A 55,771-nucleotide genomic window follows, 5' to 3' on the forward strand; every position below is an offset into this window, starting at 1 on the left:
CGCCTCCCGGCGGGGGACGGCGCGGGGGACGGCGCGGGAGACCGCGCGGCGCCCGGCCGGCGGCAGCGCCGCGCGCAGCAGCGACCTGAGCACCCGGGGCAGCGAGAGGCCGGCCATGGCGGCACGGTACGGGGCCGCCATGGCCGGCCGCGGCCGCAGCTCATGTGTCACCTGTGACACACAGGCACCAAATCGTCACGAAAAGGGTTGGACCTGCCGATGAGAGGGCACCATGTCCCCACGGGGCGGACGCGATCCTCCCCGGGAGAGGGGGGTCACCATGACCTCGGCCGAGCCGCTTCCTCCTGCCGCACCACGGGGGCGTGAGGTGAAGGCGAGCGTCCTCGCCGCCTTCCAGCTCGTGGAGGACGCACGCTACTTCGGCAGCGACCGCCGCGACCGACGAGGTCGCCGACGGTCGGTCGCCGAGCGCACCGTCGCCTACCGCAAGCTGGCCCGCGACCTGCGCGTCGGCTGAGGCCCCCTCCCGGGCACCCGGCCGGCCCTCGCCTGGCCTCGCTCAGAGCTCCTGGGCCAGGTCCGCGCGCATCACCGCGTCGTCCGGCAGCGGAGTGGTCAGCCGGCAGTGGTCGCCGAAGACCTCGCGCATCGGGGCGAAGGCCGATCGCTCCACCTGCCGCTGCGGGTCCCACAGCCCCGAGCGCATGACCGACTTGGCGCACTGGAAGTAGGCCCGCGTCACGGTCACGACGAGGACGGATCGGGGCGCGCGGCCGAACTCGGTCAGGTCGGCGTGCAGCTCGACCGGGTCGGCCAGCTCCGCGGTGCCGAAGACCCGCAGCGTCTCCTCGATGCCCGGCACCAGGAACAGCAGCGCCACGCGGGGGTTGGCGGCCACGTTGCGGAGGCTGTCCACCCGGTTGTTGCCCGGCCGGTCGGGCAGGGCCAGCCGGTGCTCGTCGAGGACGTGCACGAACCCCGGGTCGCCGCCGCGGGGAGAGACGTCCGGCCAACCCTCGGCGTCCGCCGTCGCGAGCGTCGCGAACGGGGCGAGCCCGACGAAGGCCCGGCAGTGGCGGTCGAGATGGTCGATCACCTTGTCCAGCACCAGTCCGGAGGGTGCCCGGTAGCGCGCCAGGACGTCGGGAGCGGTGTCCATGGGGGCACCGTAGCCCGGCTACGGACTGGCTACGGTGATCGTCCGTGACTGCACGGTGGAGCTCCCCGGTCCGGTACGTCGAGTGCGACCAGCAGGGCGTCGTCTTCAACGCGCACTACCTGACGTGGGCGGACGAGGCCTCCAACGCCTGGTGGACCACGCACGGCCTGCCGTGGGACGAGCTGGTGGCCAGCGGCGTCGACCCGGTGGTCAAGGCCAGCTCGCTGGAGTGGTCGTCGTCGGCGCGCTTCGGTGACTCCGTCACCGTGGACGCCGAGACCGAGAAGGTCGGCCGCACCAGCGTGACGGTGCGGTTCACCGTCCGCGTGGGCGAGCGGGTCTGCTGCGTCGTCCGAAACACCTACGTCTGCATCACCGAGGCGGGCAAGGCGCCGTGGCCCGACGGCGTCCGGGCCCGGCTCACCGGGGGCTGACCGCACCCCCGGGCGGGAGCACCGGCAGCCCGCCGGGGACGCCGTCCTCGACCAGCCGCCACAGCGCGTCGGTGTCCGCGTGCTCGGCGACGAGGTCGCCGAGGGCGTCCAGCCGACCCTCCCGGACGGCGGCGAAGTCGGTGTCCGGCGCCGCGACGAACCGCCGGCCGGCCACGCGGGCGACCTCGGCGAGGAACGCCCGCCGGAAGCCGTCGTTCTCCAGCGCGCCGTGCCAGGTCGTGCCCCACACCGACCCGGCGCGGGCGCCGTCGAGGAACGGCTCGGCGGAGTCGTCCACGGTGACCACGCCGTGGTGGATCTCGTAGCCGCGGACCGGTTGGCCCAGTGCCGTCCCGACCGGGCGGCCCAGCGTCTTCTCCCGCGCGAACCGGACGTCGGCGGGCAGCAGCCCGAGGCCGGACACGGTGCCGGCCCGTGACTCGACGTCGTCGGTGATCGCGCGGGCGAGCATCTGGTGCCCGCCGCAGATGCCCAGCACCGGCCGCCCCTCGGCGGCCCGGCGCGCGACGGCGTCGGCCAGGCCGGTGGCCCGCAGCCAGCCGAGGTCGGCGACCGTCGCGCGGGTGCCGGGCAGGACCACGAGATCGGCGTCGGCCAGCTCCTCGGGCGTCGTGGCGTAGCGGACCAGCACCCCCGGCTCGGCCGCCAGGGCGTCCACGTCGGTGGAGTTGGAGAGCCGGGGCAGCCGGGCGACGGCGACCCGCAGCACGTCCGCACCGTGCGGCGGACCGGCGGCGGCGCGCGGGGCCCCGAGGCCGAGCGAGTCCTCGACGTCCAGGTCCAGGCCGGCCAGCCAGGGCAGCACGCCCAGGGTCGGCCGGCCGGTCAGCCCGGTCAGCGCGTCCAGCCCGGGGCGCAGCAGCCGGACGTCGCCGCGGAACTTGTTCACCAGGAACCCGGCGACCAGCCGTTGGTCGGCCGGTGGCATGAGCGCGACCGTGCCGTAGAGCGCCGGGAAGACGCCGCCGCGGTCGATGTCGCCGACGACGACCACCGGCAGCTGCGCCGCGGTGGCCAGCCCCATGTTGGCGATGTCGTCGGCGCGCAGGTTGATCTCGGTGGGGGAGCCGGCGCCCTCGCACACCACCACGTCGAACCGGGCCCGCAGGTCGGCCAGACACGCCAGCACCTGTTCCAGCAGCGCCGCCTTCATCGGCCGGTAGGACAGCGCGGTCACGTCCGTGACCGGCCGGCCGAGGACGACGACCTGGCTCGAGTCCTCCCCGCCCGGCTTGAGCAGCACCGGGTTCATCGCCGCCTCCGGCTGGACGCGGGCGGCGGCGGCCTGCACGACCTGGGCCCGGCCGATCTCGGCGCCGTCGGGGGTGACCATCGAGTTGTTGCTCATGTTCTGCGCCTTGAACGGCGCCACGGAGACCCCCTGGCGCACCAGCCAGCGGCAGATGCCGGCGGTGACCACCGACTTGCCGGCGTCCGACGTCGTCCCGGCGACGAGCAGGGCGCCGCCGGAGGCCGGGCGCCGGGTAACGGTCCCGCTCATGCCGCCGGCTGACCCCAGCCGGCCTTCTCCTGTCCGGACAGCTCGGCGATCGCCTCCATGACCTGGTCGGTGACCGCCCGCCGGGCCCGGCCGTTGACGGCCATGCCGCGGTGCTCGGGGAAGGTCAGCGGCTTGCCGAAGGCGACCGACACCTTGTGCGGCCGGGGCCAGCGGGTGTCGACCGGCTGCACCTTCTCCGTGCCGGCCACGGCGACGGGGACGACGGGGCAGTCGGCGGTGAGCGCGAGCCAGGCGACCCCGGTCTTCCCGCGGGCCAGCCGCCCGTCCCGCGAGCGGGTGCCCTCCGGGTAGATGCCGAACCCCTCACCCCGGTGCAGCACCCCGAGCGCGGTGTCGAGGGCCTCCTGCGCGGCCCGGGACGTCTGTCGCTGCACCGGCATGGCCCCGAGCGCGGTGAACAGCGTCCGGGTGAGCCAGCCTCCGAACCCGGGTCCGGTGAAGTACTCGGCCTTGGCGAGGTAGTGCACGCGGCGCGGGGCCGACAGCGGGATCACCATGCTGTCGATGAACGACAGGTGGTTGCTGGCCAGGATCACCGGGCCGGTGGGCGGGACGTTCTCCTGCCCCGTCACGTGCGTGCGCAGCGCGACGTGGAACAACGGGCGCAGCAGGAACCGGACGACCAGGTAGAGCACGCCGCGCATCCCCTCTCGGCTCGGGGACCGCCGGCGGCCGCCGGCGACAGCGGCATTCTCCCGTGCGCCCCGGGGCCGGTGGGCTCCCGGGGCCCACGCGCGGTCAGTGCGGGTGCGGGCGGGGCGGGCAGACGTCGCGGAGGAGTGCCTGGATGTCTCCCGGCAGGCCGGCGTGCCCCGCCGCCGACTCGACGATGGCCACGGCGACGTCGCGGACCTTGCGGTGGGAGTTGCTCGAGATGTGCGCCAGCAGGTCGAAGGCCACCTGTTCCCCGCAACCGGCGAGCAGCATCAGGATGCCCTTGGCCTGCTCGATCGCGGCTCGGCTGCTCATGGCGGTGCGCAGCTGGGCCACCTCGGTCTCCAGCGCCCGCACCCGATCGTCCTCCGTCTCGGGCGTTCCCGGCCGCGTCGCGGCGGGCCGGGGCTCCGGCGGCACCTCGACCAGCACGCCCTCGAGGGCGTCGACCGCCCCGGCCGCGTCGACCACCGGTTCGCCGACGAGGACGGCGGGACGCTCGACGCCGCCACGGCTGCCCAGCCGTACCCGCAGCGCGAAGGAGCGGCCGGCGGTGCAGGCGCCGCCGATGGCGTCGAGGACCCTCGGCCGGTCGGCCGGGTGCAGCGAGCGGACCAGCAGCTCGGTGCACGGGTGGCCGCCGGCGTGGGCCACGTCGAGCAGCACGGACATCTCCGGCGACCACGTCCACGCGCCACTGCGCCGGTCGTAGCGGTACCGGCCGACCAACCGCCGCGCGGCGGGGACGGGCCGTGCCGGCTGCGGGGCCGGCCGGCCACCGGGAACGGTGCTGCGGGCGAGGGTGGGCGACGGGGTCGCGGTCATGTCGACTCCACGGGGTGCCGCCGGGGCCGGGCCCGGCCGGAGCGCCACCGGCCGTGTGTTCGACCGCCGCGGTACGCCCGTGACCCGAGGCCACCGGCCACTCCGTTCCTCGGACCGTACGGCGTCCGGAGCCGACGCGCACACCCGTCCGCGATGGTCCGCGCGCACTCCGGCGTGTCCTCCGCCGCGTCCCCGGCGGGTCGTGGATGCGGCGGCCCGGTCAGGGCCGGGGACGGCCGCGGGTGGCCGCGGCGAGGACGGCGGCCGCCGTCCACACCGCGCGGGAGAGCCGCACGGCACGGGGGACGTCGGGGGCCGTCGGTGCCCGCCCGCTGCCCAGCGCGGGCCGCTCCTCCACCCGGCCGCCGTAGACGTTGCGGCCCCCCAGCCGCAGATCCAGGGCCCCGGCCAGCGCGGCCTCGCAGCGGCCGGCGTTGGGGGAGGGGTGGGCGGCGCCGTCCCGCCGCCACGTCTCCCACGCGTCCCGCGCCGAGCCCCCGGCCAGCGGTGCGGTGACCACGGTGAGCGCGGCGGTCAGCCGGGCCGGCAGCCAGTTGGCGACGTCGTCCGTGCGCGCGGCCGCCCAGCCGAAGCGCGCGTACCGGGGCGAGCGGTGGCCCACCATCGCGTCGAGGGTGTTGACCGCTCGGTACCCGAGGAGACCGGGCAGGCCGGCGAGCGCCCCCCACACCAGCGGGGCGACGGCGGCGTCGGAGGTGTTCTCCGCCAGTGACTCGACGGTCGCCCGGGCGAGCTCGGCCTCGCCGAGCCCCGACGGGTCGCGGCCGGCCAGGGTGGGCAGGAGAGCGCGGGCGGCGGGGAGGTCGCCGGCGTCGAGGGTCCGCGCCATCGCCGTTCCCGCCCGGCCCAGCGAGGTGCCGCCGAGCACCGCCCAGGCGACGGCGGCGGTGACCAGGGTGCGGGCGACCGGCCGGCCGCGGGTGGCCCGGTCGAGCGCGGCACCCAGGCCGGTGGCCGCCCCGGTCAGCAGACCGGCGTGCAGGGCCCCGGCGGCCTGGGAATCGCGCCAGAGCCGGCGCTCCAGGGCTGCGGCCGCCCGCCCGAAGCCGGCGACCGGGTGCCACCGCCGCGGATCGGCCAGCAGCAGGTCGGCCGCGGCGCCCAGAGCCAGTCCCGCGGCGGTCGGGAGGTCACGCGGGGGCAGCACGCGGCACATCGTGCCAACCGGCGCCGTCCCTAGGATCGGGGGTCATGCGCCTGCCCGGCCGCTACAGCGGCGTCGCCCGGCCGATCGTCACCTACGGCAGCGACCCCGTGCTGCACCGGCCGTGCGCGCCGGTGACCGAGTTCGGCAAGGACCTCCGCCGGCTGGTCCTCGACATGTTCGCCAGCATGGAGGCCGCCGACGGCGTGGGCCTGGCCGCCAACCAGATCGGCGTCGACGCCCGCGTCTTCGTCGTCGACTGCCCCGACGCGGACGGCCAGGACGTCGTCGGCTACGTGGTCAACCCGGAGCTCACCGTGCTCGAGGGGCGCGCGGGCGAGCCGGCCGAGGAGGTCACCGACGAGGGCTGTCTCTCGGTGCCCGGCCCCTACGCCGAGCTGCCGCGGGCGTTCCGCGCCCGGGTGGACGGCGTCGACGCGGCGGGCGCGCCGGTGTCGATCGAGGCCACCGGGATGGCGGCCCGCTGCCTCCAGCACGAGGTCGACCACCTGAACGGGACCGTCTACGTCGACCGGCTGCCCGAGGAGCTGCGGGCGAGGCTGCTGGCCGAGGCCGCGGGGCCGGCGGGGGAGTTGCCCGCGTGACGACAGCGAGTGAGCATCGCAGCGAGCTCTGCGAGCGAGGAGCGGAGCGAGCGCGGAGTCGCGCCCAAGGGCACAGCGTGAGCACGCCCGTGGTGGTCGTCGGCGTCGGCGCGGACGGCTGGGACGGGCTCTCGCCCCGGGCCCGCCGGGCCGTCGAGGACGCCGACGTGCTGCGCGGCAGCCCCCGCCAGCTGGCCCTCGTGCCGGACGCCGTCCCGGCCGAGCGGGTGCCCTGGCCCTCGCCGATGGCGCCGGCGATGGCCGGGTTGCTCGACGCGCACCCGGGCCGACGGGTCGTCGTCCTGGCCAGCGGCGACCCGATGCTCTCCGGCGTCGGCACCTCGCTGGTCCGCCTGCACGGCCCGGGCGCGGTCGAGGTGGTCCCGCACCCGTCGTCGGTGGCGCTGGCGTGCGCCCGGCTGGGCTGGGCGGTGGAGGAGACGACGGTCGTGTCCGTGGTGGGCCGCCCGGTCGAGCTGGTCGCGCCGCACGCGACGCCGGGGCGCCGGCTGCTGGTCCTCGGCTCGGACGGCGGCACCCCTGTGCAGGTGGCCCGGCTGCTGGCCGGGCACGGCTACGGCGCCAGCCGGCTCGTCGCGCTGGCTCAGTTGGGCGGTCCGGCCGAGCGGCAGGTCACCGGCCCCGCCGCCGGCTGGCCGCACGCCGAGACCGACCCGCTGGTGATCACCGCCGTCGAGGTGGTCGCCGACCCCGGCACCGTGCCCCTGCCGACCGTGCCCGGCCTGCCCGACGACGTCTACCGGCACGACGGGCAGCTGACCAAGCGCGACGTCCGCGCCGTCACCCTGGCCCGGCTGGCCCCGCTGCCCGGGCAGTTGCTGTGGGACGTCGGCGCCGGGGCGGGCTCGATCGGCATCGAGTGGATGCGGGTGCACCCCTCCTGCCGGGCGGTCGCGGTGGAGTCCGACGCCGCGCGGGCGCAGCGCATCGGCGGGAACGCCGCGCGGCTCGGCGTCCCCGGGCTGCAGGTGGTGGAGGGGCGCGCGCCGGCGGCACTTCCCGGGCTGCCCGCGCCGGACGCGGTCTTCATCGGCGGCGGGCTCACCAGCGAAGGGCTGCTGGAGACCTGCTGGGACGCGCTGCGGGCCGGCGGCCGGTTGGTCGCGAACGCGGTGACGGTCGAGGGAGAGGCGGTGCTGGCCGCGTGGCGGAGCCGGGTCGGCGGGGAGCTGGTGCGCCTGGCCGTGCAGCGGGCCGAGCCGGTCGGCGGCCTCACCGGCTGGCGGCCGGCCATGCCCGTGACGATCTGGAGCGTGTCGAGGTGATCGTGACCGTGGTCGCGAGGAGTGGGGCCCGGAGGGTCCCCGACGAGTGGCCGGATGGGCTCCGCGCACGCGGGGGACGGCACCTGGCCGCGGTGTCGTCCGGTAGGACGACCGGGTGATCGCGGTGTCGCCCGGTAGGGCGACAGTGACACGGTGACCGTCTACTTCGTCGGGGCCGGGCCCGGGGCCGCGGACCTGGTCACGCTGCGTGCGGCCCGGATCATCGCGACCGCGCCGGTCTGCCTCTATGCCGGCGCCCTCGTGCCCCGCGAGCTGCTCGGCACCACTCCGGCCGGCGCGCGGCTGGTCGACACCGCCGATCTCGACCTCGACCAGATCACCGCCGAGCTGGTCACCGCCCACGAGGCCGGCCTCGACGTCGCCCGGCTGCACTCCGGCGACCCGTCGATCTGGAGCGCCATGGCCGAGCAGATGCGCCGGCTGGACGCGGCCGGGGTTCCCTACGAGGTGGTGCCCGGGGTGCCGGCGTTCGCGGCGGCGGCCGCAGCGCTCAAGCGGGAGCTCACCGTGCCCGGGGTGGGGCAGACCGTCGTCCTCACCCGGACGTCCGCCCGGTCCACCCCGATGCCGCCGGGCGAGCAGCTGGCCGCCTACGCCGCCACGGGGGCGACGCTGGTGCTGCACCTGGCCGTCCAGCGGATCGCCGAGCTCGCCCCGCAGCTGGCCGAGCACTACGGCGACGACGGCCCGGTCGCCGTCGTCGCCCGCGCCAGCCGGGACGACGAGCTGGTGCTGCGCGGCACGCTGGCCGACATCGCCGACCAGGTCGAGGCCGCCGGGGTCCGGCGGACGGCCGTGGTGATCGTGGGCCCGGTGCTCACCGCCGCGCAGTTCCCCGACAGCCACCTCTACTCCACGATGCGGAGTCGCTAGATGAAGGACCCCGCTGCTCCCCTGGAAGGACCCCCTCCTCCCCACCCCTCGCGCGCTCGGGGCGGTCCCCGGGAGGGGGCCGGACGGGCTCGCGGCGGGCCCCTGCAGCGGGGCCGTTCAGGCGCGGCCGACGACGGTGCCGCCGCGGTCGATCACCACGACGTCGACCTCCACCGGCGCCCCGCGGAGCACGCCGAGTGCGGTCTTCCGGGCGCCGGCCGCGACCAGGTCGCCCAGCGGCAGCCCGGCCGCCTGGCACTGCTGCAGCGCGTCGAGCGCGGTGTTGGCGCCACGCACGCCCTCGACCAGTTCTGGCGACCCGCCGGCGTCCCGGACCATCGCGGCCAGCGACTCCGTCGACACCTGCGAGCGGCCGGAGTGCAGGTCGAGGTGGCCGTCGGCGAGCTTGGCGAGCTTGCCGATGCCGCCGGCGACGGTCAGTCGGGGCACCGGGTGGCGGCGCAGGTACTTCAGCACCGCTCCGGCGAAGTCGCCCATGTCGAGCAGCGCGTCCTCGGGCAGGCCGTGCAGCTCGGTCACGACCCGCTCGCTGGTCGAGCCGGTGCACCCCGCGACGTGCGCGTGCCCGGCCGCGCGGGCGACGTCGATGCCGCGGCGGATCGAGTCGATCCACGAGGAGCACGAATAGGGGACGACGACGCCGGTCGTGCCGAGGATGGACAGCCCGCCGAGGATGCCCAGCCGCGGGTTCCAGGTCTTCCGCGCCAGCTCCTCGCCGTGCTCGACCGACACCTCGACGACGACGTCCCCCGTGCCGCCGTGCCGGGCCGCGACCGCAGCGACGTGCTCCCGGATGAACTGCCGCGGCATCGGGTTGATCGCCGGCTCGCCCACCGCCAGCGGCAGCCCCGGCTTGGTGACCGTGCCGACTCCCGGACCCGCCCGGAACACCACGCCGGACCCGGGGTCGCCGTGGGTCACCCGCGCCGACACCAGCGCGCCGTGGGTGACGTCGGGGTCGTCGCCGGCGTCCTTGACGATCCCGACGGTGGCCTCGGTGCCCGGCGAGAGCGACTCGCGGACCAGCGCGAAGGTCGGGTGCCTGTCGTTCGGCAGGTCGATCCGCACCGGGTCGGGGAACTCGCCGGTGAGCAGCCCGGTGTAGGCCGCGGTGGTCGCGGCGGTCGCACAGGCGCCGGTCGTCCAGCCGTAGCGCAGCCCCGTCCCCTGCTCCCGGGAAGGCCCGCGCTGCGTCACGCGATCAGCATGCACGGGCGGTGGCGATGACCGGCCGGGTGCTGGTCCTCGGCGGGACGGCGGAGGCCCGACGACTCGCGGAGCGGCTGGTCGCCGAGGGCGTCGACGTGCTCAGCTCCCTGGCCGGCCGGGTCGTCGACCCGGTGCTGCCTCCCGGGAAGCTGCGGGTCGGCGGCTTCGGCGGCGCCACGGGCCTCGCGACGGCGCTGGACGGCGTGGCGGCGCTGGTCGACGCCACCCACCCGTTCGCCGCCACCATGACCGCGCACGCCGCCGCGGCGGCCGCGGCCACCGGCACGCCCCTGCTACGCCTCCAGCGCCCCGGCTGGACGGCGCGGCCCGGCGACGACTGGCGCTGGGTGGATTCCCTGGAGCAGGCCGCGACGGCGGTGACCGGGTTCGGGTCGGTCTTCCTGACCACCGGCCGGCAGGGGCTGGCCGCGTTCGCCGGCCTGACCGGCCGCTGCCTGGTGCGCTCGGTGGACCCGCCGTCCCCGCCGCTGCCGGCGCAGGCAACCGTGCTGCTCGCGCGGGGGCCGTTCACGGTCCAGGACGAGCTCGCGGTGCTGCGCGAGCACGACGTCGAGGTCCTCGTCACCAAGGACAGCGGCGGGCCGATGACCGCGGCCAAGCTGACCGCGGCCCGGCAGCTCGGTGTCCCGGTGGTGCTGGTCCGCCGGCCCCCGCTTCCCGACGGCCTGCCGGTCGTCGCGACGGTCGACGAGGCGCAGGACTGGGTGGCCGCCCGGGTCCTGTGATCGCGCCCATATGAGGTGACGCCGCCGGGCCGCGGCACGCAGGCTGCTCCGGCCACCCCCGCACCAGGAGGCCGAGGCCCGTGCGCCCGATCACCGAGCAGCAGCTGCGCCGCTCGTTCGTGAACTGCTCCCGCGGCGAGGCCGACGCCATGACGCTGCCGCGCACGTTCGCCGCGACGCCGTGCGACGAGCTGGTCGTCCTCGGCTGGCGGGACCCCGAGGCGCCGCTGCGCGGCTACCTGGTGGTGGAGCGCGACGGGCAGCCGGTCGGCGTCGCCGTCCGCGCCGCGGACACCCGTATGTCCTCGGCCACTCCGGCGATGTGCCCGCTCTGCCAGACGGCGCAGTCGGGCAGCGACGTCTCGCTGTTCACGGCCCGCCGGAAGGGCGACGCCGGCCGCGACGGCAACACGGTCGGCACCTACATCTGCGCCGACCTGGCCTGCGCCATCCGGGCGCGCACCGAGATCCCACCGTGGCTGCGCGAGCGCGACCCGGACGAGGTCGCCGCCGAGCGCACCGCCGAGCTGGAGCAGCGGGTGCGCGGCTTCCTGGACGCCGTCCTGCGCTGACCCGACCGGCCCCGTCCCGGCCGCCTCCCGGGGCCCGCCGCGAGCTTGCGAGGGGCGGGGAGGAGGCGGTCCTTCTGCCGACCCTGCGAGGGGCGGGGAGGACGGCGGCTTCCCTGCAGGAGCCCGCCGCGAGCTCGCGAGTGGTGGGGGCAGGGGGTCCCTTCTCAGGTGACGGGCGCGTGACAGGACGTGTGACGGGCGGCCGGGTCGGGCACGGCGTAGATCATGACCGAGACCGTGTCCCTCCGTGCCCTTGCCCTCGTGTGCAGCCTGAAGCCCTCACCCGCCCCGTCCAGCAGCGAGAAGATGGCCCGGGAGGTGCTCGACGCGCTCGGCGGACACGGGGTCACCGGTGAGGTCGTCCGCGTGGTGGACCACGACGTGAAGCCCGGGGTCGAGGTCGACATGGGCGAGGACGACGAGTGGCCGGCGATCCGGGAGAAGATGATGGCCGCCGACATCCTGGTCGTGGCCACCCCGACCTGGGTCGGGCACATGAGCAGCGTCGCCCAGCGGGTGCTCGAGCGGCTGGACGGCGAGCTGTCGGAGACCGACGACACCGGCCGGCCGCTGCTCAGCGGCAAGGTCGCCGCCGTGGCCGTCGTCGGTAACGAGGACGGCGCGCACAAGATCACCGCCGATCTCATGCAGGCCCTGGACGACGTCGGCTTCACCATCCCGGCGCAGGCCGCCACGTACTGGAACGACCACGCGATGGGCGGCACCGACTACCTCGACCTGGAGAAGACCCCGGAGGCGGTCGCCTCGACGACGGCCACGCTCGCGGCCAACACCGCGCACCTGGCCCGTCTGCTCAAGGCCAACCCCTACAACTGACCCTGGCGGCCCCCTGCCGGCCCCGCCGCGAGCTGGCGGACGGTGGGGGGCAGGGGGGTCCTTCTTCAGGCCGCGATCGGCTCCGGCTGCTCCGCCGAGGCGGCCCGGCGCTCGGCGCGGCGTCGCCGCAGCAGCCCGGCCACCGCCACCAGGGCGAGGGCTACCACCACCACGCCGTACACCCCGGCGGTCGGCCGCAGCCCCACCTCGCCGGAGGCCAGCCCGGCGGCGATGGACGGGACGCTGAAGGCCAGGTAACCGACGACGAAGACGCTGGAGAGCAGCCCACCGCGCTCGCCCGGGGCCACTCCGCGGGTGACGGTGGCGATCGCGCCGAGGAAGGCCGCGCCGAAGCCGAACCCGGAGACGACCGCCGCCGCGTAGAGCAGCGGGCTGCTCCCGGTGGCCAGCGCACCGAGAGTGCCGAGGACGCCGGTGGCGAACACCAGGCAGCCGGTGAGCATGGCGACGTGCGGATCGGTCCGCCACAGGCTCACCGACCCGACCGCGCCGGTCAGGTTCATCGCGACCAGCAGCAGGCTGGCGACGAGGTGGTCCTCGATGCCGAACACGGCGCCGGCCAGGGACGGGCCGAGCGACAGGTAGAAGCCGCCCAGCGCCCACAGCGCGACCAGGCAGGGCAGCGCGACGAGGAACGCGCCGCGCTGGGCGGCGGGCACGTGTACCCGCGGCCGCAGCGAGGCCAGCGCGCCGGGCACCTTGGGGGAGGACTCCGGCAGCAGCACCGGTACCAGGACGGCGGAGACGGCGAACAGCACCGCCGTCGTCCCGAAGACCCAGGTGGTGGGCGCCGGCACGAACTCCAGCGCCAGGCCGGCCCCGACCGCGCCGAGGGCCAGCCCCAGTCCCGGCGAGGCGCTGTTGAGCAGGGCACCCTTGGGCCGGTCGCTGCGCTGCAGGTCGAGCAGGGTGGCGCCGAGCGCGCCGGTGAGGGTGCCGACCGACAGGCCCTGGACGACGCGGGCGGTCAGCAGCCACCCGACCCCGTCGGCGGCGAAGAACAGCAGGCTGGCGACCGCCTGCAGCAGCAGACCGGCGACCAGCACCGGACGCCGGCCCACGTGGTCGGACAGCGCGCCGACCACCAGGAGCGCGGCGAGCAGCGCGAAGGCGTAGATCCCGAAGACCGTCGTCAGCACGCCGGCGGAGAAGTCGAACCGTTCCTGGTAGACGCGGTAGAGCGGCGAGGGGACGCCGGAGGCGGCCAGCACCAGGACGAGCAGCGCGCCCGCCGTCCAGAAGGAGACGGCGCGGGAGACGCGGCGGACGGGCACGCACCTGGGCAAGCCCGCCGGCCGCGCTCGCATTCCCGCCGCCCGGCAGGTCGCGCCGCTCAGCTGCGGGTGAAGTTCGGGGGCAGGACGACGTCCTCGCGGCTCAGGTCGTGCACCGAGGCCTTGCCGAGCCCCATCAGCGCCTCGTCGATCCCTTGCCGGATGATCGAGAGCACGTTCTGCACGCCGCGCTCCCCGTTGGCCGCCATGCCCCACAGGTAGGCCCGGCCGATCATCACCGCCCTGGCCCCGAGCGCCATCGCCTTGACCACGTCGGCGCCGCGGCGGACGCCGCCGTCCATGACCACCTCGACCTGGTCGCCCACCGCGTCGATCACCCCGGGCAGCGAGCGGATCGCGCCCGGCGTGCTGTCGAGGTTGTTGCCGCCGTGGGTGGAGACGGAGATGGCGGTGACGCCGGCGTCGACGGCGCGGCGGGCGTCGTCGGGGCGGGTGACGCCCTTGAGCAGAAACGGCCCGCCCCACTGCTCGCGCAGCCAGGCGACGTCCTCCCAGGTCGGCAGCGGGCTGCCCATCCACTGGCCGTATGCCCCGAAGAAGTTCGGCGGCTCCTCGCCACCGAGCGCCAGGTTGGGGACGGTGAGTTCGGGGATCGATCCGGAGCGCAGGTAGGTGGCCAGCCAGCGCGGCTTGAGGGTCACCTCGGGCGCGAACTTCAGCGCGTTCTTCAGGTCGATCTTCTCGGGGATCGGTGGGCTGCCCCAGTCCCGGCGGGAGGCGAACGACCAGTCCAGCGTCATGATCAGCCCTTTGGCACCGGCGGCGCGGGCCCGCTCGGCTCGGGCGAGGATGGTCTCGCGGTCGCCGACCCAGTACATCTGGAAGAACAGCTTCTGCTGGGCTGCGCCGACCTCCTCGACCGGCTTGCTGGCGAACGAGGACAGGCCCATCGCGACGTCCTCGGCGGCGGAGGCGCGGGCCACCGCGACCTCGCCGTCGGGGTGCACCGCCTGCACGCCGGTGGGGGAGATGAGCACCGGCATGGACACCTCCTGACCCATCACCGTGGTGGCCAGCTCGCGCTTGCCCGGCAGGTCGGCGACGTGCGGGCGCCAGGTGATCTCGTCGAAGGCGGCGACGTTGTCGCTCGCGGTCAGCCCCTTCTCGGTGCCGGCGACCAGCGCCAGGTAGACCGACTTCGGCAGCCGCTTCCTGGCGCGGTGCTGGGCCTCCTCGACGGTCTCGAACCAGTCCCTGGTGCTCGCCATGAGCCCTCCCGCGATCGCCCGGTCCTCCTCGGCGCCGTCCCGGGTCGGGGTGACGGGCGCCACTCGCGGCTCATCGTGCCAGCCGTGGCACTGAGTGTCACGCCGTTGGCAAGGCCGGTTGTGGCTGGCCTGCCCCCTCCTCGGCCGACCCTCCTCGGCACCCTGAGACCCATGGAGATCCAGGAAAGGGGCCTGGCAGAGGAGAGCCTCTTTCCCGACCGGCGTCCGGGAGGTGCGGGGCCGTGGACTGCGCCGGTGTGGTCAACCCGGGTTCGGGGCGAGCCGGGACTGCGCAGCACTCTGGCGCAACATTCGGGAATCTTTGCGCTCGATTGCGGGGTCGGCTGCTCTGCGGGCTCAACATACGACTATGTTGGCGTTGTGGTCCTGAACCCATCGGAGCTCTTCTCCGTGTCCGCTGTGTCTGCGGGGGAGCTGTGGGCTGCCGTCGGCAGGGTCGAGCACGAGCGTCTCGACTTCAAAGCCCGTGTGCCGAAGGGCCTGTCCGACACCTTCGCCGCGATGGCCATGACCTCGGGCGGCATCGTGGTCATCGGAATCGATGACGAGCGGCAGGTCGTCGGTGCGCCGCTCGACCAGGACGTCTACGACGGCGTGATGACGGCGGGACATGACGTCGAGGTCTCCGTCCGTACGCACGAGCTCCTCGTGGATGGCATCCCGGTGGTCCTCATCGAGGTGCCCGCGGTGGCGGGGCGCCTCGTCACCACTCCCAATGGCCGCGTCCTTCGTCGCGTCGGTTCCTCGAATCAGCCTCTCAGGGGCGATGCGCTCGCTCGCTTCGTTCGGGCCATCACTCTTCACCCTCGCGAGGATGACCCCGTACCAGACGTCACGGCGGTGGACGTCGATCTCGATGCTCTGAACGAGTTGCTGTCGGCACAGAAGCGCCCGCGCGCCACACGGCGCACTGCGCTCAAGTCCATGGCTGATCTGGGCTTGGCAGTTCAACGGGACGGCTCCTTGGTCCCCACCGTTGCGGGGGTCGTCCTGGCCACGACAGTCCCCGATGCGCACATCAGAGGGGCACGCGTCCAGTTCGTCGAGCGGCAGGACGCAGCGTCACGGACCGGCGCATCAAAGTCCAGGAGGACGTTGAGTGCTCCACTTCCGCGGCTGGTGGACGACTTGGTCGCACTCATCGAGGCATCGGGGCAGCGACACGAGGCTGTTGTCGGTCTCCGGCGAGAAGTCGTGCCGGCGTATCCCCGTGAGGTGCTTCGCGAGGCCCTCCTCAACGCTCTGGCGCACCGGGATTATCAGCTATCGGGTGGCACGGTCGATGTCACGCTCTTCACCGACCGCCTCGAGGTCCGGAGTCCCGGAGGTCTGGCCGGACACGTCACCCTGGACAACTTGCGAAATGAGCACTTCTCCCGGAACGGGAGGTTGATGGGAGCCCTCAAGAGCCTCGATCTCGTCGATGAGTTCGGTGAGGGTGTCGACCGCATGTACGAGGGCATGGCAGGTCGGCTGCTACCTGAACCCGCGTGGATGGCCACCGATGCATCCGTCACCGTCGTGCTTCGCAGCGAATCTCCTGTCAGCATCGACGATCAGGTGTGGTTGTCCATGCTGAGCGCGACTCCCATGACCGCCGATGAGCGCCGTGTGCTGGTGCAGGCCCGGCATGAAGGGCGCGTCACGCGGCGTAGCGTCCGGGCACTCCTCGGATCAGATGTCGATGTCTCGGCCCTGCTTCGTGGCATGTTCTACAAGGCGCTGCTCGTTCAGGTGGGTGAGCGCGGCGGGACGTACTACGAGTTGAGTCGCGAGGTCGTTGCTCGCGTCGGCTCCTACGGGATCGCGGCGCAGGCTCGCCGACGGGAGCAGCTGCTGGAACTCGTCCGGACGCGAGGGCGCCTCTCGGTGGCCGATGCGGCCGTCGAGCTTCGCATACCCAAGGAGGTCGTTCGGGGACTTCTGGCAGATCTCACGTCAGAGGGGCTGGTCCAGGCCGTCGGTAATACGAGGGCACGTGTCTACACCCCCGTCGAAGGTCCTGCGTCCGCCCGTCCGGGGAAGCGTCGGGGCGTGTAGACGGCATCGGTGCTGCCGACCCGGGTCTGCGAGGACCCGACGATCACGCAGCAGCGCATGTCGACGGTCTCCGGGTCGAGCTCGCCGAGGGTGGTCACCCGCACGCGCTCCTCGGGGCCGCCGACGTCACGGCCGACGACGACGACCGTCTCGGGCTTGCGGATTTCGAGCAGGACCTGCTGGGCCTCGGCGAGCTGGTGCGGGCGCGTCTTCGACCGGGGGTTGTAGAGGGCGAGCACCAGGTCGGCCGCCGAGGCGTGGCGCAGCCGCTCGACGATGACACTCCAAGGCTTGAGGACGTCGGAGAGGCTGATCACCGCGAAGTCGTGGCCCAGCGGCGCACCCACCCGCGCCGCGACCGCCTGGGCGGCCGTGAGCCCGGGCAGCACCCGCACCGGGACGTCGGCGAACTCCGGCCGCTCGGCCACCTCGAGCACTGCGGCCGCCATCGCGAAGACGCCGGGGTCGCCGCTGGACACGACCGCGACCCGCCGTCCGGACCGGGCGAGGGTAAGGGCGTGCGCGGCGCGCTCGGCCTCCACCCGGTTGTCGCTCGGGTACCGGGTCTGCCGGGGGTTGGCCGGCACCCGCTCGAGATAGGGGCCGTAGCCGACCAGGTCGTCGGCGGCGGCCAGCGCCTCGGCGGCCTCCGGTGTCGTCCACGACCGCCGGCCCGGCCCGAGCCCCACGACGACGACCTCGCCGTCGTGCGCTGCGGCCTGGCCGGGCTGCTCGAGACCCGGGATCGGCGCGGTCAGCGGGCTGGGCAGCAGGGCGAGCGAGAAGTAGGGGACCGTGGCCGGGTCGACGTCGGCCAACGGCGCGACCCGCTGCCGGCCGGTACTGGCCCGTTCCACGTACAGCGCTCGGTCGAGCACTCCGGCCGCCTCGAACGCCTCCCGGACGGCCGGGAACGTGCGGCCCAGCTTCAGCACCGCCGCGGCGTCGGTGGTGGCCAGCCGCGCGGCGAGGGCGTCGGCGCCCAGGGTGCCGGGCAGTACGGTGAGCACCTCGTCGCGCTCGACCAGCGGCCGGCCGACCGCCGCGGCGGCCCCGCTCACGCTGGTCACCCCGGGCACCACCTCGGTCGGGTAGCGGTGCGCCAGCCGCTTGTGCATGTGCATGTACGAGCCGTAGAAGAACGGGTCCCCCTCGGCGAGGACGGCGACGTCCCGGCCGGCGTCGAGGTGCGCGGCCAGCCGGGCCGCGGCCGCCTCGTAGAAGTCGTCGATGGCGCCCTGGTAGCCGCCCGGGTGGTCGGTCGCCTCGGTGGTGACCGGGTAGACCAGCAGCTCCTCGACCTGGCCCTCCCGCAGGTACGGCGCGGCCACGGCGCGCGCCACCGATCGGCCGTGCTGGGCGGCGTGGAAGGCGACGACGTCGGCGGCGGCGATCAGCCGGGCGGCCTTGACGGTGACCAACTCGGGGTCGCCGGGACCGAGCCCGACGCCGTAGAGACGGCCGGTCATTCGATGCCCCCCGCTCCCGCGGGACGCTCCGCTCCTCGCTCGTTCCTCGCTGCGATGCTCACGCCCCTGTCCGCTCACTCGACGTCGCTCGCGATCGCGTTGACCGCCGCCGCGGTGATGGCGCTCCCGCCGCGCCGGCCGCGCACCACCAGAAACTCCAGGTCCGAGGCGGCCAGCGCCTCCTTGGACTCCACCGCGCCGACGAAGCCGACCGGGATGCCGAGCACGGCGGCCGGGCGGGGTGCGCCGGCGGCGACCGTCTCCAGCAGGTGGAACAGCGCGGTGGGCGCATTGCCGATGGCCACCACTGCGCCGTCGAGCCGGTCGCGCCAGAGCTCGAGCGCCGCCGCGGTGCGAGTGGTGCCCAGCTCCCGGGCCAGCTCGGGCGTGCGCGGGTCGTTCAGCGTGCACACGACGTCGTTGTCCCTGGGCAGCCGCCGGCGGGTGATGCCCGCGGCCACCATCTGCGCGTCGCACAGCACCGGGGCGCCGGCGTCCAGCGCCTCGCGGGCCCGCACCACGACGTCGGGCGAGTACGCCAGGTCCTCCACCAGGTCGACCTGGCCGCAGGCGTGGACCATCCGCACCGCGACGTGGGCGACGTCCTCGGGCAGTCCGCGCAGGTCGGCCTCGGCGCGGATGGTGGCGAACGACCGTCGGTAGATCGCCGCGCCGTCCTTCTCGTACTCGTACTCGTACTCGTATCTCACGGGCCAGGTCTTTTCCTCGACGGGGAACGCGATGCCCCTGAGTCGCCGGTCACCGCGTCCGCGAGGCTACTTCGCCGTGCCTGCGCGTTCGCGGGTGATCTCGGGTGCCGGCGGGACGGGACTGCTCACACCAGGAGGTACCTGCTCGTGGCACCGAGTGCGAGGGCCAGGCGGTGCTGCCGCGAGTCGAGCGTGACCAGGGGGACGTCATGTTCGGCGCAGACGGCAGCGATGAGGGCGTCGTGGACATTGCCGCGCAGGTCCAGCTCGACGCTGCGAGCGAAGACCGTCGCCGTCGCCGTGCGAGTCGTCGGGAGGATGCGTTCGGCATGCTCGGTCCAGGGCAGCAACAGACTCGCGGCGACTCGCGCCGGCTGCCCGAAGGTCCTGCGCAGTTGGGAGAACGATTCCGCGAGGACGATCGCTGGGATCACGGCGTCGGCACTCAACTGCCGTCGGGCCACGGCGTGGTGTCGTGGTCGGCGACGAGCGCGGCCACGAGTGCCGACGTGTCGATCACCGTTCGGCGCGCTCGTGGTCGATCGCCTGTAGCACCTCGTCATTGGTCGCCGGACGTCCGAGTCGGAGGACGGGTAGGCCGTCCGCTCCCCATTCGACCTGCCGCTCCGGCGCGACCGGAGTCAGCAGCACCCCGTCCGGCGTCTCGCGCACCATCACTTCTCCGGGCGCGGTCACGAGGCGCCGACGCAGCCACTGCGGAAGCACCATCCGGCCCTGCTTGTCGACCTGGACCCGGGCAACCGGGCCCATCGATGGTGACGTCATGCCATTGACGGTACGGCTGGGAGCTGTCGCCGGGACAGGCCACGGTCCTCACGGGGCAGACGCGGGACGTAGCGAATCGACGCGGAGCGGGAGGTGCTCCGCCGGCTCTCGGGTGCCCGAGCAGGAGGACGACGGGCGCCCGCTCAGCGAGCGGCGGTGACCCGGTAACCGTCGAGCGTGGCCAGTACGTCCACCACGTCGCCCCGCGGGCGGCCGCAGCGGCGCTCGCACCCGGCCCAGTGCTGGCGGGCGCCGTCCGCCGGGAGGGTGCCGGTGGCCACGGCACGGGCGGCGTCGGCCCGGACGTCGGCCAGCGACTTCGCGCAGCCCGGCCGCCCGGCGCAGGCGGTGACCCGCGTCCAGGGGCTGGCCGCGTCGAGCACCATGCCCGTCCGGTGCAGGACGACCGCGGCGTCGTCGGCGGCGTCCTCGGTCAGGTCGGGGACGACGACGCTCCGCCACGGCGACAGCTGCACCTCGTCCGCGAGGCGGGCGAGGAGGTCGGCCTGCTCCGCGGTCAGCCGACCCAGCGGGACGACAGCGATGAGGGATACCCGACCGTCCGCCTGGGGGAACGTGCCCACCGGGGTCCCGACGAGCGGGGGGCCGGAGGCCTCCCCGAGGAGGGTCGGCAGCGGCTCGACGCGAGCCGGGGACGGCACCTGGCCGCGGTGTCGTCCGGAGGACGACAGAGCGGTTGCGACACGTCGGGGGCCGTCGTCCAGCTCGGCCAGGCGCCAGGCGGTGCCGCCCTGGGCGGCGCGCTCGTCCAGGAAGCCGCGGGTCGCGGCCAGGGCGAGGGCCACCGCGGCGTCGGGCGTCGTCCTCAGGCCGCTGTCGGCGCCGGCGAGGGTGAGCGCCACGCGGTCCGGGCCGAGCGCGCGCAGGCCGACGTCCCCGCCCAGGAGGGCGACGTCGCCGCGGCCGTCGTCGAGGGTGGCGAGGAACCGGCCGGGCAGCGCGGCGAGCGCGGGCTCGGCGCAGATCCCGGCGTCCAGCGCCCGCGCCCACGGGCGGGCGTCGACGTGCCCGCCGGCGCGGCCGGTGAGCGTGCTGGCCAGGACGTTGCGCACCCGCTCGTGCGTGGCGCTGGGCAGCAGGCCCGCGCCGGCGAGCCGGTCGCCCAGGTCGGCCTCCGCGCCGGACGCCAGCCCGCGCAGCTGCACGTTGCCCCGGCTGGTGAGCTCCAGTGCCCCGTCGCCTAGCTCGCGCGCCGCGGCCGCCAGTGCCCGCAGCTGGTCACCGGTCAGCAGGCCCCCGGGCACCCGCACGCGGGCCAGCGCGCCGTCGGCGGCGGCGTGGGTCTGCAGCGCCCCCGGGCACACGTCGGCGCGGCCGCGGGCGACGGTGGCGGGGCTGGCGGTCATGGCGGTGGCGAGGGTACGTCCCGCCGTCCCCGGCGCTGACCGGCGGCGGTCGGCCCCGTTGGACGCGCTCCGACGACGATCGGGCGGCGGGAAGGCCGGTGCGCCCCCGGTCGTTGTCCGTGGCATGACCCAGCCGTTCGAGCGCGACCTGCACTCGGAGTTCCTCCGTGCGGACCTCTTCCTCGCGATGGGGCAGCCGATCGAGGCGGCGCGGCTGCTCGAACCGCTCGTCGCGGCCGAGCCGGCCAACGAGGCGGCGCTCGAGCTGCTGTCCCGCGCCTACTTCGGGTCCGCGCAGCTGGGGAGGGCCGAGGAGGCGCTGAGCCGGCTGGTGGAGATGGCCCCCGCCAACGGCTGGGCGCGGCGGGCGCTGGCCCGCACGCTGGAGCGGCAGAGCCGGGCCGGCGAGGCGGCGGCGCATCACCGGGTGGCCGACGCCCTGGGCGCCGCCTGACCGGCATGCGGCTGCTCGGGGGTCCGCAGTAGTCGCACCAGCCGCCCCCCTGGCGGGGTGTCCCCGCCGACCACAGCCCAGCGGCGGACGTGCGTGCGATCCGTGGGTTCGGCCGGCCGGTACCGTCTCGACGAACACGGCAGTGCAGCGAGGAAGCCGGTGCGAGTCCGGCGCGGTCGCGCCACTGTGAGCCCCTGCGGGGTGAGCCAGACACCGCGGCTGCCGTGCCCGACGACCCGGGGCGCGGACCCCGAGTGAGGACGCCCGTGTTCACGCTGCTGTCGACCAGCGACACCGACCTGCTCTCCGCCCGCGCCGGCGGCGCCGACTGGCGGCTGGGCAACCCCGCCCGGCTGGACGACGCCGGGATCGCTGCCCTGGTCGACGGCGCGGACCTGGTCGTCGTCCGCATCCTCGGCGTGCGGCGGCAGTACGAGGAGCTGCTGGCGCCGCTGCTGGCCGGGCCCGCGCCGGTCGTCGTCCTCGGCGGTGAGCAGGTGCCCGACGCGGAGCTGATGGAGTCGTCCACCGTCCCGATGGGCGTGGCCACCGAAGCGCACGGCTACCTGGCGCAGGGTGGCCCGGACAACCTCGTCCAGCTGCACCGCTTCCTCTCCGACACCGTGCTGCTCACCGGCGAGGGCTTCGAGCCGCCGGTGATCGCGCCGGACTGGGGTGTGCTGGACCGCGAGCCGCGGTCCACAACCGGCCCGACCGTCGCCGTCCTCTACTACCGGGCGCACCACCTGGCCGGGAACACCGCCTTCGTCGAGGAGCTGTGCCGCGCGGTGGAGGACGCCGGCGGCCGCGTGCTGCCGGTCTTCACGTCGTCGCTGCGCAGCGTGCCCGACGAGCTGCTCGACGTCCTGCGCGGCGCCGACGCGCTGGTCGTCACCGTGCTCGCCGCCGGCGGCTCGCGGCCGGCCACCGCGCAGGCCGGTGGGGACGACGGCGCGTGGGACGTCGGCGCGCTGGCCTCGCTCGACGTGCCGGTGGTCCAGGGGTTGTGCCTGACCTCGAGCCGCGCCGACTGGCTGGCGAACGACGACGGGCTCTCCCCGCTCGACGTGGGAAACCAGGTCGCCATCCCGGAGTTCGACGGCCGGCTGATCAGCGTGCCGTTCTCCTTCAAGGAGACCGACGCCGACGGGCTGACCTCCTACGTGGCCGACCCCGAGCGGGCTGCCCGCGTCGCCGGGACGGCGGTCGCGCACGCCCGGCTGCGGCACATCCCGCCGGCGCAGCGGCGGGTCGTGGTGATGCTGAGCGCCTACCCGACCAAGCACGCCCGCATCGGCAACGCCGTCGGCCTGGACACCCCGGCGTCCGTCGTCCGGCTGCTGGCCGCGATGCACGGCGCCGGCTACGACACCGGCCCGTTCGACGGTCCCGGCGCGCTGCCCGGCGTGGCCGACCTGGACGGCGACGCGCTGGTGCACGCACTCATCGCCGCCGGCGGGCAGGACGCCGACTGGCTGACCTCCGAGCAGCTGTCGGGCAACCCGGTGCGCATCCCGGCCGCGCAGTACCGGGCGTACTTCGACACGCTGCCCCAGGATCTGCGCGCGGCGATGGTCGAGCACTGGGGGCAGCCGCCCGGCTCGCTGTTCGTGGACGGCGACGACGTCGTCTTCGCCGCGCTGCGGGCCGGCAACGTCGTGGTGATGGTGCAGCCGCCGCGCGGATTCGGGGAGAACCCGATCGCGATCTACCACGACCCGGACCTGCCGCCGTCCCACCACTACCTGGCCGCCTACTGGTGGCTGCGCTCGGTATTCAATGCGCACGCGCTGGTGCACGTGGGCAAGCACGGCAACCTGGAGTGGCTGCCCGGCAAGACGGTCGGGATGTCGGCCTCCTGCGGGCCGGACGCCGCGATCGGCGACCTCCCGCTCGTCTACCCGTTCCTGGTCAACGACCCCGGCGAGGGCTCGCAGGCCAAGCGGCGGGCGCACGCCACGCTGGTCGACCACATGGTGCCGCCGATGGCCCGCGCCGACAGCTACGGCGACATCGCCCGGCTGGAACAGCTGCTCGACGAGCACGCCAACGTCGCGGCGATGGACCCGGCCAAGCTGCCCGCCGTCCGGGCGCAGATCTGGACGCTGCTCCAGGCCGCCAAGCTCGACTCCGACCTGGGGTTGGACGAGCGGCCCGAGGACGAGCACTTCGACGAGATGATCCTGCACGTCGACGGCTGGCTCTGCGAGATCAAGGATTCCCAGATCCGCGACGGCCTGCACGTGCTCGGCACGCCACCGGCGGGGCAGAACCGCGTCGACCTGGTGCTGGCGATGCTGCGGGCGCGGCAGATCTGGGGCGGTTCCGTGGCGCTGCCCGGGCTGCGCGAGTCGCTCGGCCTGGCCGACGGCGCCGACCGGGCGACCACCGACGCGGTCGAGGCGCGGGCGCACGCCCTCGTGTCGGGGATGGAGGAGCGCGGCTGGACGCCGGACGCCGTCGACGGCGTGGTCGCCTCGGTCATGGGGTCCGGAAACGACCAGGTGGCCGCGGTGCTGCGGTTCGCCGTCAACGAGGTCGTCCCGCGGCTGGAGCGCACGACCGACGAGCTCGACGCCACCCTGCACGCCCTCGACGGCGGCTACGTGCCGGCCGGCCCGTCCGGCTCGCCGCTGCGCGGACTGGTCAACGTCCTGCCCACCGGCCGCAACTTCTACTCGGTCGACCCGCGGGCGATCCCGTCCCGGCTGGCGTGGGAGACCGGGCAGGCGATGGCCGAGTCCCTGGTGGAGCGGTACCGCACCGACACCGGTTCGTGGCCCCGCTCGGTGGGGCTCTCGGTGTGGGGGACCTCGGCGATGCGCACCTCCGGGGACGACGTCGCCGAGGTGCTGGCGCTGCTCGGCGTACGCCCGGTCTGGGACGACGCCTCGCGGCGGGTGACCGGTCTGGAGCCCGTGCCGCTGGAGGAGCTGGGCCGGCCGCGGATCGACGTCACGGTGCGGATCTCGGGCTTCTTCCGCGACGCGTTCCCGCACGTGGTGACGATGCTGGACGACGCGGTGACGCTGGTGGCGGGGCTGTCCGAGTCGCCGGAGGAGAACTTCGTGAAGGCCCACGTCGACGCCGACGTGGCCGGGCACGGCGACCGGCGGCGGGCGACGACCCGGGTGTTCGGGTCCAAGCCCGGCGCGTACGGGGCCGGGCTGCTGCCGCTCATCGACTCCCGCGACTGGCGGGGCGACGCCGACCTCGCCGAGGTCTACGCGGTCTGGGGCGGCTACGCCTACGGCCGCGGGTTGGACGGCGTGCAGGCCCGCCCGGACATGGAGGCGGCCTACCGGCGGATCGCCGTGGCGGCCAAGAACGTCGACACCCGCGAGCACGACATCGCCGACTCCGACGACTACTTCCAGTACCACGGCGGCATGGTGGCGACCGTGCGCGCGCTGACCGGCTCGGCGCCGGCCGCCTACATCGGCGACTCGACCCGGCCGGAGTCGGTGCGCACCCGGTCGCTGACCGAGGAGACCGCCCGGGTGTTCCGGGCCCGGGTGGTCAACCCGAAGTGGTTGGAGGCGATGCGCCGGCACGGCTACAAGGGCGCCTTCGAGCTCGCCGCCACCGTCGACTACCTGTTCGGTTACGACGCCACGACCGGCGTGGTCGCCGACTGGATGTACGAGAAGCTCGCGCAGACCTACGTGCTCGACCCGGAGAACCGGCAGTTCCTCGAGACGTCGAACCCCTGGGCACTGCACGGCATCGCCGAGCGGCTGCTCGAGGCCGTGGACCGGCGGATGTGGGCCGAGCCGGATCCGGCGCTGCTGGCCGAACTGCAGCAGGCCTACCTCGACACCGAGGGCGACCTCGAGGGTGGCGAGACCCCGGCGCAGCAGGGCGCGGCCGGCTGACCGGTGCATCGACCGGCCGGACCTGGGTACTCCTGCCAGCATGAGCATCCTCGGACGACTGATGGGCACGGCAGAAGGCACCGCGCGCAGCGCGGCCCGCGGCGGGCGGATGGGCCGGGGGATGGCACCCCGGGGACGGGCGGTGAGCGGCCGGGCCGGCACGGGCCGGGGCTACGGCCGCACGACCTCGGGTCGCGTGGGCCGGGGGCGGCCCACCACCGCGGCGAGCGGCCTCGGCGGTCTGCTCGGCGGTCTGCTGCGTCGCCGCTGAAGAAGGTAGAAGGACCCCCTTCCTCCCCACCCTTCGCAGGCTCAGGGCGGGCCCCTGGAAGGGGGCCGTTCCAGTCCGTCACAGGTGGCCGTTCCATCACGTCACGGCGGCCGCGGCCACCAGCAGGGTGACCGTGGCCGCCGCCTCCCCGATCGCGCCCATGACGTCGCCGGTGACGCCGCCCAGCCGGGCGCGCGCCCGCCGGAGGAGGAGTTCGGCCGCGGCCAGGCCGGCGACGCCGCTGGCGACCAGCTGACCGGCGAGCGCCCAGTTCCCGTGCGCGAAGAGAACGACGAGCACGGCGGTCGCGAGGCCGCACCCGGCCAGCCAGCGCGCGGACACGGTGCCGGCGACCGACTGGCCCAGCGCGGAGCCCGCGGCCGTCGGGACGCCGGGCAGGCCGGTGCGGGCCATGGCCAGGCGGGCGACGAGGGGCGCCGCCCACAGCGCCGTCCAGCCGTCGCCGGCGGCGAGCAGGGCGGCTCCGGCCGAGACCTGCAGCAGGACGGTCAGCAGCAGCGTCACCACGCCGAACGGGCCGACGTCCCCCTGGCGCATGACCTGCAGCGCGCGCTCCCGGCCGCGCAGCGGACCGAGCCCGTCGGCGGTGTCGGCCAACCCGTCCAGGTGCAGGCCGCGGGTCAGCGCCGCCAGCACCGCCACCCAGAGCACCGCCCCGGTCAGCGGCGAGATCAGGTGGGCGCCGGCGGCCGCGGCCCCGGCCGCCACCCCGCCGAGGACCAGCCCGACCAGCGGCGCCCACGGCAGCACGCCGCGGGTGGACGCCGCGGCCCGCTCCGGCACCCGCAGGACGGTGAGCAGCGCGGCGGACTCCAGCGGCCCGGACCACCTCATCGCAGTCGCTGCGGCAGGCCGGCCACCACGAACCACACCTCGTCGGCGGTCCCCGCCAGCCGCTGGTTGACCGCGCCCAGGGTGTCGCGGAACAACCGCCCGGAGCGGGTCTCGGGCACCACGCCGAGGCCGACCTCGTCCGACACCGCCACCACGTGCGCGGGCGTCGTCGTCCAGGCCTGGACCAGCGCGTCACAGCGGGCCGCCAGCCGCCCGGGCGCCCCTGGGTCGTCGGTCCAGGCGCCGGTCTCGTCCATCAACGCGGCCACCCAGGTGGTGATGCTGTCGACCAGCAGCGTGCCCGGCCGCAGCAGGTCACTGGGCGCGGTCGTCTCCACCGTCGTCCAGCCGGCCGGGCGCCGGGCTCGGTGCGCGGCCACCCGCTCGGCCCACTCGGTGTCGTCGGGCACCGGCGGAGAGGTGGCCAGGTAGGTGACCGCGCCGGTGCCGGCCAGGAGCGCCTCGGCGTGCGCGGACTTGCCCGACCGCGAGCCGCCGAGCACGAGGACCCTGCTCACCGTCTGCCCCCCGGAGCGGTCACAGCACCAGCTCGAGCCGCGTCACCGTCCCGTTGTGCGGCGTCACCGCCGGCATCGCGTCCGGTCCGAGCCCGGCGGCGACCGCCCGCGCGGCCCGGATCGTGTCGCCGTGCGTCACCAGTGCGATCACGTCGGCCGGCGGCTCGCTGCAGAGGTGCTTCAGGTAGGCGCCGACGCGGGCGTGCAGCTCGGCCAGGCTCTCACCGCCCTGCGCCGCCCAGTGCGGATCGGTCCAGTCGACGACGTCCCACAGCTCGCGCGACGGCCGCCCCTCCAGCACGCCGTAGCCCTGCTCCCGGAGGGCGGACGTGGTGGTCACCGCGAGCCCGGTCGCGCGGGCGCAGTGCTCGGCGGTCTGCACCGCACGGCGCAGGTCGCTGGAGAGGAGGGCGCCGGGCTGCAGCGACGCCAGCTCGCGCGCGGCTCCGGCGGCCTGGGCGTGCCCGAGCTCGGTCAGCGGCACGTGCGCGGTCTGGCCCTGCATGAGCCCCGCGGCGTTCCACTCGCTCTGCCCGTGGCGGACGAGCAGCAGGGTCAGGGGCCGGGCCATGGTGGCAGGCAGCGTAGCCAGCGTGCCGCCGGTCACCGCGGGCCGCCTCGTACGGTCGTCGATGGTGAGCGAGCGTGCGAGCTCGCCCGTGCACTCGGCAGCGTTGGTCACCAGACCGACGAGCGTCAGCGAGGAGGACTCGTGAGCATCCCCGTGCGCCCCGGCGCCGCCCGTCCGACGGCCCGCCCGGCCGGTGCCGACCCGCTGGCCCCGCTGCTCGACCTCCCCGGGGTGCGGGACGCCGCCGAGGGCGCCCGCGCCGGGATCGACCGGCTGCTGCGGCACCGGCTGATGCGCAACCGGTCGGCGGAGGTCAGCACCGAGTCGGCGCTGCACGGCGCCCGTGCGTCCGCGGCCCTCGAGGGCGTCGACGTCCCGCTGGCCGACATGCGCGCGGGGCAGGTCGACGACCCGGTCGTGCAGGGCTCGCTGCGCACCTCGGTCGCCCTGGGCTCGATGGTGGAGACCTGGTCCAAGGCGCCCGGCCAGGTGCTGGCGAGGCTGCACGTGCTGGCCGCCGCCGACCTCGTCGACCGCGCCGGCCTCGGCCGCCCGGGCGCGCACGCCGGACCGCGGCTCGGTGGACTGTTCTCCCTGGTCACCGGGGACAGCGCGGTCCCGGCCGTCGTCCTGGCCGCGGTCGTGCACGGCGAGCTGGCCGCCGTGGCGCCCTTCGGCACCGCCGACGGCATCGTCGCCCGCGCGGCGGCCCGGCTCACCGGAATCGCCCGCGGGCTGGACCCCAAGGCCGTGTCCGTGCCCGAGGTCGGCTTCGCCGAGCTGGGCCGCGAGGAGTACGCCCGCGCGCTGGCCGGATACGCCTCCGGGCGACCCGACGGCGTGGCCGCGTGGCTGGTGCACTGCTGCCGCGCCACCGAGCACGGGGCGCTCGAGGGGCTGGCGATCGCCGAGAGCCTGCTGCGCGGCTGAGCGATGACACCGTCGTCCTGCCGGACGACACCGCGGCCACGTGCCGTCCCCGGCCGGCGCTGAGCCGTTGCTCGTGTCCCGGTCGGGAGACCCTCGGGAACGCACTCCTCGGGACAGCCACTCCGGGCCTGAGCGAGCAGACTGGCGTCGTGCGCACTCTCGACGCCGACGCGCTCGGTGCGGTCAGCCGGGTCGGCCTGGGCACCTGGCAGTTCGGCTCCCGCGAGTGGGGCTACGGCGACGCCTACGCCTCGGGGGAGGCCCGGGCGATCGTCCGGCGGGCCCGCGAGCTGGGCGTCACCCTCTTCGACACCGCGGAGGTCCACGGCTTCGGCCGCAGCGAGCGGATCCTCGGGGGGCCCTGGGCGAGGAACGGGCGGACGTCGTCGTCGCCACCAAGGTCTTCCCGGTGGCCCCGTTCCGGCCGGTGGTCCGCAACCGGCTGGCCGGCAGCGCCCGCCGTCTGGGCCTGCAGCGCGTGCCGCTCTACCAGGTGCACCAGCCCAACCCGCTGGTGCCGGACTCGGTGACCATGCCCGGGATGCTGCACCTGCTCGACAACGGCCGCATCGGCGCGGTCGGTGTCTCCAACTACTCGCTCGCGCGGTGGCAGGCGGCCGACGCCGCCCTCGGCCGACCGGTCGTCAGCAACCAGGTGCACTTCTCCCTGGCCGCGCCCGGTGCGCTGGAGGACCTGGTGCCCTTCGCCGAGCGTGAGGGCCGCATCGTCATGGCCTACAGCCCGCTGGCCCAGGGCCTGCTCGGTGGCCGCTACGGCGTCGACGACCGGCCCGGCGGCGTCCGCGCGGCCAACCCGCTGTTCGGCACCGAGAACCTGCGCCGCGCCCAGCCGCTGCTCGACGTCCTCCGGGAGGTCGCCGCGATCTACGACGCCGCGCCCGCCCAGATCGCGCTGGCGTGGCTGATCTCTCTGCCCCGGGTGGTGATCCCCGGCGCGTCGAGCGTCGCGCAGGTCGAGGCCAACGCGGCCGCCGCGGACATCACCCTCCGACCGGAGGAGCAGGCGGCGCTCACCGCGGCAGCACGGGCGTTCCGGCCGGTGTCGGCGGTGCGCACCCTGGCGCAGCGGGTGCGGGAGCGCCTGCCGCTGTGAGGGGCTGGAACGGCCCCGCTGCAGGGTCCCGCGCCGAGCTTGCGAGGCGTGGGGGGTAGCGGGGTCCTTCTTCAGGCACCCCGGCGGCGCCGGCGTCCGCTCAGCGGCGCCGGTGCCGACGGCACCGCGGCGACCTCCCGCAGCACGCGTCGGCGGGCGTACCAGGTCAGACCCACGACCGCGGCGCCGACCCCCATCGCGGCACCGGTCATCACCGGCGTGCTCGGGATCGGGAAGCGGGAGCGCATGGTGACCGGCCGGTTGAACCCCAGCACCGGCCAGCCGTGCTCGGCAGCGGCGCGGCGCAGGGCACGGTCGGGGTTGACGGCGGTCGGGTGCCCGACCACCTCGAGCATCGGCAGGTCGGTGATCGAGTCGCTGTAGGCGTAGCAGTCGGCCAGGTCGTAGCCGCTCTCGGCCGCCACCTCCCGGACGGCGACCGCCTTGTTCTCCCCGTAGGCGTAGAAGTCGATCTCGCCGGTGTACCGGCCCTCGACGGTCACCATGCGGGTGGCGACCACGCGGTCCACGCCGAGCATCTCGCCGATCGGCTCGACCATCTCGGCCCCACTGCTGGAGACGATGACGATCTCCCGGCCGGCCGCCCGGTGCTCCTCGATCAGGTCGGCGGCCTCGGCGTAGACCAGCGGTTCGACGATGTCGTGCAGCGTCTCGCGCAGGATGTCGCGCACCGTGGCGACGTCCCACCCGGTGCACATCTGGGTGATCTGCGCCCGCATGCGCTCCATCTGCTGAGCGTCGGCGCCCGCGAGGGAGAAGACGAACTGCGCGTAGGCGCCCTTGAGGACGGCGCGCCGGTTGATCAGCCCGCCCTGGAAGAACGGACGGCCGAAGGCCAGGGTGCTGGACTTGGCGATGACCGTCTTGTCCAGGTCGAAGAACGCCGCTGCGCGGGTCACGGTTCACGACTGTAGGTGGACCGGCCGACAGTGACCTGTCCCACTGCGCCGTCCACACCCGTTCGGGTCATCCACAGATCCCGCCCATCCCTCCCGGCACAGCAGTCCACGCGCTGGGCTGACGGGCGTGTCCGCTCTCCGGTCCCTCCCCGCCCGCCCGCTCGTCGCCAGTGCCGACGAGGACCTCCTCGACGACCTGCTGCGGCTGCTGGCCGCGGCAGGGGCCGAGCCGGAGGTCGCCACGGGCGGTCCGGCGCTGCGTCGCGCCCACCGGGAGGCGCCGCTGGTCCTGCTCGGTGCCGACGTCCTCGGCTCGGCGCCCGTCCAGGTCCTGCCCCGCCGCCCCGGCGTGGTCGTCGTCGCACCGGGGGAGCCGCAGGCCGCCGTCTGGGCGGCCGCGGTGGAGCGGGGTGCCGAGCGGGTGGCGGTCCTACCCGCGGAGGAGGGCTGGCTGGTGTCCCGGGTGGCGTCCGCGCTGCGCCGTCCGGTCGACCGCGGCCGGCTGGTGGCCGTCGGCGGCAGCTGCGGCGGCGCCGGGGTGAGCACGCTGGCGGCGGCGCTGGCGCTGACCGCCGCGCGGGGCGGGGACGGCGTCCTGCTCGTCGACACCGACGGGTGGGGCGGCGGGCTGGATCTGCTGCTGGGAGCCGAGCGCGAGGAGGGGCTGCGCTGGCCCGAGCTGGCCGGGCTGCGCGGCCGGGTGGCCGGCGACGCGCTCATGGCCGCGCTCCCGGAGGTCAGCGGTGTCTCCGTGCTCGCCGCCTCGCGGTCCGCGCCGGGAGAGGTGCCGGTGGAGGCGGTGACCGCAGTGGTCGAGGCCGTGCGGGCGGGCGGGTGGCCGGTGGTCGTCGACCTTCCCCGGACAGCGGGCCCGGAGGCCGCCGGGGCGGTGCTGGCCGAGGCCGACCTCGCGGTGCTCGTCGTGCCCGCCCGCCTCCGGGCCGCGTCGGCCGCCCGCCTGCTGGTCGAGCCGCCTGCCGACGGCCGGCCCACCCCCTGGTCGCCGGCGCAGCTGGTGGTCCGGCCGGTGCCCGGCGGACTGTCCGCCGGCGAGGTCGCCGACGTCGTCGGCCGGCCGCTGCTGGGCGAGCTGGGGCACGACCGCACCGCAGTGCCCCGCGGTGAGCAGGGCAGGCCGCCGCAGGTGGCGAGCCGCTCACCGCTGGGCGCACTGGCCCGCAGGCTGCTGACCGAGCTGACCCGGGCCGACGGGGCCGCGGCATGAGGGAGCTGGCGAGCTCACGCATGGACACAGCGGCGCCGCGAACGCGGCCGACGAGCGCAAACGGGGAGGGCTCGTGACCGGGGCTCTCGTCGACCGGGTTCGTGCGCGTCTGGTGCTCGAGCCGGGGGTCCCGACGCGGGCCGTGGTCGCCGCGCTCGTGCGGGAGGAGTCCGGCGGGCTGCTCGGCGACGACGACGTCCTGCGGGCCGTACGCGACGCGGTGGACGAACTGGCCGGGGCCGGCCCACTGGAGCCGCTGTTGCGGGAGCCCGGGGTGAGTGACGTCCTGGTCAACGGCCCCGGCGAGGTGTGGGTCGACCGCGGTGGTGGCCTCGAGCGCACGCCGGTGCGGTTCCCGGACGAGGACGCGGTGCGCCGCCTCGCCGTCCGCCTCGCCGCTGCGGCCGGACGGCGGCTCGACGACGCCGCGCCGTGGGTGGACGCCGGGCTGCCCGACGGCACCCGGCTCCACGCGGTGCTGCCGCCGGTGTCGGGCGGCGGGACGTGCCTGTCGCTACGGGTGCTGCGCCGGGCGTCGCTGTCCTTCTCCGACCTGGCCGCGCGCGGTGCGTTCCCCGGGGTGTCCGGCGAGCTGCTGCGCGCGCTGGTCACCCGGCGGCTGGCGTTCCTGGTCACCGGCGGCACCGGGTCGGGCAAGACGACGCTGCTGTCGGCGCTCCTCGGCCTCGTCCCGCCGGGGGAGCGGCTCGTGCTGTGCGAGGACGCCCCGGAGCTGGTGCCGGCGCATCCGCACGTCGTCCGGCTGGCCACCCGGCCGGCCAACGTGGAGGGCGTCGGCGAGGTGACGCTGCGCGACCTGGTGCGCCAGGCGCTGCGGATGCGGCCGGACCGGCTGGTCGTGGGCGAGGTGCGCGGCGCGGAGGTCACCGACCTGCTCACCGCCCTCAACACCGGGCACGACGGCGGCTGCGGCACGCTGCACGCCAACCGGCCGGCCGAGGTGCCGGCGCGGCTGGAGGCGCTCGGTGTGGCCGCCGGCCTGGACCGGCCGGCGGTGCACAGCCAGACGGCCGCGGCCCTGGCGGCGGTGGTGCACCTGCGCCGCACGCCGTCGGGACGGCGGGTCGAGGAGATCGGCGTGGTCCGCCGCGCCGGCGACCTCGTCGTCGTGGAGGCGGGGTGGCGGGCCGACGGCGGTCCGTGCCCGGCCGCCGAGCGCCTGGCGGAGCTGCTGTCGACGGGGCCCGGGTGACCGGCGGGCTGGTGCTCCTCGCCGCCGCCCTGCTGTCGTGGCCGGGGCGCTCGGCTCTCCGGCGTGACCGCCGGCGGTCGGTGACCCGGCGAGCGGACGTCCGCACCCGTCCGGCCGCCAGGGTCCCGCTCCCGGTCCTCGCCGCCGTAGCGACCACCGCGGTCGTCGCCCTGCTCAGCACCCCGCTCGTCGCGGCCCTCGCCGGTGGCTGCGCGGCACTCGCCGCCCGCACCGAGCAGCGCCGCCGGGCGGATCTCCGGCAGGAGACGCGGCTGGCCGTCCTCGTCGAGGCGCTGGCCGCGCTGGATGCGGAGCTGCGCAGCGGGCGCTCGCTGGACGAGGCGACCCGGGCCGCTGTCGGCGCCTGCGCCGACGACGACAGCGGCCGGGCGCTGGCCCGAGCGGTGCGGGCACCGGAGGGTGAGCCGACCGACGACGGCGACGAGGTCGGCCGGGCACTGGGCCGGGTGGCGGCGGCCGCGCGGCTCAGCTCGCGCACCGGCTGCTCACTGGCCGCCGTCGTGGGAGCGGTGGAGGACGACCTGCGCGCGCGGTCCCGGCGGCGGCTGGAGCTGCGGTCGGCCACCGCCGGGTCGCGGGCGAGCACGGCCCTGCTCGCCGGGCTGCCGGTGCTGGGGCTGGTGATGGGCGGCGGGGTCGGAGCCGACCCGTGGGGTGTGCTGACGACCACCGCCACCGGGCAGGTGCTGCTCGTCGCCGGCGTCGCGCTGGAGGTTGCCGGGCTGGCGTGGTCGGCTTGGCTGGTCCGTCGGGCCGTGCGGTGACGGGGGCCGCACGGTGAGCGCCGCGGGAGCCCTGCTGCTGGCGGCTGCGCTGCTCTGCTGGCCGGCGTGTCCACCGGTGGCCGCCCGCGCCCGGTGGCTGGTCGACCAGGACGGCCGAGTCCGCTCGGGACCACGGGCGGGCTCCGCCGACGCGCGCCGACGGTGGCTGCTGGCCGGCGCGGCCGGGCTGGCCGCCGCGCTCCTGGTCGGCGGAGGGACCGGGATCGTGCTGGCCGGCCTGGTCGCGGTGGGCGGTGACCGACTGCTGCGCCGGAGCGGTCGGGAGGACGCGCGGGTCGGACCGGCTCCGGAGGCGGACCTGCCGGTGGCCTGCGACCTGCTCGCGGTCTGCCTGGACGCGGGGCTGCCGGTGGGCGGTGCGCTCGGCGCGGTGTCCACGGCCCTGCCCGGCCCGCTCGGACCGGAACTGGCCACGGTGGCCGGCCTGTACCGGCTGGGCGCCTCGCCTCGCCGGGCGTGGTCCGACGTCCCGGCCGAGCTGGGCGTCCTGGGCCGGGTCCTGGTCCGCGCCGGGGAGTCCGGCTCCACCGCCGTCCCGGCGCTGCGGTCGCTGGCCGCCGATGCACGTGCCGAGGAGCGCAGCCGCGCCGACGCCGCCGTCCGCCGGGCGGGGGTGTGGGTGCTGGCCCCGCTGGGCGCCTGCTTCCTGCCGGCCTTCCTCTGCCTGGGCGTGGTACCGCTCGTGCTGGGCATCGCGGCGGACGTCTTCGGTTGAGTCCTGTCGACCCCGCCGTCCTCGACCGACTCGCCGACGATGCGCCGCACAGAGTGCGGGATCAGTCGGCGAGCAGCCGGCGCAGCAGGGCGCCGACGGCGTCGACCTCGATGAGGAACGCATCGTGCCCGTACGGGGACTCGATGACGTGCAGCGGTACGCCGAGCGCGTCGGCGACCCGCTGCTGCTGGGCGAGGGGGTACAGCCGGTCGGTGTCGACGCCGGCCACCAGCGCCCGGGCGGTGACCCGGGACAGCGCGGCCTCGACTCCGCCGCGGTCCCGGCCCACGTCCCAGGAGTTCATCACCTCGGTCAGCAGCACGTAGCTGCCCGCGTCGAACCGGCGGCCCAGCTTGTCGGCGTGGTGGTCGAGGTAGGAGGCGACGGCGTAGCGGCCGTCGGGCTGCACCGCCGTGCCGAAACGCGTGTCGAGCTCGACGGCACTGCGGTAGCTGAGGTGGGCGATCCGGCGGGCGATGCCGAGACCGGCGACCGGACCCCGGGACGGCAGGTAGTCGCCGCCGGCCCAGGCCGGATCGGTGCGGATGGCCGCCTGTTGCGTGGTCTGGGTGCCGATCTGGTCGGCGCTGGCCACCGCCCCGGAGGCGAGGAAGAACAGCGACTCGACGCGATCGGGCAAGGCGACCGCCCACTCCAGTGCGCGCATGCCGCCCATCGAGCCACCGGCCACGCAGGCCCAGCTCGTGACCCCGAGGGCGTCGGCGAGCGCCGCCTCCACCCGGACCTGGTCACCCACCGTCACCTGCGGGAACCGGGACCCCCAGAAGCCGCCGTCGGAGGCGAGCGACGACGGACCGGTGGTGCCCTGGCAGCCGCCGAGGACATTGGCGCAGACCACGAAGAAGCGGTCGGTGTCCAGCGCTGAGCCCGGCCCGACCAGGCCCGACCACCAGCCCGGGGTCGGGTGCCCCGGCCCCGCCGGGCCCGTGACGTGGCTGTCCCCGGTCAGTGCGTGCTCGACCAGCACCGCGTTGCGGCCGTCGGCTGCGAGGGTGCCCCAGGTCTCGTAGGCCACCCGGACCGCGGGCAGCGACCCGCCGCGTTCCAAGCGGAACGGGCCGTCCAGGTCCAGAAAGCGCCGGTCGCCGACCGGGTCGCCGTCGCGCCAGCCACCGGGGTGCGGCGGGGGCCAGGACAGCGTCGGGGCAGTCCCGACCCCGCCGTCCCGGACCCCGCCCACGCTCAGGCCTCCTTGGCGGCGCGGAAGCCGGCCTCCAGGTCGGCGAGGATGTCCTCGACGCCCTCCAGGCCGACGGCCAGCCGGACCAGCCCGGGGGTGACGCCGGTGGTCAGCTGCTCCTCCGGGGTCAGCTGGGAGTGCGTCGTCGACGCGGGGTGGATGACCAGCGAGCGGACGTCGCCGATGTTGGCCACGTGGCTGTGCAGCTCGAGGGCTTCCACGAACCGCTTGCCCGCCTCCATCCCGCCGTGCAGCTCGAAGGTGAGGACCGCACCGGCGCCGCGCGGGGCGTACTTCTGCTGTGCCGCATGCCACGGCGACGACGGCAGCCCCGGGTAGTTCACCCGCTCCACGGCGTCGTGCGCCTCGAGATACTCGGCCACCCGCTGCGTGTTGGACACGTGCCGCTCCATGCGCAGCGACAGCGTCTCGATGCCCTGCACGACGAGGAACGCGTTGAACGGGGAGATCGCCGGGCCGAGGTCGCGCAGCAGCTGGACCCGGGCCTTGAGCGCGAACGCGGGTGCACCGAGGTCGGCGTAGACCACGCCGTGGTAGGTCGGGTCGGGCGCGGTGAAGCCGCGGAACCGGTCACTGCGCCAGTCGAACCGGCCGCCGTCGACGATGAGCCCCGCGATCGCCGTGCCGTGGCCGCCGAGGTACTTGGTCGCGGAGTGGACGACGACGTCGGCACCGGACTCCAGCGGGCGGACGAGGTAGGGCGTGGCGACCGTGTTGTCGACGACCAGCGGCACGCCGTTGCGGCGCGCCACCCCGGCCACGGCCTCGATGTCGAGGATGTCGCCCTTGGGGTTGCCGATCGACTCGCCGAAGAAGGCCTTGGTGTTCTCCCGGACCAGCGACTGCCAGTTCTCCGGGTCGTCGGGGTCCTCCACGAAGGACACCGTGACGCCCAGCTTGGGCAGCGAGTGGTGCAGCAGGTTGTACGTGCCGCCGTACAGCGAGGCCGAGGCGACGACGTGGTCGCCGGCCTCCGCCACGTTGAGCAGCGCCAGCGTCGTCGCCGACTGCCCGCTGGCCACGGCCAGCGCGGCGACGCCGCCCTCCAGCGAGGCGACCCGCTGCTCGAGCGCGTCCTGCGTCGGGTTCATGATCCGCGTGTAGATGTTGCCCGGCTCGGCCAGCGAGAACAGGTCCGCGGCGTGCTGGGTGTCGCGGAACTGGTAGGCCGTCGTCGCGTAGATCGGCAGCGCCCGGGCGCCGGTGGCGGGGTCGGGGCTGGTGCCGGCGTGGATCTGCCGGGTCTCGAAGCTCCAGCTCTGCGGGTCGGTCATGCGCCGGTCTCCCTTCGCTCGCGGAGACCCGCGGCGCACGGGAATCCGTCCTTGCCGGTCGGCGGTCGCCGTACGGCCGGCTCTTCCCCTGGAGCACCTCAGACGGAGTAGAGGTTGCCGCGCAGCCAGCCAGGTGCTTATCGCTGCCTCTCGGGAGCCTTGCCGTGATGCTAACGACTCGGTGGCCGACAGCGGACCGGGGCCATGGGTCGGCCGCCGGCACCGTGCACGGTCGGATCCGCGGCCGATCGAACACCTGAGCTCCTCGCTCGGGTGCCGGCGCGGCCGGTGTCCACAGCCGGCGGCGGCGTCCACAGATCGCGTCGGTGCCTGTGGCCGGCCCCCACGCGCCGGGAGGGTCGGACCCACGGCCCGGGAGTCGGGCCCGACACCGAGGAGACACCGTGACCGTTCCCTGCCAGACCTCTCGCGACGGCGAGTTGCCGTCCGAGGACGGCGACGTCCCGGCCCAGGACGCACCGGCGGCCGGCGGCCTGCGGGTGCGCTGGGCCCGCGTGCGGGCGACCGGGGAGGCCGGGATGAGCACCGCTGAGTACGCGGTGGGCACCGTGGCGGCCTGCGCCTTCGCCGCGGTCCTCTACCGGGTGGTCACCGGCGGCTCGGTCGTCGACGCGCTCGGCGCCCTCGTCGCCGACGCGCTCGCCACCCTCTCCTGACCGTGTGGCCAGCCCTCCGTGGAGGTGGTCGGGCGGCCGGCTCCCGGACCGGTGCCCGTGGCGAGGCCGGCATGGTCACCGCGGAGACCGCGGTGGTGCTACCCGTGCTGCTCCTCGTGCTCGCGGGCGCGGTGGCGGCGGTGACCGTCGTGGGGGCGCAGCTGCGCTGCGTCGACGCTGCCCGCGAGGGGGCCCGGGCCGCCGCGCGGGGCGAGGACACGGCGGTGGTGACCGCCGTCGCCGCTCGGGCCGCGCCCGCGCGGGCGGTGACCACGGTGGCCGCCGACGGGGCCACGGTCACCGTCACCGTCGTGGCCGAGGTGGCACCGCTGGGCCCGGTGCCCCTCCGGGTGCCGGTCTCGGCGTCCGCCGTGGCCCAGCGCGAGCCGGGCAGTGCGGAGGCCGGAGGAGCGGCCGGGTGACGCGCCGGCACCGGCTGGCCGGGGAACGGGGGGCGGCCACGGTGTGGGTCGTCGCCCTGTCCGGGGTCCTCGCCGCGATCGGGGTGGCCACGGTCCTCGTCGGGTCGGCGGTGGTCGGCCGGCACCGGGCCACCGGCGCCGCCGATCTCGCCGCCCTGGCCGCGGCCGAGCACGCCGTCCGCGGCGACCCGCGGGCGTGTGCGGTCGCGGAGGAGGTGGCCGGCGCCAACGGGGCCCGGCTGACCGGCTGCACGGTCGGCGGCGGGGCGGTCGTCGAGGTCGCCGTCGCGGTGCCGGTCCGGCTCGGCCCGCTGGGGGTCAGCTCCGCCGAGGCCACGGCGCGCGCCGGCCCGGTGCTGCCGATGGCCCCGTCCCGGGCCCCGCCCTGAGAATCCATGGCCTGGTCCAGGCCGCCTCGACGGATGAGAGTCCCGGTGGATTCTCCTCACAGAAGCCATGGCCCCTGCGGGCGCCTCGAACGATGGGAATCGCCGATTTCCATTACAGCGTGCGAAGGGCGGGGAGGACGGGGTCCTCCTTCAGAAGACCAGGTCGTCCTCGGCCGCGGGTGGTTCCGCGTCGAGGCCGTCCGCCCGCGACGTCCCCCGGCGCACCTCGGCGGCCGGCCCTCCCCTCCGGTCGGCGTCCTCCTCGGCGGTCCCGCCGGCCGCCTCGGCGGCGGCCAGTTCGTCGAGGACGACGTCGAGCAGGCGCACCGCACCGGCCTTGTCCAGCGGGTCGTTGCCGTTGCCGCATTTGGGCGACTGCACGCAGGACGGGCAGCCGCTCTCGCACTCGCAGCTGGCCACCGTCGCCCGGGTGGCCTGCAGCCAGCGTCGCAGCACGGCGAACCCCCGCTCGGCGAAGCCCGCGCCGCCGGGGTGCCCGTCGTACACGACGATCGTGGCCGCGCCGGTGTCGGGGTGCAGTGCGGTCGAGACCCCGCCGAGGTCCCAGCGGTCGCAGGTCGCCAGCAGCGGGAGGATGCCGATCGCGGCGTGTTCGGCGGCGTGCAGGGAGCCGGGCAGCGCGACATCGTCCACCTCGGCGCGGGCCAGGGCACGCTCGTCGAGGGTCAGCCACACCGCGCGGGTGCGCAGCTGCCGGGCCGGCAGGTCCAGGGGGAACTCGGCCAGGACCTCGCCGGTCCCGAGCCGGCGGCGCTGGTAGGCCACCACCTGGTTGGTCACGTCGACGACCCCGGTGTGTGCCGTGACCGTGCCCAGTGACCGCGACCGGTCGGTGGCGACGACGGCGAGGTCGGTGACGTCCCGCGCCACCGTCGTCCATTCGGGGCTCTCGGGGTGGACCACCGCGACGGCGTCGTCGACGCAGAACTCGTCGACGACGTAGGTCTCGCCCCGGTGGACGTACAGCGCACCGGTGTGCACGGTCGCGTGTGCGGCGTCGCCGTCGACCGTGCCGAGCAGCCGCCCGGTGTCTCCCTCGACGATGGTCACCGGCGCCAGGCCGCTGCCCCGGATGTCGACGTCCGGCCGGCCCCGCCCGGCCCAGTACCAGCCGGTGGGACGGCGGCGCAGCAGCCCCTCGGCGACCAGCTCCTCGACCCGCCCTTCCGCAGCCGCGCTGCCGAAGTCGGCCAGGTCCGCGGGGACCAGGGGGAGCTCCGCGGCCGCGCAGCACAGCTGCGGACCCAGCACGTAGGGGTTCGTCGGATCGGTGACGGTCGCCTCGATCGGCCGCCCGAACACCGCCCGCGGGTGGTGGGCCAGGTAGTGGTCGAGCGGGTCGTCGCGGGCGACGAAGACCACCAGCGACTCCCGTTGCGCCCGTCCCGCGCGGCCGGCCTGCTGCCACAGCGATGCCAGCGTCCCGGGATAGCCGGCCAGCACGACCGCGTCCAGACCGGCGATGTCGATGCCCAGCTCGAGGGCGTTCGTGGTGGCCACGCCGAGCAGTTGCCCGGCGGACAGGGCCTGTTCCAGCTCGCGCCGCTCCTCGGGCAGGTAGCCGCCACGGTAGGAGTCCACCCGGCGGGCCAGGTCGGCGCGGCCGCGGTCGACCAGGACGTGACGGGCCTGCTCGGCGACCGACTCCGCGCTGCGCCGCGACCGGACGAACGCCAGCGTGCGGGCTCCCCGCTCGACCAGGTCGGCCAGCAGCGTGGCCGCATCCGCGGCGGCCGACCGGCGCAGCGGAGCGCCGTGCTCCCCGGTGCGCTCGGTCAGCGGCGGCTCCCACAGGGCGAACGTCGCGCCCGGCCGGGGCGAGCCGTCGTCGGTCACGGCGACGACCGGGGCGCCGACCAGCCGGGTCGCTGCCGCGGCCGGCTCGGCGACCGTGGCCGAGGCCAGGAGGAACACCGGCTCGGCGCCGTAGCGGCGGCAGATCCGCCGCAGTCGGCGCAGCACGTGGCCGACGTGGGACCCGAAGACGCCGCGGTAGGCGTGGCACTCGTCGACGATGACGTAGGTCAGCCGGCGCAGCGTGCTCGACCACCGCTGGTGGGCCGGCAGCACGCCGCGGTGGAGCATGTCGGGGTTGGTGACGATCCAGCGCGAGTGCCGCCGGACCCACTCCCGCTCCTCCATGGGCGTGTCGCCGTCGTAGGCGGCCGGGCGCACCGACGGGTCGGCCAACTCCGCCACCGACGCCAGCTGGTCGCGGGCCAGGGCCTTGGTCGGCGCCAGGTACAGGACGCAGGCCCGTGGGTCCTCGGCCAGCCGGGTCAGCGCCGGTAGCTGGTAGGCAAGCGACTTGCCCGACGCCGTCCCGGTGGCCACGACGACGTGCGAGCCGTCGCGGGCCAGCTGCGCGGCCTCGACCTGGTGCCGCCACGGCGCACGGACGCCGCAGGCCTCGAGTCGTTCGCGCAGCTGCGGGTCCACCCACCCCGGCCACGGCAGGGTGTGGCTCCGCCGCACCGGCATCCGGTGCACGTGGGTGATCGGCTGTTCCTCCTCGGGGATTCCGGTGAGGACGGCGGCCAGCAGGTCGGCCCCCGGCAGCGGCGCACCGGCGGGGGAGGGCGACCCACCCGGGGGAAGAGGGTCCGTGCCGGGAGGGGGAGCCGACCGGACCGGGTGGAGCGTGGTCACGCAATCTCCTCGCTGGCGCTCGTCGACCGCGCGCCCACGGGTGCTGTGTCTCTGGGTGACCTCGCGAGCTCGGCCACCTCCCCACTGTCACACCTCCCGACGACGTCCTGCCGGGCTCGTCCGCGGAAATCCGACGTCCCGTGGGACTACCGGTACAGGGTGTGATCTCCCTTACACTCACGCGACGCCAGCCGTGCGGGCCCGTACGGCTGGACGCGTACCTCCGCCGACCGGAGCGCAGGTGTGCCCCGGGGGCAGCCGACCGCTGGGAGGAACACATGTCGGACAGCGCACTCTCCGGTGGGGACGTGGTCCTGGTCACCGTCGTCCTCGTCGTCTCGCTCGCCGCCCTCGCCTTCGCCGCGTACCTGGTCCGCGCCGTCATGGCTGCGGAGCAGGGCACGCCGACGATGCGTGACATCGCGAAGGCGGTGCAGGAGGGTGCCGCGGCGTACCTGCGCAGACAGTTCCGCACCCTCGGCGTCTTCGCCGTCATCGTCTTCCTGCTCCTGCTGGTGCTTCCCGTTCACGACGGCGGCTGGGGGACCCGGATCGGTCGGGCGCTGTTCTTCCTGGTCGGGGCGCTGTTCTCGGCGATGGTCGGCTTCATCGGGATGACCCTGGCCACCCGCGGCAACGTCCGCGTGGCCGCCGCTGCGCGCAGCGGCGGCTACCGGCCGGCCTTCCGTCTCGCGTACCGCACCGGGGGCGTCTGCGGGATGATCACCGTCGGCCTGGGCCTGTTCGGTGCGGCCCTGGCGCTGTTGCTGTTCGACGAGACCGCGCCCGTCGTGCTCGAGGGCTTCGGCTTCGGCGGGGCGCTGCTGGCCATGTTCATGCGGGTCGGTGGCGGCATCTTCACCAAGGCCGCCGACGTCGGCGCAGACCTGGTCGGCAAGGTCGAGGCCGGTATCCCCGAGGACGACCCCCGCAATGCGGCCACCATCGCCGACAACGTGGGCGACAACGTGGGGGACTGCGCCGGCATGGCCGCCGACCTGTTCGAGTCCTACGCGGTCACCCTGGTCGCCGCCCTCATCCTCGGTCAGGTCTTCTTCGGCGCGGTCGGCATGGTCTTCCCCCTCACGGTCGCCGCGATCGGCGTGGTCGCCTCGGTCGTCGGCATCCTGGCCAGCAACCCCGGCAAGGGCGACGCGAGCGGCCTGGCGCCGATCAACCGTGGCTTCTTCGTCTCCGCGGTCGTCTCCCTCGTCCTCGTCGCCGCGGCCTCCTTCACCGTGCTGCCCGAGGTCGCCGACGTTCCCGACAGCGTGGTCAGCCCCCAGGTTCTCGGCTTCGTCGCGGTGCTCGTCGGCATCGTGCTGGCCGCTGCCATCCAGCTGCTCACCGGCTACTTCACCGAGACCAGCCGCAAGCCGGTGCAGGAGGTCGGCCGCAGCTCGTTGACCGGCCCGGCGACGGTCATCCTCTCCGGCATCTCGCTCGGCCTGGAGTCCGCGGTGTACGCCGCGCTGCTGATCGGCGGCGCGGTCTACGGCGCCTTCCTGATCGGCGGCGGCGCGGCGCTCTACGCGGTGGCGCTCGCCGGCTGCGGCCTGCTGACGACGGCCGGCGTCATCGTCTCGATGGACACCTTCGGCCCGGTCAGCGACAACGCGCAGGGCATCGCCGAGATGTCCGGCGACATCGACGAGGACGGCGCCCGCGTGCTCACCGACCTCGACGCGGTCGGCAACACCACCAAGGCGATCACCAAGGGCATCGCGATCGCCACCGCCGTCCTCGCCGCGACGGCGCTCTTCGGCTCCTACAACGAGCAGGTGCGCGTCGCCCTGGACGGCGCCGATCTGGGGGAGGCCTTCAGCCTGGTCGACCCGAGCAACGTCGTGGGTGCGGTGCTGGGTGCTGCCGTGGTGTTCCTCTTCTCCGGGCTGGCGATCAACGCCGTCTCCCGCGCGGCCGGGCGGGTGGTCTTCGAGGTGCGCGAGCAGTTCCGCACCCGGCCGGGGATCATGAACTTCACCGAGCGGCCGGACTACAGCCGGGTCGTCGACATCTGCACCAAGGACTCGCTGCGCGAGCTGGCCACCCCCGGCCTGCTCGCCGTCCTGGCCCCGGTGGCGGTCGGCTTCGGGCTCGGCTTCGGACCGCTCGCGGCCTACCTGGTCGGGGCCATCGCGGCCGGCACTCTCATGGCGGTGTTCCTCGCCAACTCCGGCGGCGCCTGGGACAACGCCAAGAAAATGGTGGAGGACGGCGCGTACGGCGGGAAGGGCAGCGAGGCGCACGCCGCCACGGTCATCGGGGACACCGTCGGCGACCCGTTCAAGGACACCGCGGGCCCGGCGATCAACCCGCTGATCAAGGTCATGAACCTGGTGGCGCTGCTCATCGCCCCGGCCGTGGTGGGCATGTCGGTGGGAGAGGACCAGAACACCGTCGCCCGCATCGTGATCGCGGTGGTCGCGGCGCTGATCATCGTCGGTGCGGTAGTGGTCTCCAAGCGCCGCTCGGTGGTCGTGGGCAGTGCGGCCACCGACAGCACGACCAGCTCGCTGACGACCACCGCTCCCTGACCGCACGTCGGGATCCTCCGGCCGGCCGAGCTCCGGCCGGGGGCCCGGAGCCGGGTTGTGGACGGCGGCCACGGGTGTGGACGGGTCTCCCGGGATCGAGGGGCGGCGGCCTTAGCGTCCCGGCCGCGCCGGTCCCACCGCGGGCCCGGTCCAGACGCCGGGAGGTCCTGTCGTGTCCGTGACCATCGCCGCCCAGCTCGACGCCATAGAGGTGTTGGCCGACGAGCTGGCCGGCCTCGCCGCCGAGCTCACCGGCGAGGCCGAGCTGTGCCGGTCCACCGCCGTCTCCCTGGGGACGGCGGTGAGCGGGGAGGCCGGGGAGCGGGCCGGCACCGCAGGCTCGGGCTGGGCCACCGCCCTCGACCTGCTGGGTCAGCAGACCGGAGCGCTGGCTGCCACACTGTCCGCCGCGGTCGACTCCTACCGCCTCGCGGACGCAACGCTCGCCGACCGGGTGCTCGCCCGGCGTCACCGCCCGGCCGCCTGGTGAGCGCCCCGACGCTGACCGCGGTCGCCTCGTGGGACATCCCCCTGCTGCGCGGCGCAGTCTGGACCCTCGACGCGGTGGCCGACCGGCTGCCGGCCTGGCGGGCTCGGATGGAGGCCGTCGGGCGGTCGCTGGGCGACGCCGACTGCTGGTACGGACCGGCCGCGCAGTCGGCCGGTGCCGCGCTCGTCGAGGTCTCCACGGTCGCGACGGCAGTGACCGCGGCACTGGCCGAGTCGCTGGAGCACGCGCAGCGCCTGCTGGCCGAGGGAGAGGCAGCGCAGGAGCTCGCCGAGCAGGCCCTCGCGACTGCCGCGGCGGTCCCGGTCGTCCTCGACGGCGCCGGACGGCTGGCCGGTCCGCTGCCGGTGGGCCCCGTCACCGGTGTCCATGCCGGTGACACCGCTGACGCACTGCGCGCCGAGGGCTTCGCCACCGACGCGATGGCGGCCGGGCAGCGGGCGGCACTCGCCGCGACCGAGGCGGCGAACGCCCTCACCGGACTGGGTGTCGGTGGAGCACTCGCACCAGCGACCTTCGAGGACCTGTCGTGGCTGGTGGCCGTAGCCGGCTCGACCGTATTCCTGCCATGTCCACCGACGGGGGGCGACCCGGCCGCGGTGGCCGGGTGGTGGGCGACCCTGTCGACGGCCCAGCGGAATGGCGCGATACGCGCTGACCCCAGCCGGGTCGGTGGGCTCGAGGGGCTGCCTGCCTGGGCTCGTGACCAGGCGAACCGGTTGACCCTCGGCCGGGTGCTGGCAGACGAGTCCGCGCCCGGGCGCGCGGTCGCCGTCTCGGTGGCGGCGGAGATCGGCAGCGAGGAGGCGGAGGGCCAGGAGGCGCAGCTCTACCAGTTCCAGCCGGAGGAGGGGCTGGTCGCCGTGGCCGTAGGGGACCTGGACACCGCGGACCACGTGGCGCTGCTCGTGCCCGGCACCGGCAACGACCCGGTCGAGGACCTGGACGACCTCATGGGTGACGCGGCCGCCGTCGGGGACGCGGCGAGGGCTGCGGCTCCGACGGCCGCGGTCGCGACGATCGCGTGGATGGGCTACCGGCCACCGTCGAACCTGGCCACGGCACCCAGCCCGCACCATTCCTGGCCCGGCGGCCGGGCGCTGGACGCGACGTTGGACGGGCTGGCGTCGGCGCGGGTGGGTACTCCGGGAGGACGTCCGCACACCACCCTCATCGGGCACAGCTACGGCACCCTCGTCATCGATCGAGCGGCGGACGAACGGGGTCGGCTGGCTGCCCACGACGTGGTCCTGCTCGGCAGTCCGGGGATGGACAACCGAGCTTCCGAGCTCGAGGTCGAGCGTGTGTACGAGGCCTCGGCGCCGGCCGACCCGATCACCTGGGGCGAGTTCCACGGAGAGCAGACGTGGGAGGACTCCTTCGGTGCCATCGAGCTGCCGACCGACCCGGTGATGATGCACTGGGAGTACTACGACGAGTGGTTCCCGACGCGGGCGGCGATCGGCGAGGTGGTGGCCGGCGTGCGGGAGCCGGCGTGAGCTGACGGGTCCGGGAACACACGGCCGCCCGTGGCCATTGCAGCGGGTGACGGCGCGCCCACGGTGGGTCGCCACCCGGCTCTCGCTCGGCACGGTGGCCTACCGTGACGTGGCCGGCGCGTACGGGCAGCAACCGCGTCGTCCGGCGCCGGACCACCGGCGCCTGCACCGAGCACCACCGACAGGAGCACCGTGGCACCCACGAAGACCGCGAACGACGGCACCCGGACCGCCGGGGGCACCAGCACCCCTGCCCGCCGCCGGACCGCCGCGACCGGCGCCGGCCGCCCGCTGGTCATCGTGGAGTCCCCGACCAAGGCGAACAAGATCGCCGGATACCTCGGCAACGGCTACGTCGTCGAGGCCAGCGTCGGGCACATCCGCGACCTGCCGCGCAACGCCGCGGACGTGCCGGCCGAGCACAAGGGCGCCCCGTGGGCGCGGCTCGGGGTGGACGTCGACAACGCGTTCGAGCCGCTCTACGTCATCAGCCCCGACCGCAAGCAGCAGGTCAGCCGGCTCAAGCAGCTGATGAAGGACGCCAGCGAGGTCTATCTCGCCACCGATGAGGATCGCGAGGGCGAGGCCATCGCCTGGCACCTGGTGGACACGCTCAAGCCGCGCGTGCCGGTGCGCCGCATGGTCTTCCACGAGATCACTCCGGAGGCGATCGCCCGCGCCGTGGCCAACCCGCGGGAGCTGGACGCCGCGCTGGTCGACGCGCAGGAGACCCGCCGCATCCTCGACCGGCTCTACGGTTACGAGGTCAGCCCCGTGCTGTGGAAGAAGGTGCTGCCCAAGCTCTCGGCCGGCCGGGTGCAATCGGTGGCCACCCGGATCGTCGTCGAGCGGGAACGGGAGCGGATGGCCTTCCGGTCGGCCGAGTACTGGTCGCTGGAGGGCACCTTCGCCGTCGGCGAGCAGCGCAGCGCCACCGACGAGGGCGAGCCGACCACCCTGCGCGCGCGGCTGGTCAGCGTGGACGACAGCCGGGTGGCGACCGGCCGCGACTTCGACTCCGCGACCGGCCGGGTGACCGGCGAGGTGGTGCACCTCGACGAGGCCGGTGCCCGGGGTCTGGCCGCCCGGCTCGAGGGCCGGCAGGTCACCGTCAGCCGGGTCGACGAGAAGCCCTACCGGCGGCGTCCCTACGCGCCGTTCACCACCTCGACGCTGCAGATGGAGGCCGGGCGCAAGCTCGGTTGGTCCTCGGCGCAGGTGATGCGGGTGGCCCAGCGGCTGTACGAGAACGGCCACATCACCTACATGCGGACCGACTCGACGAACCTGTCGAGCGAGGCGATCAACGCCGCGCGCACCCAGGCCCGCGAGCTCTACGGCGACGCCTACGTCCCCGCCGAGGCGCGCCGCTACGCCAAGAAGGCCAAGGGTGCCCAGGAGGCGCACGAGGCGGTCCGGCCCGCCGGTGACAGCTTCCGCACCCCCGGCCAGCTCGCCGGCCAGCTCGCCCGCGACGAGTTCCGGCTCTACGAGCTGATCTGGCAGCGCACCATCGCCTCGCAGATGGCCGACGCCGTCGGGCAGAGCGTGAGCATCCGGCTGGCCGGGCGCAGCAGCACCGACGAGGCCGTCGAGTTCACCGCCAGCGGGCGCACCATCACCTTCCCCGGGTTCCTCCGTGCCTACGTCGAGTCGCGGGACGAGGGGGCTTCGGGCGACGACGACCACGGCAGCGACGACGCCGAGCGCCGGCTGCCGCGGGTCGAGCGCGGCCAGCAGCTCGACACCCAGGAGCTCGAGGCCAAGGGGCACACGACGACCCCGCCGTCCCGCTACACCGAGCCGAGCCTGGTCGCGCGGCTGGAGGAACTCGGCATCGGCCGGCCGTCCACGTACGCGTCGATCATGCAGACGATCCAGGACCGCGGGTACGTCTGGAAGAAGGGCTCCGCACTGGTGCCCTCCTTCGTCGCCTTCGCCGTGGTGAACCTCCTCGAGCAGCACTTCGGCGCGCTGGTGGACTACGACTTCACCGCCTCGCTGGAGAACGAGCTCGACGAGATCGCGAGCGGCGAGCTGGGCCGGGTCGACTGGCTCACCGAGTTCTACTTCGGCGGCGAGGGCCGGCACGCCGGCGGCATCGCCGCCTCGGGCGGGCTCAAGCAGGTCATCGGCCAGCAGCTGGAGGAGATCGACGCCCGCGGGGTCAACTCCATCCCGCTGCAGGCCACCGGGCCGGGCGGCGAGCCGGTCGTCGTCCGGGTCGGGCGCTACGGGCCCTACCTGCAGGTCGGCGGCGAGGACGGTCCCCGCGTCAGCCTCCCCGAGGATCTCCCGCCCGACGAGCTGACCCAGGCGAAGGTCGAGGAGCTGCTCGCCGCGCCGTCCGGCGACCGCGAGCTGGGCACCGACCCGGAGTCCGGCCTGCCGATCGTGGTCAAGGCCGGTCGGTACGGGCCGTACGTGACCACCGTGGTGCCCGAGGGCAGCAAGGAGGCCCCGCGGACGGCGAGCCTGTTCTCGTCGATGGCACCCGAGACGGTCACCCTCGACGACGCGCTGAAGCTGCTGACCCTGCCGCGCACGGTCGGGACGGCGCCGGACGGTGAGGAGATCCAGGCGCTCAACGGCCGCTACGGGCCCTACCTGAAGAAGGGCAGCGACTCGCGGTCGCTGGAGGCCGAGGACCGGCTGTTCACCGTCACCCTCGACGAGGCGCTGGCGATCTTCGCCCAGCCCAAGCAGCGGGGACGTCGGGCCGCGGCGGCCCCGCTCAAGGAGCTCGGTGCCGACCCGGTCAGCCAGGGCACGGTGACCGTCCGCGAGGGCCGCTTCGGCCCCTACGTGACCGACGGCGAGACCAACGCCAGCCTGCGCAAGGGCGACGACATCGAGAGCATCACCCTCGATCGCGCCGCCGAGTTGCTGGCCGACCGGCGCGCCAACCCGAGCACGAGGAAGAAGAAGGCGACAACCAAGAAGGCCGCGGCCAAGAAGACGACCGCCAAGAAGACCGCCGCGAAGAAGACGACGGCGGCGAAGCAGGCGGCGTCGGGCAGCGACGCCGTCCCCGCCGGCTGAGGCCGCCGTGCCGAGCGGAGAGCCCGACGCGGACGCCTGGCGGCAACGGCGGACCTCGTTCGGCTCCGTCGCGGCCGGCTACGCGGCGCACCGGCCGGACTACCCGCCCGACGCCGTCGCCTTCCTGGTGGGGGAGCGCTCGCTCCGCGTCCTCGACCTGGGCGCCGGCACGGGGCTGCTCACCGGAGTCCTGCTGGCCGCCGGCCACGAGGTGGTCGCCGTCGACCCGGCCGAGCCGATGCTGGCCGAGCTGCGGGTCCGGTACCCCGAGGTGACCGCGCAGGTCGGCGACGCCGAGGCGCTCCCGTTGCCCGACGGGAGCGTGGACGCCGCCGTCGCCGGCCAGGCCGCGCACTGGTTCGACCCGGAGCCCGCCGCCCGGCAGCTGCGGCGGGTGCTGCGTCCCGGCGGCGTGGTCGGCCTGGTGTGGAACACCCGCGACGAGGAGGTCCCCTGGGTCGGCGCGCTGGGACGGGCCCTGGCAGATGAGGCGCGCGGCCACGAGGCCGACCGGGGCGTGGTGGAGGCGTTCACCCGCGCGCTGGACGCCCGGGTCGAGCACTTCCGCTCCGGGGTCGTCCAGCGGCTCAGCCCGCAGCAGGTGGTCGCCGGCATCGCCACCCGCAGCTACGTCGCCATGATGGACGACGCCCGGCGGAAGGAGTTCCTGGGGGAGGTCCGCGCGCTGCTCGCCACCCATCCGGACACCCGGAACCGTGACCTCGTCGACCTGCCCTACCGCACCGACGCCTACCGGCTGACGACAGCCTGACCCACGGCGAACACCCGCCGGAAGGGCAGCAGCGTCGTCCCGTCCGCGCGGCGCGGGTAGGCCGCACGTAGCGCCGCGGCGTACTCGGCCGTCAGCTCGGCGGCGTCGTCCTCCTCGAGCCGGGCGAGCACCGGGCGCAGCACCGTGCTGTGCACCCAGCCGAGCACCGGGTCCTCGCCGGTGAGCACGTGCAGGTAGGTGGTCTCCCACGCCTCGACGGTCAGCCCCGCCCCGGTGAGGACCTCCAGGTAGCCGGTCGGGTCGAGCACGGCGTCGTCGGCCGGGGCGGCGTCGGCCAGCGACGCCGCCCAGCGCGGCGAGCGGCACAGCTCGGCCAGCAGCGCGTGCGTCGGCGCCCGCCAGTTGCCGGGGACCTGCAGCGCCAGCCAGCCCCCAGGTGCCAGCTGGCCGGCCCACCGGCGCAGCAGCTCGACGTGACCGGGCACCCAGTGCAGGACGGCGTTGGTGACGAGGACGTCGACCGGCCGGTCGGGCCGCCAGTCGCGCACGTCGCCGGCCGCGAACTCGACCCGACCGGGGACGGCGTGGGCGGCGGCCGCGGCCAGCATGTCCGGCGAGGAGTCGACCCCGGTGACCCGCGCCCCGGGCCAGCGGGCCGCCAGTGACGCGGTCAGCGCACCCTCCCCGCAGCCCAGGTCCACCACGGTCAGCGGCTCGCGGGCGCCGACGCGGGCCAGCAGGTCGGTGAACGGCCGCGCCCGCTCGTCGCCGAACCGCAGGTAGCCGGCCGGGTCCCAGGCTCCGGTGGTGTTCACGTCCCGACCCTAGGGCCGGGCGCCCCAGGACCGTCGGTCCAGGCCGGTACCGTGGCGGGCGCTCGACCACCCACCGCCGACCCGCCCGGGAGCCCGCGATCCCCGTGTCCGCCGACGGCCCGCCCGCCCTGTCCGTCGAGGCCGCCGGTCGGCCCCGAGGGCTGTTCGTCGCGTTCGAGGGCGGCGAGGGCGCGGGCAAGTCCACCCAGGTCCGGCTGCTCTGTGACTGGCTGGCGGCGCAAGGACGCCGGGCCCGGGCCACGTGCGAGCCGGGCGGCACCCCCGAGGGCGCCGCCGTCCGGGCCATCGTCCTCGACCGGGCGCACACCGGCCTGGCCCCGCGCGCCGAGGCGCTGCTCTACGCCGCCGACCGCGCCCAGCACGCGCACGCCGTCCTGCGCCCGGCGCTGGAGGCCGGGGAGGTCGTGGTCACCGACCGCTACGTCGACAGCTCGCTGGCCTACCAGGGCGCCGGGCGCGCGATCGGTCTGGACGACGTCGCGGCGATCTCCCGCTGGGCCACCCAGGGGCTGCGGCCCGACCTCACGGTGCTGCTCGACCTGCCTCCGGAGACCGGCCTGGCCCGCGCCCGCGGACGGGCCGCCGCCGACCGGCTGGAGTCCGAGTCGATCGAGTTCCACCAGCGGGTCCGCGACACCTTCCGGGCGCTGGCCGCCGCCGCGCCCGAGCGCTACCTCGTCCTGGACGCCACCCGCTCCGTCGACGAGCTCGCCGCCGACGTCCGCGCCCGGGTCGGCACCCTGCTGGGGGAGCGGGCATGAGCGGGGTCTGGGACCGGGTCATCGGCCAGCCGGCGGTCGTCGCCGAGCTACGGGCCGCGGTGGCCGACCCGGCCGCGATGACGCACGCCTGGCTGTTCACCGGCCCGCCCGGGTCGGGCCGGTCGGTCGCCGCCCGGGCCTTCGCCGCGGCGCTGCAGTGCCCGGACGGCGGCGACGGCACCTGCCACGCCTGCCGGACGGTGGTCGCCGGAACCCACGCCGACGTGCAGACCGTCGTCCCGGAGGGGCTGTCCATCGGCGTGGCCGAGGTGCGCGAGCTGGTGCGCATCGCCGGGCGGGCGCCGTCCCAGGGCCGCTGGCAGGTGGTCCTGGTCGAGGACGCCGACCGGATGACGGAGCAGGCCTCCAACACCGTGCTGAAAATGCTCGAGGAGCCGCCGGCGCGGACGGTGTTCCTGCTCTGCGCGCCCAGCCTGCACCCCGACGACGTGCCGGTCACGATCCGCTCGCGGTGCCGGGTGGTCGGCCTGCGCACTCCTCCGGTCGATGCGGTCGCCGACGTGCTGGTCGATCGCGACGGCATCGACCCGGCGCTGGCCGCCTGGTCGGCCGCGGCCGCCGGCGGTCACGTCGGCCGGGCCCGCCACCTGGCCCGTGACGAGGACGCCCGGATGGCCCGCAAGGCGGTGCTCGACATCCCGCTGTCACTGGTCTCGCTGGCCGCCTGCCTGAACGCTGCGGACGACCTGGTGGGTGCGGCGAAGGAGGAGTCCGACCGGGCGTCGGCCGAGCTCGACGGCGCGGAGACCGAGGCGGTCAAGCAGAGCCTCGGCGTCGGCGCCCGCGGACCCGGTGTGGCCGCGGCCAGCCGCGGCGCCGGGCAGCTCAAGGAGCTGGAGAAGCGGCAGAAGTCCCGGGCCACCCGGCTGGGCCGCGACTCCCTGGACCGGGCCCTGGTCGACCTCGCCGCCCTGTACCGCGACGCGCTGGTCATCGCGGCGAGCGGGGGAGAGGCGCCGGCGCTGGCCCATCCCGACCGCCGCGCCGACGCGGAGGAGCTGGCCAGGCGGATCGGTCCGGAGGGGGCGCTGCGGCGGCTCGACGCCGTCCTGGCCTGCCGGACGGCGCTGGAGCAGAACGTGAAGCCGCAGGTCGCCGTCGAGGCGCTCACCGTCGCGCTGCGGCTCCCCGCCTGAGGACGGACCCCGTCCTCCCCACCCCTGCGAGCTCGGGGCGGGCCCCTGGACGGGGCCGCCCTCCTGGCCCTCTCGCCCGCTCGGGGACGCCAAGGAGGGGGCCGGGGGCCTGCGCCTGGCAGGTGGAGCGGTCACGTAAGCTGACTGCCGCACGTTCGCCGCCTTAGCTCAGTCGGTAGAGCATCTCACTCGTAATGAGAAGGTCGTCGGTTCGATTCCGACAGGCGGCTCGCATCCGCAGCGGTCGCGTCCAGCAGGACCGGGCCGCTGCGTCATCCGAGGACGCATGACCAGCGCCCGCCCGATCCAGCAGGATGCCGCCCGTGGACAGAGTCCTGGCCAGCGCGGTCGCGCACCGCCGGCACCCCGTCGCCGCGCCCGTCTCCGACGACAGCCTCTTCCGGCTGATCTCCCGCCTGGTGCCGCCCGGCGGGAACCGCGTGCTCGACCTCGGCTGCGGCTCCGGCGCGTGGCTGCTCCGGCTGGTGGAGGAGCACCCCGGGCTCCGGGGTGTCGGTCTCGACACGTCCGCGCCGGCGCTGGCCGCGGCTCGGAGCGAGGCAGGGCGGCGCGGGCTCACCGATCGGGTCGAGTTCGTCGGGGGCGACGCGGCGGCGTACGCGGGCAGGCCCTTCGACGTCGTCCTCTGCGTGGGCGCCACCCACGCCTTCGGCGGGCTCGCCGGGACGCTGCACGCCGTCCGCCGGCACCTGCGTCCCGGTGGCCGGGTGCCGCTCGGCGACGGCTTCTGGGAGACCGGTCCCACCCGGGGGCGCTGGCCGGACTGGGTGCGGAGCCGGGAGAGCTGCCCGACCTCGCCGGCCTGCTGGCGGTGGTGGCGGCCGCGGGCTTCGAGCCCGGCTACGGGCACCTGAGCACGACCGCCGAATGGGACGAGTACGAGTGGTGCTGGACCGGCGCGCTCACCGGATGGGCGCTGACCGAGGCACGGGACGACGACCGGGCGGCCGCTCTGGAGCTGGCCCGCACCCACCGCCGCCAGTGGCTGAAGGGCTATCGCGGCCAGCTCGGCTTCCTCACCGTCGTCCTGCACGACCTGCGCTGAACACGCCGACGGCGGTGTACCCGCGCAGGGTGCACCGCCGTCGGCGTCCGTCGTGCGCTCGGCGGCCGCTCGGTGAGGGGCCAGGCGGCCACCCTTCCCCCCGCGCCGAGCGTGCGAGGCGTGGGGGGAAGGGTGGTCCTTCTTCAGTGGTGCGGTTCGGCCTCCTCGGCCCGCTGGAGGGAGGCGTTGATCTCCGCCTCGGCCTCCGTGCGGCCGACCCATTCGGCGCCCTCGACCGACTTGCCCGGCTCGAGGTCCTTGTAGGTCTCGAAGAAGTGCTGGATCTCCAGGCGGTCGAACTCCGAGACGTCGCCGATGTCGGTCAGGTGGGCCATCCGCGGGTCGGTCGCCGGCACGCAGAGGACCTTGTCGTCACCGCCCTTCTCGTCGGTCATGCGGAACATGCCGATGGCGCGGCAGGTGATGAGGCAGCCGGGGAAGGTCGGCTCCTCGAGGAGGACCAGGGCGTCGAGCGGATCGTCGTCCTGGCCGAGGGTGTTCTCGATGTACCCGTAGTCGGCCGGGTAGCGGGTGGAGGTGAAGAGCATCCGGTCCAGGCGGATGCGTCCGGTGGTGTGGTCCAGCTCGTACTTGTTCCGCTGGCCCTTCGGGATTTCGATCGTCACGTCGAACTGCACGGGACGTAGTGTGGCGGATCGGACTCCGGGCGCCTGCCGGAGGTCGTTCCGGGGGAGGGCACCATCGCGTCCAGTGGGTCGACGGTCGTCACGCCGAGGTACTCACGGTTCCGTCGCCGGCTCCTGTCGGGGACCGTCGCGCTGCTGCTCGTGGTGGCCGCCGGCGTCTGGTTCGTCGTGGCGCCGGGCACGGACGACGCCGCTCCGGAGGTCGCCGCCGCGGAGGCCCGCCTGCCCGACGTGGAGGCGGCCGGGCCGGTGCTGGCGGCGCTGTCGTCGGAGGCGCCCGCCCCGGACCCCGGCGTGCTCGCCGACGGGCTCGCCCCGCTGCTGGCCGCCCCGGCCCTGGGGTCCGGCGTCGAAGCCCGGGTCGTCGACGTCGCCTCCGGTGAGGTGCTGCTCGACCAGGGGTCCGACGACCCGTCGACGCCGGCCTCGACCGCCAAGCTGCTCACCGCCGTCGCGGCCCTGACCACCCTCGGTCCCGACGCCACCCTCGAGACGAGGGTCGTCGCCGGCGCCACGCCCGGCGAGGTGGTGCTCGTCGGCGGTGGCGACCCGACCCTGTCGCGGACCGTTCCCTCGCTGACCTACCCGGGGGCACCCACCGTGGCCGACCTCGCCGCCCAGGTGCGCAGCAGCCTGCCGGTGGGCACCGAGGTCACCCGCGTCGTCGTCGACGACTCGTTGTTCGAGGGCCCGCGCACCGCGCCCGGCTGGGGGCCGGGCGACGCGCCGTCCACCTACGCGGCGCCGATCACCGCGGCGGCGGTCGACGGCGCCCGGGTGCGCCCCGGCGAGCTGCCCCGCAGCGGCCAGCCCGGGATCGACGCCGGCACCGCACTGGCCGTCGCGCTCGGCGTCCCCGACGCGCCCGTCGCCCTGGGCGAGGCGCCGGAGGGTGCGGAGACCCTCGGCACGGTCGAGTCGGCGCCGGTCGCCCGGCTGGTCGAGCAGACCCTGTCCCAGTCGGACAACGTGCTGGCCGAGGCGCTGGCCCGCCACGTGGCCCTCGCCGCCGACCTGCCCGCCTCCTTCGCGGGGGCCGCGCAGGCGGTGGCCGAGGCGCTGGAGGGCGCCGGCCTCGACGTCACCGGGGTGTCCTTGTCCGACGGCAGCGGACTGTCGGCCGACGACCGCGTGCCGGTCTCGCTGCTCACCGAGCTGCTCACCGGTGCCGCCGACGGCTCGCTGCCCGGAGCCTCGGCCGTCCTCTCCGGCCTCCCCGTCGCCGGCTACGACGGCACGCTGGCCGACCGCGGCGACGAGGACCCGCAGACCGCGCCGGGCGCGGTCCGCGCCAAGACCGGCACCCTCCTGGGGGTGCACGGCCTGGCCGGCACCGTCGTCACCGCCGACGGTCGGCTGCTGAGCTTCGCCGTGGTCGCCGACGGCGCACCCGCCAACGGGTTGGCGGCCGAGGAGGCGCTGGACGACGTCGCCGCGGCGCTGGCCGCCTGCGGCTGCAGGTGACCGCCTGGAACGGCCGCCCTTCAGGGGCCCGCGCCGAGCGTGCGAGGCGTGGGGGGAAGGGCGGTCCTTCGTCTACCGTGAGGCGATGAGCAGCCCCGCACGGATGGTCGACTGGGACCTCGCCGGACGCACCGCCCGCCGCCTGGTCGGGCCCGGTCCGGAGACGACGCGCGAGGAGGCCGCCGCCGTCGTCCGGGAACTGCACGCGGCCGCCGCGGCCGCCGTCGCGCACGTCGAGGGGCTCACCGGGCTCACGCCGGTGCCCGGCGGGCCGGCGCCGGAGGTCGCCGTCGTCGACCGGCCTGGTTGGGTCGACGCCAACACCGCCGGGATGGCTGCCCTCCTCGACCCGCTCGTCGACGCACTGGCCGCCCGGCAGGACTCCCGCCCGGGTCCGCTCGCCACCGCCATCGGCTCCCGCGCCACCGGTGTGCAGGCCGGCGGCGTGCTGGCGTTCCTCTCCTCCCGCGTGCTCGGCCAGTACGAGGTGTTCGGCACCGGCGGCCGGCTGCTGCTGGTGGCGCCGAACATCGTCGACGCCGAGCGTCGGATGGGCGTCGACCCCAGCGACT

General features: G+C 75.4%; 54 protein-coding genes, 1 tRNA gene, 1 pseudogene and 2 riboswitches (1 of these 58 cut by a window edge). Of the genes and pseudogenes, 34 read left to right on the forward strand and 22 right to left on the reverse strand.

Annotation, left to right across the window (positions count from 1 at the left end; genetic code table 11):
- Positions 1 to 280: 280 nt before the first annotated feature.
- Positions 281 to 478 carry a hypothetical protein gene (locus tag E4P41_RS02175; RefSeq protein WP_135139243.1) on the forward strand — a complete coding sequence of 66 codons (198 nt, stop codon included), beginning with the start codon at positions 281 to 283 and terminating at the stop codon, positions 476 to 478.
- Between the two features lie 42 nt (positions 479 to 520).
- Here the strand turns inward: E4P41_RS02175 and E4P41_RS02180 are convergent, their stop codons facing one another.
- The gene (locus E4P41_RS02180) at positions 521 to 1,120 is read right to left on the reverse strand and encodes an MSMEG_1061 family FMN-dependent PPOX-type flavoprotein (RefSeq protein ID WP_135139244.1); all 600 of its coding nucleotides are present in this window, start codon (positions 1,118 to 1,120) and stop codon (positions 521 to 523) included.
- Between the two features lie 44 nt (positions 1,121 to 1,164).
- Here E4P41_RS02180 and E4P41_RS02185 point away from each other — a divergent pair, with 44 nt between their 5' ends.
- Positions 1,165 to 1,554, forward strand: coding sequence for a thioesterase family protein (locus E4P41_RS02185; protein ID WP_135139245.1), 390 nt, complete (start codon positions 1,165 to 1,167; stop codon positions 1,552 to 1,554).
- Here E4P41_RS02185 and E4P41_RS02190 read toward each other — a convergent pair.
- From E4P41_RS02190 to E4P41_RS02205, 4 genes are all read right to left on the reverse strand, one after another.
- Complete coding sequence (locus E4P41_RS02190; protein WP_135139246.1) at positions 1,541 to 3,076, reverse strand: cobyric acid synthase; 1,536 nt, start codon at positions 3,074 to 3,076, stop codon at positions 1,541 to 1,543. The two genes, E4P41_RS02185 and E4P41_RS02190, sit on opposite strands and share 14 nt — an antisense overlap.
- Entirely contained in the window at positions 3,073 to 3,741 is a 669-nt protein-coding gene (locus E4P41_RS02195; RefSeq protein WP_209307489.1) for a lysophospholipid acyltransferase family protein, read from the reverse strand. The genes E4P41_RS02190 and E4P41_RS02195 overlap by 4 nt, the downstream gene beginning before the upstream one ends.
- Before the next feature lie 94 nt (positions 3,742 to 3,835).
- The gene (locus E4P41_RS02200; RefSeq protein WP_135139248.1) at positions 3,836 to 4,576 is read right to left on the reverse strand and encodes an ANTAR domain-containing protein; all 741 of its coding nucleotides are present in this window, start codon (positions 4,574 to 4,576) and stop codon (positions 3,836 to 3,838) included.
- 220 nt (positions 4,577 to 4,796) lie between these two features.
- Complete coding sequence (locus E4P41_RS02205) at positions 4,797 to 5,753, reverse strand: cobalamin biosynthesis protein (protein ID WP_135139249.1); 957 nt, start codon at positions 5,751 to 5,753, stop codon at positions 4,797 to 4,799.
- Positions 5,754 to 5,788: 35 nt separating this feature from the next.
- Between E4P41_RS02205 and def the strand changes: the two genes are divergently transcribed.
- From def to cobM, 3 genes are all read left to right on the forward strand, one after another.
- The gene (gene def / locus E4P41_RS02210; RefSeq protein ID WP_135139250.1) at positions 5,789 to 6,346 is read left to right on the forward strand and encodes a peptide deformylase; all 558 of its coding nucleotides are present in this window, start codon (positions 5,789 to 5,791) and stop codon (positions 6,344 to 6,346) included.
- A gap of 77 nt (positions 6,347 to 6,423) precedes the next feature.
- On the forward strand, positions 6,424 to 7,632 hold the full coding sequence (cbiE, locus tag E4P41_RS02215; RefSeq protein WP_135139251.1) for a precorrin-6y C5,15-methyltransferase (decarboxylating) subunit CbiE: 1,209 nt from the start codon (positions 6,424 to 6,426) through the stop codon (positions 7,630 to 7,632).
- 153 nt (positions 7,633 to 7,785) lie between these two features.
- A complete protein-coding gene (gene cobM / locus E4P41_RS02220) occupies positions 7,786 to 8,526 on the forward strand; it encodes a precorrin-4 C(11)-methyltransferase (RefSeq protein WP_135139252.1) in 741 nt (246 codons plus the stop codon).
- 117 nt (positions 8,527 to 8,643) lie between these two features.
- Here the strand turns inward: cobM and E4P41_RS02225 are convergent, their stop codons facing one another.
- Positions 8,644 to 9,744 carry a cobalt-precorrin-5B (C(1))-methyltransferase gene (locus E4P41_RS02225; protein WP_135139253.1) on the reverse strand — a complete coding sequence of 367 codons (1,101 nt, stop codon included), beginning with the start codon at positions 9,742 to 9,744 and terminating at the stop codon, positions 8,644 to 8,646.
- Between the two features lie 26 nt (positions 9,745 to 9,770).
- Between E4P41_RS02225 and E4P41_RS02230 the strand changes: the two genes are divergently transcribed.
- The 3 genes from E4P41_RS02230 (at position 9,771) to E4P41_RS02240 (ending at position 11,911) form a co-directional block, all read left to right on the forward strand.
- A complete protein-coding gene (locus E4P41_RS02230) occupies positions 9,771 to 10,502 on the forward strand; it encodes a cobalt-precorrin-6A reductase (protein ID WP_135139348.1) in 732 nt (243 codons plus the stop codon).
- 80 nt (positions 10,503 to 10,582) lie between these two features.
- Positions 10,583 to 11,074, forward strand: coding sequence for an FBP domain-containing protein (locus tag E4P41_RS02235; protein ID WP_135139254.1), 492 nt, complete (start codon positions 10,583 to 10,585; stop codon positions 11,072 to 11,074).
- Between the two features lie 225 nt (positions 11,075 to 11,299).
- Entirely contained in the window at positions 11,300 to 11,911 is a 612-nt protein-coding gene (locus E4P41_RS02240; protein ID WP_135139255.1) for an NAD(P)H-dependent oxidoreductase, read from the forward strand.
- Positions 11,912 to 11,976: 65 nt separating this feature from the next.
- Here the strand turns inward: E4P41_RS02240 and E4P41_RS02245 are convergent, their stop codons facing one another.
- A complete protein-coding gene (locus E4P41_RS02245; RefSeq protein ID WP_245177055.1) occupies positions 11,977 to 13,206 on the reverse strand; it encodes an MFS transporter in 1,230 nt (409 codons plus the stop codon).
- A 59-nt stretch (positions 13,207 to 13,265) separates the two neighbouring features.
- Positions 13,266 to 14,435 carry a pre-mycofactocin synthase MftD gene (gene mftD, locus E4P41_RS02250; RefSeq protein ID WP_135139349.1) on the reverse strand — a complete coding sequence of 390 codons (1,170 nt, stop codon included), beginning with the start codon at positions 14,433 to 14,435 and terminating at the stop codon, positions 13,266 to 13,268.
- Between the two features lie 171 nt (positions 14,436 to 14,606).
- Here mftD and E4P41_RS02255 point away from each other — a divergent pair, with 171 nt between their 5' ends.
- Complete coding sequence (locus tag E4P41_RS02255; protein ID WP_135139257.1) at positions 14,607 to 16,496, forward strand: ATP-binding protein; 1,890 nt, start codon at positions 14,607 to 14,609, stop codon at positions 16,494 to 16,496.
- On the opposite strand, the gene E4P41_RS02260 is transcribed toward E4P41_RS02255, so the two are convergent.
- The 5 genes from E4P41_RS02260 to cobG all read right to left on the reverse strand — a co-directional run bounded on the left by E4P41_RS02260 (position 16,439) and on the right by cobG (position 20,828).
- Complete coding sequence (locus E4P41_RS02260; RefSeq protein WP_135139258.1) at positions 16,439 to 17,965, reverse strand: precorrin-2 C(20)-methyltransferase; 1,527 nt, start codon at positions 17,963 to 17,965, stop codon at positions 16,439 to 16,441. The two genes, E4P41_RS02255 and E4P41_RS02260, sit on opposite strands and share 58 nt — an antisense overlap.
- Positions 17,966 to 18,039: 74 nt before the next feature.
- Complete coding sequence (locus E4P41_RS02265; protein WP_135139259.1) at positions 18,040 to 18,675, reverse strand: precorrin-8X methylmutase; 636 nt, start codon at positions 18,673 to 18,675, stop codon at positions 18,040 to 18,042.
- Positions 18,676 to 18,800: 125 nt separating this feature from the next.
- Complete coding sequence (locus tag E4P41_RS02270) at positions 18,801 to 19,238, reverse strand: PIN domain-containing protein (protein ID WP_135139260.1); 438 nt, start codon at positions 19,236 to 19,238, stop codon at positions 18,801 to 18,803.
- Entirely contained in the window at positions 19,192 to 19,461 is a 270-nt protein-coding gene (locus tag E4P41_RS02275; protein WP_135139261.1) for an AbrB/MazE/SpoVT family DNA-binding domain-containing protein, read from the reverse strand. Before E4P41_RS02275 ends, E4P41_RS02270 begins: the two co-directional genes overlap by 47 nt.
- 143 nt (positions 19,462 to 19,604) lie before the next feature.
- Positions 19,605 to 20,828, reverse strand: a complete 1,224-nt coding sequence (cobG, locus tag E4P41_RS02280; protein ID WP_135139262.1) for a precorrin-3B synthase — start codon at positions 20,826 to 20,828, stop codon at positions 19,605 to 19,607.
- A gap of 124 nt (positions 20,829 to 20,952) precedes the next feature.
- On the opposite strand from cobG, the gene E4P41_RS02285 reads away from it, so the two are divergent.
- From E4P41_RS02285 to E4P41_RS02295, 3 genes are all read left to right on the forward strand, one after another.
- Positions 20,953 to 21,282: a tetratricopeptide repeat protein gene (locus E4P41_RS02285; protein WP_135139263.1), complete on the forward strand. Its 330-nt coding sequence runs from the start codon at positions 20,953 to 20,955 to the stop codon at positions 21,280 to 21,282.
- Positions 21,283 to 21,433: 151 nt separating this feature from the next.
- Positions 21,434 to 21,496: riboswitch (cobalamin riboswitch) on the forward strand.
- A 52-nt stretch (positions 21,497 to 21,548) separates the two neighbouring features.
- Positions 21,549 to 25,157 carry a cobaltochelatase subunit CobN gene (cobN, locus tag E4P41_RS02290; protein ID WP_135139264.1) on the forward strand — a complete coding sequence of 1,203 codons (3,609 nt, stop codon included), beginning with the start codon at positions 21,549 to 21,551 and terminating at the stop codon, positions 25,155 to 25,157.
- A gap of 40 nt (positions 25,158 to 25,197) precedes the next feature.
- A complete protein-coding gene (locus E4P41_RS02295) occupies positions 25,198 to 25,428 on the forward strand; it encodes a hypothetical protein (RefSeq protein ID WP_135139265.1) in 231 nt (76 codons plus the stop codon).
- Positions 25,429 to 25,524: 96 nt separating this feature from the next.
- Here E4P41_RS02295 and E4P41_RS02300 read toward each other — a convergent pair whose 3' ends face one another.
- Genes E4P41_RS02300 through E4P41_RS02310 form a run of 3 tightly spaced genes read right to left on the reverse strand, consistent with a single transcriptional unit; the run spans position 25,525 to position 27,483 of the window.
- On the reverse strand, positions 25,525 to 26,283 hold the full coding sequence (locus tag E4P41_RS02300) for an adenosylcobinamide-GDP ribazoletransferase (RefSeq protein ID WP_135139266.1): 759 nt from the start codon (positions 26,281 to 26,283) through the stop codon (positions 25,525 to 25,527).
- On the reverse strand, positions 26,280 to 26,801 hold the full coding sequence (cobU, locus tag E4P41_RS02305; RefSeq protein WP_135139267.1) for a bifunctional adenosylcobinamide kinase/adenosylcobinamide-phosphate guanylyltransferase: 522 nt from the start codon (positions 26,799 to 26,801) through the stop codon (positions 26,280 to 26,282). The genes E4P41_RS02300 and cobU overlap by 4 nt, the downstream gene beginning before the upstream one ends.
- Positions 26,802 to 26,820: 19 nt before the next feature.
- Positions 26,821 to 27,483, reverse strand: a complete 663-nt coding sequence (locus E4P41_RS02310; RefSeq protein ID WP_245177056.1) for a histidine phosphatase family protein — start codon at positions 27,481 to 27,483, stop codon at positions 26,821 to 26,823.
- Between the two features lie 30 nt (positions 27,484 to 27,513).
- Here E4P41_RS02310 and E4P41_RS02315 point away from each other — a divergent pair, with 30 nt between their 5' ends.
- The 3 genes and pseudogenes from E4P41_RS02315 (at position 27,514) to E4P41_RS02320 (ending at position 29,416) form a co-directional block, all read left to right on the forward strand.
- Positions 27,514 to 28,302, forward strand: a complete 789-nt coding sequence (locus E4P41_RS02315; RefSeq protein ID WP_135139268.1) for an oxidoreductase — start codon at positions 27,514 to 27,516, stop codon at positions 28,300 to 28,302.
- A 149-nt stretch (positions 28,303 to 28,451) separates the two neighbouring features.
- Positions 28,452 to 28,598: pseudogene (locus E4P41_RS23530) on the forward strand (oxidoreductase); the annotation flags it as partial.
- Positions 28,599 to 28,711: 113 nt separating this feature from the next.
- Positions 28,712 to 29,416 (forward strand): aldo/keto reductase, encoded by a 705-nt coding sequence (locus E4P41_RS02320; RefSeq protein ID WP_280658928.1) that lies wholly within the window; start codon positions 28,712 to 28,714, stop codon positions 29,414 to 29,416.
- A 71-nt stretch (positions 29,417 to 29,487) separates the two neighbouring features.
- Here E4P41_RS02320 and E4P41_RS02325 read toward each other — a convergent pair whose 3' ends face one another.
- Positions 29,488 to 30,336, reverse strand: coding sequence for an HAD-IB family hydrolase (locus E4P41_RS02325; RefSeq protein WP_135139269.1), 849 nt, complete (start codon positions 30,334 to 30,336; stop codon positions 29,488 to 29,490).
- A 127-nt stretch (positions 30,337 to 30,463) separates the two neighbouring features.
- On the opposite strand from E4P41_RS02325, the gene ssd reads away from it, so the two are divergent.
- The 4 genes from ssd (at position 30,464) to E4P41_RS02345 (ending at position 34,295) form a co-directional block, all read left to right on the forward strand.
- The gene (gene ssd, locus E4P41_RS02330; RefSeq protein WP_135139270.1) at positions 30,464 to 31,561 is read left to right on the forward strand and encodes a septum site-determining protein Ssd; all 1,098 of its coding nucleotides are present in this window, start codon (positions 30,464 to 30,466) and stop codon (positions 31,559 to 31,561) included.
- Between the two features lie 73 nt (positions 31,562 to 31,634).
- Positions 31,635 to 32,774 (forward strand): TadA family conjugal transfer-associated ATPase, encoded by a 1,140-nt coding sequence (locus E4P41_RS02335; protein WP_135139271.1) that lies wholly within the window; start codon positions 31,635 to 31,637, stop codon positions 32,772 to 32,774.
- Positions 32,771 to 33,559 carry a pilus assembly protein TadB gene (locus E4P41_RS02340; RefSeq protein ID WP_135139272.1) on the forward strand — a complete coding sequence of 263 codons (789 nt, stop codon included), beginning with the start codon at positions 32,771 to 32,773 and terminating at the stop codon, positions 33,557 to 33,559. The genes E4P41_RS02335 and E4P41_RS02340 overlap by 4 nt, the downstream gene beginning before the upstream one ends.
- Before the next feature lie 13 nt (positions 33,560 to 33,572).
- A complete protein-coding gene (locus E4P41_RS02345; RefSeq protein ID WP_135139273.1) occupies positions 33,573 to 34,295 on the forward strand; it encodes a type II secretion system F family protein in 723 nt (240 codons plus the stop codon).
- A 61-nt stretch (positions 34,296 to 34,356) separates the two neighbouring features.
- Here the strand turns inward: E4P41_RS02345 and E4P41_RS02350 are convergent, their stop codons facing one another.
- Both E4P41_RS02350 and E4P41_RS02355 read right to left on the reverse strand, forming a co-directional pair.
- A complete protein-coding gene (locus E4P41_RS02350) occupies positions 34,357 to 35,496 on the reverse strand; it encodes a homoserine O-acetyltransferase (protein WP_245177057.1) in 1,140 nt (379 codons plus the stop codon).
- A 2-nt stretch (positions 35,497 to 35,498) separates the two neighbouring features.
- Positions 35,499 to 36,791, reverse strand: a complete 1,293-nt coding sequence (locus E4P41_RS02355; protein WP_135139274.1) for a bifunctional o-acetylhomoserine/o-acetylserine sulfhydrylase — start codon at positions 36,789 to 36,791, stop codon at positions 35,499 to 35,501.
- A gap of 42 nt (positions 36,792 to 36,833) precedes the next feature.
- A riboswitch (SAM riboswitch) is annotated at positions 36,834 to 36,949 on the reverse strand.
- 246 nt (positions 36,950 to 37,195) lie between these two features.
- Between E4P41_RS02355 and E4P41_RS02360 the strand changes: the two genes are divergently transcribed.
- The 3 genes from E4P41_RS02360 (at position 37,196) to E4P41_RS02370 (ending at position 38,279) form a co-directional block, all read left to right on the forward strand.
- Positions 37,196 to 37,468: a DUF4244 domain-containing protein gene (locus tag E4P41_RS02360; protein ID WP_135139275.1), complete on the forward strand. Its 273-nt coding sequence runs from the start codon at positions 37,196 to 37,198 to the stop codon at positions 37,466 to 37,468.
- Positions 37,469 to 37,539: 71 nt separating this feature from the next.
- A complete protein-coding gene (locus tag E4P41_RS02365; RefSeq protein ID WP_135139276.1) occupies positions 37,540 to 37,890 on the forward strand; it encodes a TadE family type IV pilus minor pilin in 351 nt (116 codons plus the stop codon).
- Complete coding sequence (locus E4P41_RS02370; RefSeq protein ID WP_135139277.1) at positions 37,887 to 38,279, forward strand: Rv3654c family TadE-like protein; 393 nt, start codon at positions 37,887 to 37,889, stop codon at positions 38,277 to 38,279. Before E4P41_RS02365 ends, E4P41_RS02370 begins: the two co-directional genes overlap by 4 nt.
- Before the next feature lie 150 nt (positions 38,280 to 38,429).
- Here E4P41_RS02370 and E4P41_RS02375 read toward each other — a convergent pair whose 3' ends face one another.
- Positions 38,430 to 40,949, reverse strand: coding sequence for a DEAD/DEAH box helicase (locus E4P41_RS02375; RefSeq protein ID WP_135139278.1), 2,520 nt, complete (start codon positions 40,947 to 40,949; stop codon positions 38,430 to 38,432).
- A gap of 278 nt (positions 40,950 to 41,227) precedes the next feature.
- Here E4P41_RS02375 and E4P41_RS02380 point away from each other — a divergent pair, with 278 nt between their 5' ends.
- From E4P41_RS02380 to E4P41_RS02400, 5 genes are all read left to right on the forward strand, one after another.
- Entirely contained in the window at positions 41,228 to 43,486 is a 2,259-nt protein-coding gene (locus tag E4P41_RS02380) for a sodium-translocating pyrophosphatase (protein WP_135139279.1), read from the forward strand.
- 172 nt (positions 43,487 to 43,658) lie between these two features.
- Complete coding sequence (locus E4P41_RS02385) at positions 43,659 to 43,976, forward strand: hypothetical protein (RefSeq protein ID WP_135139280.1); 318 nt, start codon at positions 43,659 to 43,661, stop codon at positions 43,974 to 43,976.
- On the forward strand, positions 43,973 to 45,493 hold the full coding sequence (locus E4P41_RS02390; RefSeq protein WP_135139281.1) for an alpha/beta hydrolase: 1,521 nt from the start codon (positions 43,973 to 43,975) through the stop codon (positions 45,491 to 45,493). Before E4P41_RS02385 ends, E4P41_RS02390 begins: the two co-directional genes overlap by 4 nt.
- Before the next feature lie 192 nt (positions 45,494 to 45,685).
- On the forward strand, positions 45,686 to 48,535 hold the full coding sequence (topA, locus tag E4P41_RS02395) for a type I DNA topoisomerase (protein WP_135139282.1): 2,850 nt from the start codon (positions 45,686 to 45,688) through the stop codon (positions 48,533 to 48,535).
- A gap of 7 nt (positions 48,536 to 48,542) precedes the next feature.
- Positions 48,543 to 49,307 (forward strand): class I SAM-dependent methyltransferase, encoded by a 765-nt coding sequence (locus E4P41_RS02400; protein WP_135139283.1) that lies wholly within the window; start codon positions 48,543 to 48,545, stop codon positions 49,305 to 49,307.
- Here the strand turns inward: E4P41_RS02400 and E4P41_RS02405 are convergent.
- Positions 49,286 to 50,083 carry a trans-aconitate 2-methyltransferase gene (locus E4P41_RS02405; protein ID WP_135139284.1) on the reverse strand — a complete coding sequence of 266 codons (798 nt, stop codon included), beginning with the start codon at positions 50,081 to 50,083 and terminating at the stop codon, positions 49,286 to 49,288. The two genes, E4P41_RS02400 and E4P41_RS02405, sit on opposite strands and share 22 nt — an antisense overlap.
- A gap of 104 nt (positions 50,084 to 50,187) precedes the next feature.
- Between E4P41_RS02405 and tmk the strand changes: the two genes are divergently transcribed.
- The 5 genes from tmk (at position 50,188) to E4P41_RS22550 (ending at position 53,088) form a co-directional block, all read left to right on the forward strand.
- Positions 50,188 to 50,865 (forward strand): dTMP kinase, encoded by a 678-nt coding sequence (tmk, locus tag E4P41_RS02410; protein ID WP_135139285.1) that lies wholly within the window; start codon positions 50,188 to 50,190, stop codon positions 50,863 to 50,865.
- Entirely contained in the window at positions 50,862 to 52,022 is a 1,161-nt protein-coding gene (locus E4P41_RS02415; RefSeq protein ID WP_135139286.1) for a DNA polymerase III subunit delta', read from the forward strand. The genes tmk and E4P41_RS02415 overlap by 4 nt, the downstream gene beginning before the upstream one ends.
- A gap of 157 nt (positions 52,023 to 52,179) precedes the next feature.
- A tRNA-Thr gene (locus E4P41_RS02420) sits at positions 52,180 to 52,252 on the forward strand.
- 93 nt (positions 52,253 to 52,345) lie between these two features.
- A complete protein-coding gene (locus tag E4P41_RS02425) occupies positions 52,346 to 52,897 on the forward strand; it encodes a class I SAM-dependent methyltransferase (protein ID WP_209307491.1) in 552 nt (183 codons plus the stop codon).
- On the forward strand, positions 52,858 to 53,088 hold the full coding sequence (locus E4P41_RS22550; RefSeq protein WP_209307492.1) for a hypothetical protein: 231 nt from the start codon (positions 52,858 to 52,860) through the stop codon (positions 53,086 to 53,088). The genes E4P41_RS02425 and E4P41_RS22550 overlap by 40 nt, the downstream gene beginning before the upstream one ends.
- 143 nt (positions 53,089 to 53,231) lie before the next feature.
- Here E4P41_RS22550 and E4P41_RS02430 read toward each other — a convergent pair whose 3' ends face one another.
- Entirely contained in the window at positions 53,232 to 53,726 is a 495-nt protein-coding gene (locus E4P41_RS02430; protein WP_135139287.1) for an inorganic diphosphatase, read from the reverse strand.
- A 153-nt stretch (positions 53,727 to 53,879) separates the two neighbouring features.
- On the opposite strand from E4P41_RS02430, the gene dacB reads away from it, so the two are divergent.
- Entirely contained in the window at positions 53,880 to 55,199 is a 1,320-nt protein-coding gene (gene dacB / locus E4P41_RS02435) for a D-alanyl-D-alanine carboxypeptidase/D-alanyl-D-alanine-endopeptidase (protein WP_245177058.1), read from the forward strand.
- 85 nt (positions 55,200 to 55,284) lie between these two features.
- On the forward strand, positions 55,285 to 55,771 hold the start of the coding sequence (locus E4P41_RS02440; RefSeq protein ID WP_135139289.1) for a zinc-dependent metalloprotease. Its footprint extends 599 nt past the window's final position; the window shows 487 of its 1,086 coding nt (coding positions 1-487); the start codon lies at positions 55,285 to 55,287; its stop codon lies off the right edge, out of view.

The organism is Geodermatophilus sp. DF01-2 (assembly GCF_004571065.1).
Lineage (GTDB): Bacteria > Actinomycetota > Actinomycetes > Mycobacteriales > Geodermatophilaceae > Geodermatophilus.

Bases quoted from the DNA above. Each gene is read 5' to 3' on its own strand.
- E4P41_RS02175 (WP_135139243.1), top strand. From the start codon at position 281: ATGACCTCGGCCGAGCCGCTTCCTCCTGCCGCACCACGGGGGCGTGAG.
- E4P41_RS02180 (WP_135139244.1), bottom strand. From the start codon at position 1,120: ATGGACACCGCTCCCGACGTCCTGGCGCGCTACCGGGCACCCTCCGGA.
- E4P41_RS02190 (WP_135139246.1), bottom strand. From the start codon at position 3,076: ATGAGCGGGACCGTTACCCGGCGCCCGGCCTCCGGCGGCGCCCTGCTC.
- E4P41_RS02195 (WP_209307489.1), bottom strand. From the start codon at position 3,741: ATGCGCGGCGTGCTCTACCTGGTCGTCCGGTTCCTGCTGCGCCCGTTG.
- E4P41_RS02200 (WP_135139248.1), bottom strand. From the start codon at position 4,576: ATGACCGCGACCCCGTCGCCCACCCTCGCCCGCAGCACCGTTCCCGGT.
- E4P41_RS02205 (WP_135139249.1), bottom strand. From the start codon at position 5,753: ATGTGCCGCGTGCTGCCCCCGCGTGACCTCCCGACCGCCGCGGGACTG.
- def (WP_135139250.1), top strand. From the start codon at position 5,789: ATGCGCCTGCCCGGCCGCTACAGCGGCGTCGCCCGGCCGATCGTCACC.
- E4P41_RS02230 (WP_135139348.1), top strand. From the start codon at position 9,771: ATGACCGGCCGGGTGCTGGTCCTCGGCGGGACGGCGGAGGCCCGACGA.
- E4P41_RS02240 (WP_135139255.1), top strand. From the start codon at position 11,300: ATGACCGAGACCGTGTCCCTCCGTGCCCTTGCCCTCGTGTGCAGCCTG.
- mftD (WP_135139349.1), bottom strand. From the start codon at position 14,435: ATGGCGAGCACCAGGGACTGGTTCGAGACCGTCGAGGAGGCCCAGCAC.
- E4P41_RS02255 (WP_135139257.1), top strand. From the start codon at position 14,607: ATGGAGATCCAGGAAAGGGGCCTGGCAGAGGAGAGCCTCTTTCCCGAC.
- E4P41_RS02260 (WP_135139258.1), bottom strand. From the start codon at position 17,965: ATGACCGGCCGTCTCTACGGCGTCGGGCTCGGTCCCGGCGACCCCGAG.
- E4P41_RS02270 (WP_135139260.1), bottom strand. From the start codon at position 19,238: ATGACGAGGTGCTACAGGCGATCGACCACGAGCGCGCCGAACGGTGAT.
- E4P41_RS02275 (WP_135139261.1), bottom strand. From the start codon at position 19,461: ATGACGTCACCATCGATGGGCCCGGTTGCCCGGGTCCAGGTCGACAAG.
- cobG (WP_135139262.1), bottom strand. From the start codon at position 20,828: ATGACCGCCAGCCCCGCCACCGTCGCCCGCGGCCGCGCCGACGTGTGC.
- E4P41_RS02285 (WP_135139263.1), top strand. From the start codon at position 20,953: ATGACCCAGCCGTTCGAGCGCGACCTGCACTCGGAGTTCCTCCGTGCG.
- E4P41_RS02295 (WP_135139265.1), top strand. From the start codon at position 25,198: ATGAGCATCCTCGGACGACTGATGGGCACGGCAGAAGGCACCGCGCGC.
- E4P41_RS02300 (WP_135139266.1), bottom strand. From the start codon at position 26,283: ATGAGGTGGTCCGGGCCGCTGGAGTCCGCCGCGCTGCTCACCGTCCTG.
- E4P41_RS02355 (WP_135139274.1), bottom strand. From the start codon at position 36,791: ATGACCGACCCGCAGAGCTGGAGCTTCGAGACCCGGCAGATCCACGCC.
- E4P41_RS02365 (WP_135139276.1), top strand. From the start codon at position 37,540: ATGGTCACCGCGGAGACCGCGGTGGTGCTACCCGTGCTGCTCCTCGTG.
- E4P41_RS02380 (WP_135139279.1), top strand. From the start codon at position 41,228: ATGTCGGACAGCGCACTCTCCGGTGGGGACGTGGTCCTGGTCACCGTC.
- E4P41_RS02415 (WP_135139286.1), top strand. From the start codon at position 50,862: ATGAGCGGGGTCTGGGACCGGGTCATCGGCCAGCCGGCGGTCGTCGCC.